Here is a 44,883-nt window from a genome sequence, read left to right as displayed (position 1 = left end):
GCGACGCCGGACGCATCGCGGCAGCCCCCCGCGGCGGTTGCCTCGCGCACCCTGCCGTTTCAGCCCGGCGTGCCGGACCTGAAGAGTTTTCCGGCGGCGGCGTGGGCGCGCTGCGTGGCCGGCCGGATCAAGTCGTTGCGCGTCCATGACCTGGGCTATGGGCCGGTGGCCGGCCTGCCAGCGCTGCGGGCCGCCATCCTGGCGCACGCCGGCACCGCGCGCGGCGTGGTGGCGCAAGCGGATCAGGTGGCGGTGTTTCCGTCGGCGGCTGCCGCCATCGATACCCTGGCCCGCGTGACCTTGGCGCCGCGGGCCGACACGGCCTGGATCGAAGACCCCGGCTGGCCCCGCGCGCGGGCCTTGCTGCTGCGGGCGGGCGCGCAGCTTGTGCCGGTGCCGTGCGACGCCGATGGCATCGATCCGTCGCGCGTGGCGGGTGGCGCCCCGCGCCTGATCTACGTGACGCCTTCGCACCAGTGCCCCACCGGCGTCACGATGAGCCTGCCGCGGCGGCTGGCGCTGCTGGACGCCGCGCAGCGGCACGGCGCCTTCATCATCGAAGACGACTACGACAGCGAATTTCGCTACGACGCCCGGCCCATCGCCGCGCTGCAAGGCATCGACACAGGCCAGCGCGTGGCCTACGTCGGCACGTTTTCCAAGACGCTGGCGCCGGGGCTGCGCGTGGCCTATGCCATCTTGCCGCCGGAATTGGTGGCCGCCTGCCATGCCGACATGGCCTTGCGCCAGGGCGACGTGCCGATCCATATCCAGGCCGGGTTGGCCGACTTCCTGAACGATGGCCATTTCCGCAGCCACATCCGCCGCATGCGCGGCGTGTACGCCGAACGCATGCACAACCTGGTGCGCGCGCTGACGCAGCACTGCGGCGATTGGCTGGATGTAGCCGATGGCGGCGGCGGATTGAAGCTGGCGGCGCGGCTGCGTGACCACGGCGTGGACGATCACCGCGTGGTGCGGGCGCTGGCCGAACGCGGCTACGGCGCCCGGACATTTTCCGAGTTTTGCCTCGCGGCGCCGGTGCCGGGGCTGGTGTTCGGCATCGCGCAGGGCACGCTCGCGCGCTGCGAGGCCCTGGCGCAGGCGCTGGCGGCCATTTTGCGCGGCGCGGCGCAGTAGTACAGTGCCAGGCACCCCGCGGCGCGGATGCCGTGGGCAGAACACCATAACGGGAGACAGCATGGATACGGTAGGCAAGGGCGCCAGCGTGCGCGAACAGGTCGGCGAAACGGAATGGCAGGTCCGCAAGGATCTCGCGGCGCTGTACCGGCTGGTGGCGCTGTTTGGCTGGGACGACCTGATCTTCACGCACATCACGGCCAAGGTGCCGGGCACCGAGCACTTCCTGATCAACCCGTACGGCATGATGTTCGACGAAATCACCGCGTCCAGCCTGGTCAAGATCGACCTGGACGGCCGCAAGGTGATGGACTCGGAATACGACATCAACCCGGCCGGCTTCACCATCCACAGCTGTATCCACGCGGCCCGCAAGGATGCCATGTGCGTGCTGCACACGCATTCGATCAACGGCGTGGCGGTGTCGGCGCAGAAGGGCGGCCTGTTGCCGCTGTCGCAGTTTGCATTCATTGCGCTGCGCTCGCTCAGCTATCACGACTACGAAGGCCTGGCGCTCAACCCCGAAGAGCAGCCGCGGCTGGTGCGCGACCTGGGCAGCAACAACTACCTGATCCTGCGCAACCATGGTTTGCTGACGGTGGGCCAGACCATGGCCGAGGCCTTCCAGGCCATGCACCGGCTGGAAGCCGCCTGCATGGTGCAGGTGCGGGCCCAGGCGGGCGGCGAACTCACCTACATCCCGCCCGAGATCCTGGCGCGCGCCGCCGTCGAGTCCCCGGCCGATCGCGCACACAAGGCAGCGCTGGCCTGGCCCGGCCTGTTGCGCCGGCTGGACCGGCGCAACCCGGGCTACGCCGACTGACGCGGGTTGCCTGGCGCGGCCGGACCGCCACCGCTGCGCAACGCGTCGGCAGCCTGCCGGTGCGCGATACCGTCCGCGCGCCCCGGCCCGCCGCCTGACCGGCCTACTGCTTCTTCGGCTGCGCTTGCAGGAACTCGGCGCAGTCCGGCACCGGCGTCGCGGGCCGGTAGACCGACGTGTCTTCGTGCCACTTGTAGGTCACCGTGTAGCTGCACTGCTTGTCGGTCTGCGGCGCCTTCTGGGCCTCGGTGGGCGCCGGCAGCTTGCTCGAGTCCGCATAGCGGCTGGCCCCGGCCGGCGTGCGCGTGGCATGGGTGGTGACCTGCAGGTCGGGATACTTGCCGCCGGGCAGCGCCTTCAGGGCCGCCTGGAAGCGGTACGTATCGACGCAGTTGCCATCGCGCCGGGTCTGGTCCGCGTCATTGAAGCAGGCCCGGATGCGGGCGTTGGCGGTGTAGGGCATCACCTGCACCAGGCCGGACACGTTATCGCCCAGGTTGACCATGAACAGGTACAGGTCCTTGCGTGCGAAGCTGCCGCCGGAGAACTGGATTTCTTCCTTGTAGTCCGGCTCGGTCGGGCCGATCACGCCGACCAGCGCGCGTTCTTCGTCCAGGCGGATCAGGTGCGGCCAGACGGTGAAGTGCGAGAAATTCGGGATGTCGGGCAGGTCCCAGAACGGCCATTCGGCGCGCAGGGTGCGGCTGGTGGCAAACGGGCCGTTGTCCTGCATCGTGCCGTCCGTCTTGATGCCGACGCACCAATCGGTCTGGGCGTTGCAGTACAGCTTGTTCTGCGGGTTCAGCGTCAGGGGTTCGACGTCCGGCTGTGCCGCGACGGCGGCCAGGGGCATCAGGCCGGCGATCAGCAACGCAAACGCTTTATTCATGGTGATTCCTTTGTGGCGGATGGGCGCGGGCGCATTGTTACCCGATTTGCCGGATAAGGCGTCACCAATTGTTTAAAACGCTTCGAATCCTGCGCGGCCTGCCTGGCACGCTGGCCCTATCTCGCCAAGCGCGCCGACAGCACGGCCGCCAGTGCGGGCGCCAGGGCGAACACGCCGAACAAGGCCAGTGCCGCCGTCCGGGCGCCTTCCACGCCGCCGGGCTCGGTCAGGCCGCCCGCGTTGGCCACCACGCCCGCCAGCGCGGCGGTCAATGCGGTGGCATACAGCTGCACGGTCGTGATCGAGGACGACGCCAGGTTTTCCTCTCCGGGGGCGGCGGCCGAGAACACGCGGGTCAGCAGGTGAGGCCAGGCCAGCCCGATGCCAAAGCCCACCGCGGTCAGCGCCACGCAGTAGATGACCGTGCCGAACCACGCCGGATTCCAGGCCGTCACCGGCATGGTCGCGGCCAGTGCCGCGATCGCGGCAAAGACCACCCACGGACTGATCCGGATCAGCCGATGCGCTTGCAGGGCGCTGCGGCCGGCGCTGTACACCGACGCCACCGTCCAGCCGCCGGCCATCATCGCGGTCATGTAGCCCGCGGCCAGCGGCGTCTGCTGGTGCACCACCTGCAGGAAATACGGCACGAAGATCTCGGTGGTCAGCGCCGCCACCAGCAGGCTCATCACGGCATACAGCACGCCCAGCGGTGTGCGCAACGAGTAGGCGCCGGTGGGCAGCAGCCGGGCGCGGGCCTGCCTGTCGATGCGCACGATCAGGGCGGCGATGGCCACGCCGGCCGCGATGCCGGCGGCATTCCAGAGCAGCCGCTGCGACAGGCTGGCGGCGGAAATTGCCAGCACCGACAGCACCAGCAATGCGATGGTCAGCCACGGCACCCGGCCGGGCGGCGCGTCGGCCGCGGCCTTGCCGCGAAACTGGCTGGCCACGATCAGCGCCAGCAGCAGCGCCACCGGCACCAGTACCCAGAACGCCGGCCGCCAGTGGCCGCTTTGCGCGAACACGCCGCCGATGGCGGGGCCGCCCAGCGTGGCCACGCCCCACATGCCCGACACCAGCGCCATGGCGCGCGGCCACAGCCGGGCGTCGAACACCACGCGGATCAGCGCGTAGCTCAGTGCAAAGAGCACGCCGCCGCCCAGGCCCTGCACGGTGCGCCCCAACAGCAGCACCGGCATCGACGGCGCCATCGCGCAGGCCACCGCACCGATCGAGAACACCGCCAGCGCCACCAGGTACGCCAGGCGTGGCCCCAACTGCTCGATCAGCTTGGCCGACAGCGCCGACCCGACGATGGACGCGGCCACGAACAGGGTGGTGTTCCAGGCGTAATACGTCAGGCCGCCGATCTCCTGGATGATCGTGGGCAGGATGGTGGTGACCACGTAGATATTCACCGCGTGCAGTGCCACGCCGCCGGCCAGGGCGATCGAACGCAGGCCATTGCGGCCGCGCAGCAGGTCGCCCCAGGACGCGGACGCCGGTTCCGCCGCTGTCAGGCTCGGGCTCGATGACATGGACCTGTCTCCTTTTAAATTATCAATCCAACAAATGATGGAATGATAGGAAGATGCTATGTTCCCGTCAATGAAGACCTTGCCGCCGTCCCCGTCTATGCCCTTGCCCCTGGCCGATCCCGCCGACTCGCTCGACGAGTTGGCCGATGCCGCCAAGACGCTGGGGCATCCTCATCGCCTGGCCCTGCTGCAGGCCGTGCTGCAACGAGAAAGCACGGTCGAGCAACTGGCGTTGTTGTCCGGCCTGTCGATCACCAACGCCTCGCAACACTTGCAGCAGCTCAAGCGCGCCGGCTTCATCCAGTCGCGGCGCGACGGCAAGCACGTGCTGTACCGCGGCGGCGCGGGGCCCGTGTCCGAAGTGCTGTCGGCCCTGCAGGATTACCTGGCCCACCAGCGCCAGGAGATGCAGCGCGTGGCGTCCGACAGCGTGAACCGCCCCGAGCAGCTCGAAGCCGTGTCCATCGAAGCGCTGGTTGCCAAGCTGGACGACGGCGCGCTGCTGCTGGACGTGCGTTCGCCCGACGATTACGCCGCCGGCCACATTCCGGGGGCGGTCAACCTGCCCACCGAAGCGCTGGAGGCCCACCTGGCGCAGCTGCCGCGCGACCAGGCCATCGTGGCCTATTGCGGCGGCCGCTACTGCGTGCTGTCGATGCGGGCGGTGGCGCTGCTGCGCGCCCGTGGCTTCCAGGCGCAGCGGCTGGGCGATGGCTTTCCCGCCTGGAAGGCGGCCGGCCTGCGGGTCGAGTCCGCGCCGCATTGAGGCAGGCCCGCTTTCAGCGCACTCATTTTGCTCACCAGAAACACGCAGGAGACACGCATGACTATCGGATTCATCGGCCTGGGCGTCATGGGGACGCCCATGGCGCTGAACCTGGCCCGCGCCGGCACGCCGCTGGTGGCCTGGAGCCGCTCGGGCGGCAGCTTCGACGCCTTGCGCGCGGCGGGCGCCCATATTGCCGACACGATCGATGAGGTCTACGCGCAATGCGGCACGGTCATCCTGATGCTGGCCAACGACGCCGCCATCGACGCCACGCTGGGCCGTGGCACGCCAGACTTTGCCACGCGGGTGCAAGGGCACCTGATCGTCAACATGGGTACCACGTCGACGGACGTCTCGCGCCAGCTGGGCGCGGACATCCGGGCGGCCGGCGGCCGATATGTCGAGGCGCCGGTGTCCGGCTCGCGCAAGCCCGCCGAAGCGGGCCAACTGGTGGTGATGCTGGCCGGCGAACCCGACGACGTGGCCGCGATCCGCACGCTGGTGCAGCCGCTATGCCGCGACAGTTTCGTCTGCGGCGCCGTGCCGTCGGCGCTGGCCATGAAGCTGGCCGTGAACCTGTTTTTGATCACCATGGTCACCGGCCTGACCGAATCCGTGCATTTCGCCGAACGCCAGGGCATCGACCTGGCGCTGTTTGCCGACGTGCTGAACGCCGGGCCGATGGCCAGCGACGTGTCCCGCGTGAAACTGGGCAAGCTGGTCGCGCAGGACTACTCGGTGCAGGCCGCCATTACCGATGTGCTCAAGAACAGCCGCCTGGTGGCCGAGGCGGCGCGCAGCATCGGCATCGCCTCGCCGCTGCTGGACGCCAGCCATGCGCTGTATGGCGAAACCGAGGCGCTGGGCCTGGGTACTTCCGACATGGTGGCGGTGATCCGCGCCATCGAACAACGCACCGCCGCGGGTTGAGCCGCGGCGCCGGCCGGCAAGCGTGTATCTTGCCGCCTTCTTCCCATTGACACCGCCTTTCTTGAATCATGTTCACGCTTAGACTATCCACGCCCGCCGATGGCGCCGCCGTCGTCGACATCTGGCGCCGCGCCGTCGATGCCACCCATCACTTCCTGACCCCCGAAGACCGCCTTGCCATCGACGCCGAAGTCGTGGGCTTTTTGCCCGCCGCCACGCTCGATCTGGCCGTGGACGAGGCTGATCGCCCCGTCGCCTTCATGCTGCTGGACGGCGACCGCATGGAAGCCCTGTTCGTGGACCCGGACCACCGCGGCGCGGGCGTCGGCCGGCTGCTGGTACAGGACGCGCTGCGGCGCCATCCGGAATTGGCGACGGACGTGAACGAGCAGAACGGCCAGGCCGTGGGCTTTTACGAACGGCTGGGTTTCGAACGCATCGGCCGGTCCGGCCAGGACAGCCAGGGGCGGCCGTATCCGCTGATCCATCTGCGCTATCGCGGCAACGTGTCGGCATGAATCCGGTCTACAAGTCCGAGCGCCACGCGCAAGCCGTGCGCGCGGCTTACGACGCCGCGCTCGCCCACTGGCCGCAAGGGTGGGTGCGCCAGACGGTGTCCACGCCCGTCGGCGATACGCACGTGCTGGTGTGCGGCCGCGAAGATGCGCCGCCGCTGGTGTTGCTGCACGGCGCCCAAAGCACCGCAGCCAGCTGGCAACGGCAGGCCGAGGCCTGGGCGCCGCATTTCCGCCTCTACGCCATCGACCTGATCGGTGAGGCGGGGCTGAGTGCGCCCGCACGCCTGCCGCTTGACGGCGACGCGCATGCCGCCTGGTTGCAGGCCGTGCTGGACGGGCTGGGCATCGCGCGCGCCGCGTTCTGCGGCATTTCGTTGGGCGCCTGGATGGCGCTGGACTTCGCGGTGCGCCGCCCGGCCCGGGTGGAACGCCTGGCGTTGCTGTGCCCGTCGGGCATTGGCCGGCAGAAGAACATCCTGCCCTGGGTCCTGCCGCTGTTGTTGCTGGGGCCGGCGGGGCGTGCGCTGATACGCCGCCGCATCATCGGCGTGCTGCCGGCCGATCCGGCGCCCGCCGATCGCGCCCAGTTCGACTTGATGCGCGCCATCGATCAGGGTTTTCGGTCCCGCTTCGGCAAGATTCCGGTGTTCAGCGACGAGGCCTTGCGCCAACTGGCGCCGCCGCTGCTCGTGGTGGTCGGGGGGCGCGACGTCATGCTGGACTCGCAGGGCACCCGCGACCGCCTGCAGCGCCTGGTGCCGCAGGCCAACGTGACGCTGCTGCCGCAAGAACGCCACTTCGTGCGCGGCCAGAACGAACGCGTGCTCGCTTTTCTGCGAGGCACCTCGACGGACACTGCGGCTGCGGCATGACGCGGGCCGCGCGGCGCGAGGCGGCTGCGTGCCGGCCGCTAGCGCGCGGCCGCGTCGCCGTCCGTCAGCGTTTCCAGCGCCGGGGGTTCAAACGCCTGCACCGCAGGCGCGGCGCCTTGCCAGCGTTCCACCTGCACCAGCGCCGACAGCGCGCTGGGCCCTTGCGCCAGCCGTGACGTACCCACGTCCACCGTCAGCACGTTGGGATTGCCGTGGCGTTCCAGCGCTGCGTCTTGCGGATCGAACCACGCCCCGGTGGGCATCACGACCACGCCGCGCAATAGATCGCCGCTGAGCTGCGCGCCGCCCAGGCAGGCGCCGCGGTCGTTGAAAATGCGCACCACGTCGCCCTGCGCGATGCCGCGTTCGGCGGCATCATCGGGATGCAGCAGCACCGCTTCGCGTCCGGCTACCTTGTTCTGGCGGGTGGCGGGCGCGGGGTCCAGCTGCGAGTGCAGCCGGTCGGCGGGCTGGCAGGTCACCAGATGCAGCGGCCAGCGCGCGGCGCGCTCGGCGCCCAGCCATTCCACCGGCGGCAGCCAGGCGGGGTGGGGCGGGCAGTCGTCGTAGCCGAATTCGGCGATGGCCTCGCTGTACAGCTCCAGCTTGCCCGAGCGGGTCTTGAGCGGATGCGCGGCGGGGTCCTGGCGGAACGGTTCGAACAGCACGAAGTCGCGCGCCGGGGGCGGCAGCGCGATGTGGCCGCGGTCCCAGAATTCGTCGAACGCGGGCAGCGTCAGTTGCGCGGCTTCCCAGGCTGGCCGCATCTGTTCGTAGATGTGGCGGATCCAGGCCATTTCGTCGCGGCCTTCGGTGTAGGCCTGTTCGAAGCCGCCGCGCGCGGCCAGTTCGCGGTAGATGTCGAAGTCGTTGCGGCTGTGGCCCACCGGCGCCACCGCCTGGCGCATGGCCAGGATGTAGCGGTCGCGCGACGAGCCGCCGATGTCGTTGCGTTCAAGCGTGGTGGTGGCGGGCAGCACGATGTCGGCGCGGCGCGCGGTGGGCGTCCACCAGGGCTCGTGCACGATGATGGTCTCGGGCCGCGTCCAGGCCTGCGCCAGGCGGTTCAGGTCCTGGTGGTGGTGGAACGGATTGCCGCCCGCCCAGTAGACCAGCCGGATGTCGGGATAGACGCCGGTCTTGCCGTTGAATTCATAGGACTCGCCCGGCGTAAGCAGCATGTCGGTCAGGCGCGCCACCGGAATGGAGGTGGCGGCCGGGTTGCGGCCGGCGCGCATTTCAGGGGCGGGCAGGTCGGGGCGCGGATTGCCGGCGCCGTTCATGGACCCGTGGCCGAAGGCGAAGCCGCCGCCGGGCAGGCCGATCTGGCCCAGCAAGGCGGCCAGCGCCACGCTGCCCCAATAGGGTTGTTCGCCGCGATGGCCGCGCTGCAACGACCACGACAACGACAGCAGCGTGCGGCAGCCGGCCGCGGCCAGCGCCAGTTCGCGGATGGTGGCGGCAGGCACGCCGCAGATGGCTTCGGCCCAGGCCGCCGATTTGGGCTGGCCGTCGCGGCGGCCCAGCACGTAGTCGGCATAGGCCTCGAAGCCGTTGCAGTACTGGGCCACGAACGCATGGTCGTGGCGGCCTTCGGCCAGCAGCGTGTGGGCCATGCCCAGCATCATCGCGGCGTCGGTATTGGGCCGGATGGGTATCCATTCGGCGGCCAGCGCATCCGGTGAGTCGCCACGGGTAGGGCTGATGACCACGCTGCGGATGCCGGCCTGGCGGGCCTGGGCCAGCCAGCCCGGGGCGCTGTGGTCGCCGGCGCCGCCGGAGGCGATCTGGGTGTTGCGCAAGGGGATGCCGCCAAACGCGATCAACAGCCGCGTGTGCTTGACGACGCTGTTCCAGTCGGTGATGCGGCCGGTCACCGGCGCGTAGGTGCCGATGATGTGCGGCAGCAGGAATTGGGCCGCGCCCCAGCTGTAGTTGCCCGACTGGTCGACGCAGCCGCCGCCGGCGTACAGAAAGCGGTGCGTCAGCGTGCGCGCATGGTGCAGCCGCCCGGCCGACGACCAGCCGTACGAGCCGCCGAAGATCGCGGTGGGGCCATGTTGCGCGCGCACCCGTTGCAGCTCGCCGTGCACCAGATCCAGCGCCGTATCCCAATCGACTTCGACATAGCCGTCCACGCCGCGCAGTTCGGGCGCGCCGCGATGTTTCAGCCAGCTGGCGCGCACGCTGGGCCGCGCGATGCGCAGCGGCGAATGCACCATATCGGGCATCGTGTGGATAAGTGGGGACGGGGCCTGGTCATGGGCGAAGGGCTCGCAGCCCACCACGCGGCCATCGCGAACCAGCGCGGTGTAGGCGCCCCAATGAGACAGGGACGGATGACGGGAAGTCGCTTCGGGCATGAGGGGCGGGGCGGTCAAAAACGTATTGTTATGGAAATCCTCATAACTTAAACGCATTGCCTTAGAAATTCTTTGTCTTTCGGACCCGCTTAAAGTGTGGAAAATAGAAAAATTTTCGGGGCCGCTCTTCCTATACTGCGTAAGCAACAAGGGGAATGGTCAGGTGGTAGCGCCGATCAGGTGCACCCCTGGCTTTTTAGTCGAGCAGTCCTTCCGCATGTGGAGTGGTTCATGAGCAAAATGAAAATCCAGGGGTCCTTCGTCGCTATCGTGACGCCGTTCAATCGCGACGGCAGCGTCGATTTCAGCGCCTTTCGCAGCCTGCTGAAGTTCCAGGAGGACAACGGCACCGCCGCGGTGCTCATCATGGGCTCCACCGGCGAAGTGTCGCTGCTGTCCCCGGAAGAGCGCCGCCAGGTCATCGTCGAGACGGCCAAGATGAAGAGCGGCAAGATGAAGCTGTTCTACGGCTGCACCGGCAACAACACCGACAGCACCATCGAATACCTGAAGTTCGCGCAGGCCAACGGCGCCGACGGCGCGATCCTGGCCGCACCCGCCTACATCTGCGCGTCCGAAGCCGATACCGAAGCCTATTTCCTGGAAGTGGCCGACGCCACAGACCTGCCGCTGGGCATCTACAACAACCCCCCGCGGGTCAAGAGCGACCTGCACTGGGACCAGCTGCTGCGCATCTTCAAGCACCCGAACTACGTGGTGCACAAGGAATCGACCACGCGCGTGGGCCAGGTGGCGCAGGTGCTGCGCGGCCGTCCCGACGTGTCGGTGATGTGCTGCGATTCGCCCAACCTGGGGCTGGTGGTGCCCACCATGAGCCTGGGCGGCCACGGCACCGCCAACATGACCGGCAACATCGCGCCGGCTGAAATGGCCGACATCTCGCGTCCGTGGGACACGCCCGACGTGTCGGTCAGCTTCCGCGAAGGCTATCTGGGCCTGTTGCCGATGCTGCACTACTCGTACTCCGCCATCAATCCGGTGGCCATCAAGTCGCTGATGAAGGCGGTGGGCCTGCCGGTGGGCGACCTGCGCCGTCCGTTGCGCGGCCTGGAGGGCGAGGCCCTCGCCAAGGGCCTGCGCATCGTGCGCGAACTGGGGCTGGACACCAAGTACGGCTTCAGCTCCGCGCAGCTCAAGGCGGCCTGATTTCCCCGTCCGGCGGCGTGAGGCCGCCGGACCCATCCTGACGATCCACGGCATGGCGGACGCGCGCATCGCGTCCGGTGGCGTGGACCACTGCTGCGCGCTCGAAATGACTGCGCCATCGCCTAGAGAGACCATCATGTCCAGATTCCTGTCCCGCCCCACGCCGCTCAAGCGGCTGTTCAGCGTCGCCCTGCTGGCGGTGGGGGCGCTGTCCGGCGCCGCCGCGCTGGCCGAAGACGCCTATCCGCAGCGCCCCATCACGCTGGTGGTGCCGCACCCGCCCGGCGGCTCCGTCGACGGCGTGGCACGGCTGTACGCCGAGCAGCTGGGCAAAGAGCTGGGTCAGTCCGTGGTGGTGGAAAACCGCGCCGGCGCTTCGGGCATGATCGGCGCGGCCTACGTGGCGCGGGCGGCGCCCGACGGCTACACGCTGTACCTGAACGCGTCGATCCACGCGATCAACCCGCTGCTGTACAAGAAGACCATCAAGTTCGACTCGGTCAAGGACTTCACGCCGATCAGCGAATTGGCCCAGGGCGCGTTGATCTTCAGCGTCAACCCCAAGGTGCCGGCCAACAATGTGCAAGAGCTGGTCAAGGTCCTGAAGGCGGACCCGCAGAAGTATTCGTTTGCCACCACCGGCTTCGGCTCGGCCGGCCACCTGGCCGCGGCCTCGTTCCTGTACGACAACGGCCTGGACCAGATTCCCATCGTGCTGTATCGCGGCGGCGGCCCTGCCCTGTCGGACATGGTGGGCGGCCAGGTGCAGGGGCTGATCGACCCGATGCTGTCGTCCTTGCCGATGGTGCGCGCGGGCAAGCTGCGCGCCGTGGCGCTGACCGGGGCCGAGCGCAGCCCGTTGCTGCCCAACGTGCCCACCATGAAGGAACAGGGCCAGAAGAACTTCGAGTTCTATTCCTGGTACGGCGTCTGGGGCCCGGCCAACCTGCCGCAGCCGATCCTGCGCAAGCTGGAATCGGTGTCGGCCAAGGTGATGGCCAGCCCCAAGATCGTCGAACAGCTGAACGGCCTGGGCTTCGAGCCGTCGGTGAAGGACTCGGCGGCGTTTGCCAAGTTCATCGATGCCGAGATGAAGCGCTACCAGGTCATCATCGACCAGGCCAAGATCCAGATCACGGAATAGTCCAGGCGCGGGCCGACTGGCGACGCTGGCGTGACCGGGCATGCCTGCCGCCCGGTCACCCCGTGATCCTGATCAGCAGGCTGGGCCGGGCGGGTGAGGCGCCGGCCGCTTGAGCCCCTGATCCGCGCTGCGGATCAGTACGCGCCCATGTAGTCGCGCTTGCCGATTTCCACGCCGTTGTGGCGCAGCAGGTCGTAGGCGGTGGTGACGTGGAAGAAGAACTGCGGCAGGCCATAGTGCAGCAGGTAGGCGCTGGCGCTCAGCTTCTTTTCCTTGGGCGTGCCCGGGCGCAGCACGATTTCGCGGCCTTCGCTCTGGGCGAACTGGTCCGGCTGGAACGAGCCGACGTGGGCCAGGGCCTTGGCGATCAGGGCTTGCAGCTCGGCAAACGTGGTTTCGGTGTCGGGCCAGGACGGCACGTCGGCGCCGGCCAGCCGCGACGAAATACCCTTGGCGAAGTCGCAGGCGATCTGCACCTGGCGCACCAGCGGGAACATGTCGGGGAACAGGCGTGCCTGCAGCAGCGCGTTGGGGTCGATGTTCTTGGCGACGACGTGGGCCTCGGCCTTTTGCAGCACGCCGGACAGGGCGGTGAGCATTTGCGTGAGGACGGGCACGGAAGCCTGGTACAGGGGGCTGGTCATGGTGGACTCGCTGAAAGAAGGGGCGCGGAAAATGCCGCGCGGCGCTGCAAGACTAACAGCATTCCTGTGACAGCCGGGGGGCGGCGGCAGCCGTCGGCCGCCGGCAGGCGGAGTTGCCGCTGGGGGGTAGCCGCAATACCGGTATCGGGGCTGGCCTTGTTGCCGTGGGCCCGGCTGGCAACAATCCGGCAGGCGCGCGGGCCTTTCGCCGCGACAACCCACGAGGATTCCTTCCATGACTTCCCCCACGGCCAGCGCCGCGCCGGACGAAAACGTCCACTGGCGGCGCAATCTGGCGGTCTGTTTCGCCGGTTCGTTCAGCACCATCGTGGCGATGACGCTGCTGCTGCCGTTCCTGCCGCTGTACGTGGAAGAGCTGGGCGCGGTGGGCCATGCCGCCATCGTGCAGTGGTCGGGCGTGGCGTATGGCGCGACGTTTTTCGCGGCCGCGCTGGTGGCGCCGCTGTGGGGCCGGCTGGGCGACCGCTACGGCCGCAAGTTGATGCTGGTGCGCGCCTCGCTGGGCATGGCGATCTGCATGTCGTTGACGGGCATGGTGCAGTCGGTGTGGCAACTGGTGCTGCTGCGGCTGCTGGTGGGTTTTGCGGGCGGGTATGCGTCGGGCTCGACCATCCTGGTGGCGATGCAGGCGCCCAAGGCCCGGTCGGGCTGGGCCCTGGGCGTGCTGTCGGCGGGCATCATGGCGGGCAACCTGGTGGGGCCGCTGATCGGGGGCGCGCTGCCGCCCTTGATCGGCATCCGCGCCACGTTCCTCCTGGCCGGCGGCGTGATCTTCCTGGCGTTTCTGGCCACCGTGTTCCTCATCAAGGAAATGCCGCGGCCGCCCAAGGCCCGTGCCGATGGCCCGAAAAAAGGCGGCTGGGCGCAGATTCCCGACAAGCGTCCGGTGGTCGCCATGCTGGCCACCGGCATGCTGCTGATGTTCGCCACCATGTCTATCGAGCCCATCATCACCGTCTATGTGGGCGAGCTGGTGGCTGACCCGGCCCGCGTCACGCTGGTGTCGGGCGTGGTGATGTCGGCGGCGGCGCTGGGCGCCATCCTGTCGGCCTCGCGGCTGGGCCGGCTGGCCGACCGCGTGGGCCACTGGACGGTGATCGTGGGCGCGCTGGCCGTGGCCGCGTTGCTCTTGATTCCGCAGGCCTTCGTGACCGCGGGCTGGCAACTGGTGGCGCTGCGCTTCCTGATGGGCCTGGCGCTGGGCGGACTGCTGCCTTGCGTGACCAGCGTCATCCGCCACAACGTGCCCGACGGCGTGGGCGGCAATGTGCTGGGCCTGTCGATTTCGGCGCAGTACGTGGGCCAGGTGGCGGGCCCCTTGCTGGGCGGCTTCATCGGCGGCCATTTCGGCATGCCGGCCGTGTTCCTGGGAACCGCGGCGCTGCTGGCCGTGGGGGCTGCCGTCAACGCCGTGCTGCGTGCGCGGCACCAGCGGCCGTTGGCCCAGGCCTAGCGCGACGTCCGTGCGGCGAGCCTGGCGGCCTGCCGGGCGCCCTCATCAATTCCCCATCGTGCGCGGGTCCATCACGCGGTCGATCAGGCCCCATTGCACCGCTTCTTCGGCGCTCAGGTAGCGGTCGCGGTCCAGGCTGCGTTCGACGTCTTCGTAGCTGCGCCCGCAGTGTTCGGCGTACAGCCGGATGATGCGCTGCTTGGTGCGCTGCATTTCCTCGGCGTGGATCAGCATGTCGGACGCCTGCCCCTGGAAGCCGCCCAGCGGCTGGTGCACGTGCAGGCTGGCGTTGGCCAGCGCGGCGCGGTGGCCGGGTTCGCCGGCCATCAGCAGGAACGAGCCCATCGACCGCGCGGTGCCCATGCACAGCGTGTGCACCGGCGACTTGATGAACTGCATGGTGTCGTACATGGCCAGCCCGCTGGTGATGACGCCGCCGGGCGAGTTGATGTACAGGTGGATCGGCTTGCCGGGGTTTTCGGCTTCCAGGAACAGCAACTGCGCGCACACCAGGGCCGACACGGCGTCGTTGACCTCGCCGGACAGAAAGATGATGCGTTCGCGAAGCAGGCGCGAGTAGATATCGAAGGATCTTTCGCCGCGGCCGGACTGTTCCACGACCATCGGGACGAGCTGCATCGTGTCGCGCATGGGCGAGCTCCTGTCAGGCGGCCGCAGAACGGCCGCGCATTGAAAAACGAAGAAACGGTGGCGTCAGGCGGCCAGCTTGAACGCCTGCCAGGGGCCGTTGGCGGCCTGCGGCACGGGCCGCGCCAGCCGGGCGTCGTCCGGTGTGTGGATGATGGTGAGGCGGGTGCCGCCGTCGGCGGTGGGGTGCAGCTGGAAGGTCACCACGCTTTCCAGGCAGGGCGGCAACGTATCGCGCAGGCGGTAACGGACCTCGACCCCGGGCGTGGCGGCCAGCGGTTCGGCGTCGGCCAGCTCGGTGCCGGGCAGCCATTGGTCGCGCAGCGCCGGGATGCTGAGGGCGCGCCAGACTTTCTCGGGCGGGGCGTCCAGGGTGTAGTCCAGCACCAGCGTCGTGTCCGGGTCGGGGTCCGTGGCGTTCATTGGTCCATGTCCTTGAGCAGGGCCTTCAGGGCGTCGACCCGTGCCGGCCAGTAGGCGCGGTACTTGGCCAGCCAACCGGCGATCAAGGCCAGGCCGTCCGGGTCGACTTCGTAGTTGACGAAGCGTCCCTGGCGCTGTTCGCGCACCAGCCCCGCCTGACGCAATACCGCCAGGTGCTGCGAGACGGCGGGCTGGCTGACGGCCATGCCGTCGCGCAGCGCGCTGGCGTTCATGCTGCCTGCGGCGAGCTTGTCGAAGATCGCGCGGCGGGTCGGGTCGGCCAGGGCCTTGAAGATGTCGTTTTCCAGCATGGCAACACATTAGCAAATACTTATGTGTTGTGCAAGCCCCGGCAGGATGGGGCGGTGCCCGCCGGCCGGCCGGCCGGCCGGGCCTCGGCCGACGGCCCGGACCGGCCCCGATGTCAGTGGATCGTGCGCGCCGCCTTGCGCGCCCGCTTGATCTCATACATGCGCGCATCCGCCAGCCGTACGGCTTCTTCGGCGGCCAGGCCGCGCGGGTCCAGCGCCACCACGCCGACGCTGGCGCCTTCGTACGGCAGCGCGGTGTCGCCCAACGGGTAGCGCCCGACCGTGGCCGCGGTGGCCCGGTCTTCGAGCGAGCGGGCGGCTTCCTGGGCGTCGCCGCGTTCGGCGTCCTGGCCCGGGGCGGCATCGCCGCGCGCCAGCGCGGGCCCGGGGCCGATCAGTACGAACTCGTCGCCGCCCAGTCGCCCGACCATGTCGGAGGTGCGCACCGCCATGGCCAGTCGCCGCGCGATTTCCTGCAGGAAAACGTCGCCCTGCTGGTGACCGTAGGTGTCGTTGATGCCCTTGAAGCCATCCAGGTCGACCACGCCCACCAGCACGCTGCCGCCTTCGCGCAGCGCGCGGCTGCGCAGGCGGTCCAGCTCTTCGTAGAGCGCCCGGCGGTTCGGCAGGCCGGTCAGCGGGTCGGTCAAGGCATAGGCCATCAGCTGCGCGTTGGCCTGGCGCAGTTCCGCCACCAGTTGTTCGCGTTCGATGAAATTGGCGATCACGCTGGAAAACAGCCGCAGGATGGATTCGGCCTGCGGCGCCACGGGCTGCTGGCGGGCGCTGGCGCCGCAGAGCGTGCCCAGCAGCAGGCCGTCGTCGGTGCGGATGGGCGCGCTGACGTAGGTCTGGATGCCCAGTTGCCGCGCCGCGTCGGAATCGGGCCAGCAGGTGGCGACGTCGCTGGTGGCCATGCGGCCTTCGTCCAGCGCGCGCTTGCACAGCGTGTCGGACCACGGCACCGACAGGCCTTCGGGAATCTGCAATCGGCCGACATTGCGTGCGTAACGGACGTGCTGCCGGTCGGCGTCGGGGTCGATCGATGTGAGGTAGGTGGATTCCAGGCCCGTCACGGTGCCCAGCATGTCCAACAAGGGGCGCGTCAACTGCTCGACCGATTTGGCCGCCTGCAGCGACGCCGACAATTCGGCAAGAATGGGGTCCAACGAAAGCTCCCTGGAAAACGCTGGCATTTCGCCGCCGGCCTGCGGCCGACGGTCGCACCATTATGCCTTGGCCCTAAAGTCCCATGTTGCACTGCCGTAAGTCAGGGTGACGTGGCCGCAAAGGCCGCGTACCTGGATACCCGTGCCCTCCGGCATGGGCAGTTGCAGTCAGAAGGCAAGCATGAAAATCACCTCGTTGCGCAACAGGATCCTGTTGATTACCTGTGTCACCGTCATCGGCGCGCTGGTGCTCTCGGGCATCGTCACGTACCAGATCGTGCGCGACAACATGATGGCGACCATCTCGGCCGACCTGGACGCCATCGCCGCCGGCAATGCCAGCGCCATCGAACGCTGGTCGGCCGACAAGGCCCAGGCCGTCACCGCCACCGCCGCCGTGATCGAAAAGGGCGACCCGCGCGGCCTGGCCAAGCTGATGGGCGAGACCAATGGCTTTCCCATCACCACCGTCGGCTGGTCCGACAAAAGCTATCTGTCGACCACGCAGACGGCCGCCGACTACGACCCCACGGCACGCCCCTGGTACAAGAGCGCGGTGGCCGCGGGCAAATTGACCGTGACCAAGCCCTATGGCGATTCGGGCACGGGCAAGCTCTACGTGGCCTTCACCACGCCCATGGTGCGTAGCGGCCAGACCGTCGGCGCCCTGAGCGGGGCCGTGCCGCTGGACGGCATCCAGGCCATCATCAAGGCCATCCGGCCCACGCCGTCCAGTCTCGCGTTCGTGCTGGCCACTGACGGCCAGGTGATCTCGCACGTGGACGACAAGCTGGCCTTGAAGCCGTCCACCGACGTGGCCGCCGAGCTGACGCCCGCTGTCCTGGCCACGATGGCGCGCGACGGCGCCACGCCCGTGGCGGTGTCGCTGGCCGGCGTGCCCAAGCTGCTCAAGGCGCGCGCCATTCCGGGCACCGACTGGTTCCTGGTGATCGCGCTGGACCGCGCCGAAGCCACGGCCGGGCTGACGCAGGTGCTCAACGCCACCTTGATTTCGGTGGTGGTGCTGACGCTGGTGGCGGTGCTGCTGGCCAGCGTGGTGACGTCGCGCGCGTTCAAGCGCCTGTCGGCAGTGCGCGACGCCATGGACACCATCGGCTCGGGTGACGGCGACATGACGCACCGGCTGGCGGTGGTGGGCCATGACGAGGTGGCGCAGATCTCGGCGTCGTTCAACGCATTTGTCGACAAGATCAGCCACGTCATGCTGGACGTGCGCACCGGCGTGCATTCCATGACGGCCGCCACCAGCGAAATCGAAATGGGCAATCGCGACCTGTCGCAGCGCACGGAAACGTCGGCCGGATCCTTGCAGGAAACCTCGTCGGCGCTGACGCAGCTGACCTCCAGCGTGCGCCAGACCGAAGAGACCGCGGAACAGGCGACGCGCCTGGCCACCGAAGCCAGCTCGGCCGCCGAGCGCGGCGGCCAGGTGGTGACGGACGCCGTCACCACGATGAGCGCGATCTCGCAGTCGTCCGAACGCATCACCGAGATCATCAGCGTGATCGACGGCATTGCCTTCCAGACCAACATCCTGGCGCTCAACGCCGCCGTGGAAGCGGCCCGCGCGGGCGAGCAGGGCCGCGGCTTCGCGGTGGTGGCGGGCGAAGTGCGCACGCTGGCGCAGCGCAGCGCGGCATCGGCGCAGGAGATTCGGGGCTTGATCCAGAACTCGGTGCAGAACGTCAAGAGCGGCACCGAGCGGGTGCAGGCGGCCGGGGTGACCATGGGCGAGATCGTCGATGGCATTTCGCGCGTGCAGCGCCTGGTCGCCGAGATCCACGGCGCCATGGCGGAACAGAGCGTGGGCATCAGCCAGATCGATCGCGCGGTGTCGGACATGGACCAGGCGACGCAGCAGAACGCGGCGCTGGTGGAAGAGTCGGCGGCCGCATCGGCCATGCTGAGCGACCAGGCGCGCGCCCTGGCCGGCACCGTGGCGCTGTTCAAGCTGCGCGACGATGCGCAAGCGGCGGGGCAACCGCGCCTGGCCCTGGCGCACGCCTGACGGCGCGCCGTCACGGGACGGCCTGTCCGCGCTACGATAGTCCCGCCGCAATCAGGCGGGATTTTTTTCGTTTGCCGCTTTTGTCCTTCTTTTCGTCCTAAAAAGGGATGCCCATGCTCCGCCGACGTCAGACCCTCTTCGCCTTGCTTCGACTGGTTGCGGGCGTGGCAGGACTTGCCATGACGCGGTCCGCCTGGTCGGGCGGTTTTGGCGTGGCGCCGACCGCCGCCGAACGCGGCGCATCGGCCCAGGGCGGCGGCGCCGCGCCGCGGCCCGACTTCATGTTCTTCGAAGCCTGGATCGACGCCAAGTACGTGGTGCCGCCGGTCAAGGCGCCGGCGGGCGGCTCGATGCGCGCCACGTTGTACACGGCCACCGGCGTGCTCGAATGGCGCGTGACGCTGGCCCGCATGACCGGGCCGGAAACGCAGGCCGCTTTCCACGGGCCCGCGACCGAGCACGAGAACGCGCCGGCCCTCATCGTGCTGCCGCCTTTCGTGCTGGAAGAAGACCGTGGCGCGCGCGAATTGCAAGGCCGCAGCACGTTGACCCCGGCGCAGATCGAAGACCTGATCGCCGAGCGCTGGTATGTCAGTGCGTCCACCGCGGCGCATCCCGAGGGTGAACTGCGCGGGCAGATCAAGACCTATCGGGGCGGGGTACACGGCGGCTGACTGCGCGCCGCATTTCAGCCCCGCTTTCCACCCGGGTTGTCCGCCCGGGTTTCCCCCTTCTTTCCCCTCCCGCTGCGGTTGTCCGCAGCGTCGGATCGGCCTGCGCGCTTCGTTTTCACCTTGCTGAAAACGGGGTCGTGCCTGACGGCTTCCTGAATTTTTTCATGCATTCAGAAATCAGTCAGCTTCATGTCACGCGACCTACGGGAAAGCGATAAGTCTTTCGCGCGTTCCGGCGCAAAAAGCGAAAGCAGATTGGAAGTGTCGATCTCTACTATCTGCCGAACTCGCCCGCAGCACCGAAATTTTCAGCGGAAAGACAGGCGGGTAAACCTGGCCGGTTGGAGAACCGGGCGGAAAAAAAACAAGCAAAAAGTGCCATCGCCTGGGAGGGCGTGTCTTATGTATCTAAGCAATAGAAACTTCGTTGCGGGGCTCTTCATGATCGCCTTCGCGTTGTTGTTCGGATTGGCGGCCACGAAATATCAGTTGGGGACGTTCAGCCGGTCCGGACCAGGGTTGTTCCCGCTGATGGTCAGTTCGCTGTTGGGGGTGATCGGCCTGATCACGGTGCTGCGCTCGCGCTTCGTGCCGCCGGTGCCGCTCAGCTACAGCTTCAAGAACATCGCCATCATCATGCTCAGCCTGTGCGGCTTTGCGGTGGTGTCCGGCTTCATCAACATGATCGTCGGCATCGTGTTCCTGGTGTTCTGCTCGACGCTGGCGGGGACTTCGTATTCGGTGGTGCGCAATATCAAGATCTCGCTGGGCCTGATCGCGGTGGCGTTTGCCTTTCGCAATCTGCTCGGTCTTAACCTGCCCCTGTTCTGATGAGACGACGCCATGGATATCCTGACTAACCTCGCGTTCGGCTTCGAACACGCGCTGACCTTGCAGAACCTGATGTACTGCGCCATCGGCTGCGTGGTCGGCACCCTGGTCGGCCTGCTGCCGGGCCTGGGCCCGCTGTCCACCATCAGCCTGCTGTTGCCGCTGACCTACTCCATTCCCACCGGCGGCGCGCTGATCATGCTGGCCGGCATCTACTACGGCGCCCAATACGGCGACAGCGTCAGCGCCATCACCATGAAGATCCCGCATGCCAGCAGCATCGTGGCGTGCATCGACGGCTACCAGATGAACCTGAAGGGCAAGACCGGGCTGGCCTTGTTCACCGCGGGCGTCTCCAGCTTCATCGGCGGCACCGTCGCCATCGTGGTGCTGTCGACGATGGCGCCGGCGCTGGGCGAAGTGGGCCTGCTGTTCGGCCCGGCCGACTACTGCGCGCTGATGCTGCTGGGCTTTTTCTGCGTCAGCTTCGTCAGCAGCGGCAGCCTGCTCAACGGCCTGGCCATGGCCATGATCGGCATCCTGCTGGGCGTGATCGGCACCGACGTGAACAGCGGCGTGGCGCGCTACACGATGGACCTGGCGTTCCTGCAGGACGGCGTGGGGCTGATCAGCATCGCGCTGGGCTGCTTCGGCATCGCCGAAATCGTCAAGAACCTGGACAACCGCAATACGCTCACGCCGTTCAACGGCAAGATCAAGCTGATTCCGACGTGGCCCGAGTTCAAGCGCATCATCCCCAGCGCGTTGCGCGGCAGCGTGGTCGGTTCGGTGCTGGGCATCCTGCCCGGCGGCGGCCCCACCATCGCGCAGTTCGCCGCCTATGCCGCCGACAAGCGCTTCAGCAAGTATCGCGACGAAATCGGTAGCGGCGCCATCGAAGGCGTGGCCGGTCAAGCCGCTGCCGACGAAGCGGCCGCACGCACCAGCTTCATTCCTTTGATGGCCATCGGCATCCCCGAAAACGCCGTCATGGCGCTGATGCTGGCCGCGTTCATCGTCAAGGGCATCCAGCCCGGCCCCAACATGATCGCCACCCACCCGGACCTGTTCTGGGGCCTGGTGGCCAGCATGTGGGTGGGCAACTGCTTCCTGCTGATCCTGAACGTGCCGCTGGTGCGCTACTGGCTGTCGGTGTTCAAGATCCCGTACACGGTGCTGTTCCCGGCGATCCTGTTCTTCTGCTGCATCGGCACGTTCAGCATCAACAACAACCTGGACGACATCTACATCACGGCGATCTTCGGCCTGATCGGCTATCTGTTCCTGCGCCTGGGCATGGAAGCGGCGCCGTTGATGCTGGGCTTCATCCTGGGCCCCATGCTGGAAGAGAACTTCCGTCGCGCCATGCTGCTCAGCCGCGGCGAGTTCGGCACGTTCTTCTCGCGTCCGATCAGCGGCACGCTGCTGGGCCTGATCGGCGCCGCGGTGGTGTGGCAGCTGGTGGTGTTCATGCGCAAGGCGCGCAAAGCCCCGGCGCTGGCCCCGCAGACCGCCGACCATTGAGGCCGCATGGCCCGGTCGACACGGCTTGCCGGGTGGACGGGGCCTGACGGATTGCCCTGGCGCGTGCCTCGCACGTGCTAGGGCCTGTGCGAGGCTCCTTTCAGTGTGAACAGGCCCTAGGGCAGATAGGCCTGCCACTCCTGCAACTGCCCGGTTCGCTGTTGCGTTCTCTTGAGCAGGCAGGCCATCTGGTCTGCGTTGCGTCCGGTACCAGCCTGGTTGACCCCGTACCAGGCATCGCACTCGCTATCCCGAAAACGCACCCACTGCCGTTGGGCCTGGGTGAATTTCGTTTTCAGCGTGGGGTAGTCGATATCCTCGGTGCGAGGCTGCGACAGCCTTTTCAGCACCTGCTGGTAGACCTTGTTGAGATCACTATCGGCCGCCTCGTAGGCGGCCTGTGCCCGCATGTCGGTACAGATGGGCGAGTAGTCGTCCGCCTTGCAGTCCTGCGCCTGCGCGCTGGACGATGCGGCCAGGACGAGCGCGGCAAAGACGCGACGGCGAAGTGTTGAACGCATGCGCATAGGGGCCGTGGGGTGGGGGGAATGCCGAATGGCAACCTCAAGCCGCTGATTATCGTCCATCCGGCCCGACGGGTCAGCGACCCATGATGCGGGCGGCGGCCAGCGCCGATTGGTGTACGGCGGCATCCCCACGCTGGCGCAGATCCGCGTCATAGCGTTGCAAGGCCTGCCCCAGCGGCAGGCCTTGTCGCGTCTGCGCCAACAAAGTGGTTAGCGATTGCGCGTCGGCCAGGGCCGTGTTCGCGCCCAGTCCGCCTGCCGGGCTCATCGCGTGCACGGCGTCGCCCAGGAAGGTCAAGCCGGGTTGCGTCCAGCGGGGCAGGGCGGGGGCGCTGTACACGGTTTTCAAGGCGATGCCGGCCGGATCGCTGGCGGCCACCATGGCGGCCAGCGCAGGGTGCACGGGGGCCAGCAGGCGTTCGGCGGCGCGTTGCCAGCGTTGGCCCGCCTCGGCATCGTGCGGAGCCGCGTCGATGTCATGCCAGACCGCGTCCGTGCCCAGCACGGCGGCCCGTTCGCCGATGACGGCCCAGTACTGGTAGGACGATATGTCGCTGAGCGGGCCGGCGGCGGTGCATTGCCGCGCAAGCTGCGGCAGCGCCGGCAGTTGCATGGCGTCCAGCACCAGCGCGTAGCCTGGGCCGAACACCACGCCCGCGCCGGCTTGCAAGTCCGCAGGCAGATCGTTGCGTGCCAGCCAGCCCGCCGGCGCCACGCCGAAGATCGTGACGGTGCCGGTGTCCTCAGGCTGGGCCTGCGGCAGATGCTGGCGCCGCAACACGGAATGCACGCCGTCGGCGGCCACGACGAGCGTGTCGGTCCGCACGGGCAGGCCATCCAGGTGCAAGCCTGCCGCGTCCAGGCCGATCACCTTGCTGTCGAAATGTACCCGCGGCCCCAACCCCGACAACAGGATTTCCCGCAGCGTCTGCCGGTGCGCCGAGCGGTCGGGCACGGCGCCGTCGTCCAGCTGCCAGGTGCCGGCAGCCCGCTGCGGCAGCGGCTGCAAGCGGGCGTCCAGCATCGCGCCGGGATGCTCATGGGCCGAGCAGCTTTGCTGGAACAGGGTATTCAATTCGGGCGGCAGGCAGTGCGCCAGCGCCGCCTGGCCGGTGGCGTCGATGCGCAGGCGGTAGCCCTGCACGCGGCTATCGGTGCGCGCATCGCGTTCGTAGACGTCGACGTCGATGCCGGCGCGCGCCAGGCCCTGCGCCAGGCACAGGCCACCCAGGCCGGCGCCGATGATGGAAACATGGAGATTCTGCATAATGCTCTCGAAGAAAGCCGGATCGACCGGTACCCTTGCAGCTTGCGCGCAAGCGGTCTTGCGCCGGTAATGCCGGTGCGCCAACAAACCATGCAAACCCGACAGCCCGATTCCCCGCCTGGCCCCGACTACAGCGAACTGCTGGACGGCCCGGCGCTGTGCGTGTTTCACGGCGCGGATGCGCCGGGCAACGAATTCCGCCTGGGCTCGCGCGACTACGACTGGCATGCGCACGCGCGCGGCCAGTTGTTCGGGGTGGACAGCGGCTCGATGCGGGTGCGCACCGAGTCGGGGGCATGGCTGCTGCCGCCGCAACGGGCGGGCTGGATTCCGCCTGGCCAGCGGCACCAGGTCAGCGTGGCGGACGCGGCCGGCGGCTGGGTGGCGCTGGTGCATCCCGAGGCCGCCGTGCATCTGCCCCCCGCGCCGTGCGTGCTGGGGGTGGGCAGCCTGCTGCGCGCCATGGTGCGGCGCGCGGGCGATTGGTCGGACAAGCTGTCGCTGGATTCGGCGCAATCGCGGTTCGCGGCGGTGCTGCTGGACGAGATCGAAGCCGCGCCGCAAGAACCCCTGCACCTGCCGTGGCCGCGCGATCGGCGCCTGGCCCGCCTGGCGCAGGCCCTGGCCGAAGACCCCGCCGACAATCGCCCGCTGGATGCCCTGGCGGTGCAAGCGGGCCTCGCGCCCCGCACGGCGCAGCGCCTGTTCGCCGACGAAACCGGCCTGGGCTTTGCGCAATGGCGCCAGCAGTTGCGCTTGATCCATGCGCTGGAACGGCTCAGCGCCGGCCAACCGGTGGCGCAGGTGGCCGACGCGCTGGGTTACGCCACGCCCAGCAATTTCATCGCCATGTTCAAGCGTGCCTACGGCATGACGCCGGGCCGCTATCTGCAAGGGGCGGCGGGCCAGGACTAGCCCGGGCCGGGTTGAGGCAGGCCTTATTCCGCCAACTTGTGCATCTCGGCGATCAGGTCCGACTTGCCCTCGAAGCCGATGCCGGGCAATTCCGGAAGCGTGACGTAGCCGTTGTCGACCCGCACGCCATCGGGAAAGCCGCCATACGGCTGGAACAGGTCGGGGTAGGATTCGTTGCCGCCCAGCCCCAGGCCGGCCGCGATGTTGAGCGACATCTGGTGGCCGCCATGCGGAATGCAGCGGCTGGCCGACCAGCCATGCTGGCGCAGCATGTCCAGCGTGCGCAGGTATTCCACCAGGCCGTAGCTGAGTGCGCAGTCGAACTGCAGCCAGTCGCGGTCGGGGCGCATGCCGCCGTAGCGGACCAGGTTGCGCGCGTCCTGCATCGAGAAGAGGTTTTCGCCCGTGGCCATCGGCTTGTCGTAGTAATTGCGCAAGGTGGCCTGCAGTTCGAAGTCCAGCGGGTCGCCGGCTTCTTCATACCAGAAGAGGTCGTACTGCGACAGCGCCTTGGCGTACTGGATGGCGGTGTCCAGGTCGAAGCGGCCATTGGCGTCGACCGCCAGCTTGCGGCCGTCGCCCAGCACGCTCAGGATCGAGTCGATGCGGCGCAGGTCTTCGTCCAGCGAGGCGCCGCCGATCTTCTTTTTCACCACCGTGTAGCCGCGGTCGACGTAGCTGCGCATTTCGTCCTTGAGCTTGGCGTGGTCCTGCCCCGGGTAGTAGTAGCCCCCGGCCGCGTAGACGAACACGCGGCGGTCAGGTTGGCCGTTGCCATAGCGTTCGGCCAGCAGCTGGAACAGGGGCTTGCCCTCGATCTTGGCCACCGCGTCCCACACCGCCATGTCCAGCGTGCCGATGGCCACCGAGCGTTCGCCGTGGCCGCCGGGCTTTTCGTTGGTGTACATCGTGTTCCAGATGCGGTGCGGGTCCAGGTTGTCGCCCGCGTCGTTCAACAGGCTGGCGGGGTCCGCTTCCAGCAGGCGGGGAATGAAGCGTTCGCGCATCAGCATGCCCTGGCCATAGCGGCCATTGGAATTGAAGCCGTAGCCGATCACGCGCTTGCCGTTGCGCACCACGTCTGTCACCACCGCCACCAGGCTCAGCGTCATCTTGCTGAAGTCGATGTAGGCGTTGCGGATGGGCGAGCTGATGGGAACGGTCTTTTCGCGGATCTCGATGATTTTCATGCTGTCTCCTGGGCCGGGCGGCGGATGGGAAAACCGTAGATTATTCGCGTCGCCTCGCATTATGATTCGCTGGAAATCACATCTTTATTAACTTAAAGTGAATAAAACTGTGCCCGGCATCGGGTGCGATAGTGCCTTCGCGCAAGGGCTTCCCATGAACCACGACCTGGCGTCTTCGCTGGAATTCTTTGTGCTGCTGGCCCGCCACGGCAATCTGTCGGCGGTGGCGCGCATGCTCGACCTGACCCCGCCCGCGGCCACCAAGCGCCTGGCGCAACTTGAAGCGCGGCTGGGCGTGCGGCTGGTGAACCGCACCACGCGCAGCATCAGCCTCACGCCCGAAGGCGAAACCTATCTGCACTACGCCACGCGCATCCTGGCCGATGTGCGCGAGATGGAAGACGTGGTGTCGTCCAGCCGCTCGGTGCCCAAGGGCCTGCTGCGCATCAATGCCACGCTGGGCTTCGGCCGCACCGCCATTGCGCCCATCGTGTCCGAATTCGCCGCGCGCCACCCGCAGGTCGAGGTGCAGCTGGACGTGACCGACCGCCCCATCGACCTGGTCGAAAGCGGGGTGGACCTGGGCATTCGTTTCGGCGCCTTGCCCGACCAGCGCCTGGTGGCGCGGCGCGTCCTGTCGAACCGGCGCTTCCTGTGCGCCGCGCCGCGCTACCTGGCGCAGCGTGGCGAACCCGCCAGCCTGAAAGACCTTGAGCGGCACCAGTGCATCATTCACCGCCAGAACGAAGACGCCTACGGCGTGTGGCGCTTCACGCGCAACGGCCGCGCCGACACCGTGAAGGTGCACGGCGCGCTGTCCAGCAACGACGGCGACATCGTGCTGAACTGGGCGCTGGACGGCCACGGCATTTTGATCCGTTCGGAATGGGACCTGGCCAAGTACCTGGAAAGCGGCCGGCTGCGCGTGGTGCTGCCGGATTTCATCCTGCCGTCGGCGGACCTGTTCGTGTATTACCCCAGCAAGCGCAACCTGTCGGCGCGCACGCGCGCGTTCATCGATTTCCTGATGGCGCGGTTCGAGACGCCCGCGGCGTCAGCCGCCTAGCGTCGTCAGCCGCCCAGCGCGGCCAGGTTCAACACATGGCTATGCCCGATCCAGGCCGCGCAGTCGCGGTGGTCGCGCAGTGACTGGCCGGTGTTGGGGTGCAGGAACACGTCCAGCGCGCCATGGTTCAGCGTCAGCCAGGTCATGACCTGATGCAGCGCGGCCGGCGCGAACGCGATCTGGTAGCTCCATTGCGGATGCGGGCCGACCGGGCGTTCATGGAAGCGGCCCATGTCGACCGTGTCGCCGAAGTGCGCGATGACCTGTTCGCGCAAGTTCCAGGCCGCGTCGCGGCTGTCGGCGTTGAAATAGACGTGGGCGTGCCAGCTGTCGACGAGTTCGGGGTTCAGGATCATGGCGTCAGCCTCCGGCGCGTTTGGCGCGGTGGCCCAGTTTGTTGAGTGCGTCCAGGATGCGGTCGCAGTGGTCGCCCTGGACTTCGATGATGCCGTTCTTGACGGTGCCGCCCGAGCCGCAGGCGGTGCGCAATTGCTTGCCCAGCGCGGCGAGCGCGTCGGCGTCCAGCGGCAGGCCTTTCACCACGGTCACGGCCTTGCCGCCGCGGCCCTTGGTTTCCCGCATGACGCGCACGCCGCCGGGGGCCGGGGCGGGGCGCGCTGGCGCCTGGCATTGGCAATCGGCAAGCGGGCGCCGGCAATCCGGGCACATCCGGCCGCCGTCGGTGGAATAGACGAGTCCGCCCTTGGAGCTGTTCTTCATGGTGTTGCGGGGTGAGGCAGGTTCAAGCGGCCATTATGCCGCACCGCCTACTCGTCAAAGCCACGCGGGCCCAGGGTGTCGGTCAGGTAGTCGATGAACGACTTGATGCGCGACGAGATCGCGGTATTGCGATAGTAGACCGCGTTGATCGGCTGGCGCACGTCCAGCGTCTGGCGCGCAAACAGCGGCTGCAAAGCGCCCGACTGGCGGTCGGCGCGGGTCATGAAGTCGGACAGGCAGACGATGCCGGCACCGTGCAGCGCCAGTTGCCGCAGGGTTTCGCCGCTGTGCGAACGGATGGCGGGCTGGATGTGCAGCGGTTCGCCGGTGCTGTCGGCCAGGGGCCATTGGTTCAGCGCTTCCAGCTGCGAGAAACCCAGCAGGGTATGGGCTTGCAGGTCGTCGATGCGCTTGGGCGTGCCATGCGCGGCCAGGTAGGCGGGGCTGGCCAGCACCCGCACGCGGCTGCGGCCGATGGGCACCGCGTGCAGCGACGAATCCTTCAGGCTGCCGATGCGCAGCGCCAAGTCGGTACGGCGTTCGAGCAGGTCGATGTTGCCTTCGTTGCTGTTCAGTTCCAGCTCGACCTTGGGATAGCGCGCGCGGTAGCCCGGCACCAGCGGCACGATGACGTGCAGCATGAAGGGCGAGGCGGCGTCGACCCGCAGGCGGCCGGCCGGCTGGTTGCGGCGCGCGGTCATCAGTTCTTCGGTTTCCTCGACGGCGGCGATGATCTTCCTGGCCTGCTCCAGGTAGGCGCGGCCCTCTTCGGTCAGTTCCAGCCGGCGGGTGGTGCGGCGCATCAGCGTGGTCTGCAGCTTTTCTTCCAGCCGGCTCATGGTGCGGCTGGTGGCGGAAATGGTCTGCTGCAGCACATCGGCGGCGGCGGTGATCGAGCCGCTGTCCACGATGGCGATAAAGACCTGCATTTCGTCGAGTGTCGTCTTCATATTTGACGTTATATCAAAAGTATTTCGCCAATACAGGGCTTATTCCGCAAGTATCGCGCAGGCACACTGAACCCATTCCAACACTTATCCGGAGTTTTTACATGAGCATTCCGTCTTTTGGCGTGGGGACCTTCCGCCTGCAGGGCCAGGTCGTCATCGATTCGGTGCGCAACGCGCTGGACGTGGGCTACCGCGCCGTCGATACCGCCCAGATCTATGAAAACGAAGCCGAGGTCGGCCAGGCCATCGAGGCCAGCGGCGTGGCCCGAGGCGACCTGTTCCTGACCACCAAGATCTGGGTGCCCAACTACAGCCGCGCGAAACTCGTGCCCAGCCTGAAGGAAAGCCTGGCCAAGCTGCGCACTGATTACGTCGACCTGACCCTGATCCATTGGCCCGCGCCCGGCAATGGCGTGTCCGTGGCCGAATTCATGGCCGCGCTGGCCGACGCCCGCGAACAGGGCCTGACCCGCCAGATCGGCATTTCCAACTTCCCCATCGCCGAAACCCGCGAGGCCATCGCCGCGGTGGGCAAGGACGCCATCGCCACCAACCAGATCGAACTGAGCCCGTACCTGCAAAGCCCCACGCTGGTGAGCTTCCTGCAGGCGCAGGGCATTCACATCACCTCGTACATGACCCTGGCCTACGGCAAGGTGCTCAAGGACCCGGTGATCGGCCAGATCGCGCAGCGCCACAACGCCACGCCGGCCCAGGTGGCCCTGGCCTGGGCATTGCAGCGCGGCTTTGCCGTGATTCCGTCGTCGACCAAGCGCGACAACCTGGCCAGCAACCTGCTGGCCCGCGACCTGCGCCTGACCGAGGACGACATGGCGCAGATCGCCGCGCTGGATCGCAACGGCCGTGAAGTCAGCCCCGACGGCCTGGCCGCCGCCTGGGATTGAGATCCGCCACGGCTGGACCCCGGTGTCCGGGGCCTGGCCCGCGGACGCGGCACGCAAGGAGCAACGCATCATGAAGCTATTCATCACAGGCGCCAGCGGTTTCATCGGCGGCGCGGTGGCCGCCTCGATGGCCCGCGCCGGCCATCAGGTCCGCGGCCTGATCCGCAATCCGGAGCGGGCGGATGAACTGCGCCGGTTCGGCATCGAACCCGTGCTGGGCACGCTGGACGACGTCGCGCGGCTCAAGGCCGAAGCGCAGGCCGCCGATGCCGTCATCAACGCGGCCAGCAGCGACCACCGCGGCGCGGTCGAAGCGCTGCTGGCCGGGCTGGCCGGCAGCGGCAAGGCGTTCATCCACACCAGCGGCAGCAGCCTGGTCAGCGACGACGCGCTGGGCGAGCCGGGGGACGCGGTGTTCGACGAAACCACGCCGGTCGACCCGGTGCCCGGCAAGGTGGCGCGCATTGCCATCAACGACCTGATCCTGGGCGCCGCGCCGGGCGTGCGCAGCGTGGTGCTGTGCCACAGCCTGATCTATGGTTCCACCGAGGCGCCGCGCGCGCAGAGCGTGCAGATTCCGCCGCTGGTGGCACAGGCCCGCGAAAGCGGCATCGCGCGGTACGTGGGCCGGGGCCTGAACCGCTGGTCCAACGTGCACATTGCGGACGTGGCCGAGCTGTACCACCTGGCGCTGGCCCAGGCGCCGGCGGGCAGCTTCTATTTTGTCGAGAACGGCGAAACGGCCTTTGTCGACCTGGTGGGCGCGATTGCCCAGGCATTGAAGCTGGGGCCGGCCCAGGCCTGGGACCCCGTCCAGGCGGTGGCGTACTGGGGGCAGGACCTGGGCGCCTACGCGTTGGGATCCAACAGCCGGGTCCGGTCGGGCAAGGCGCGCCGGGAACTGGGCTGGGCGCCGCGGCACGGCGACGTGATCGCTTGGGTGCGCGACGCCATCGCGTAAGGCGGGGCGCACCCCATGCTCGGCGGGCCGGCCGTCCACGGGATGGCCCAACGGCCGGCCGCCGTCAGCAAAACGCCAACCGAGTTGCGGTAAGGTAATCGTTCCCCTTCAGTGACACCGCACGGAGCAGAACTTGAAATACCGCAAACTCGGCCGTACCGACCTGGACGTCAGCCTGATCGGCCTGGGCACCATGACCTGGGGCGAGCAGAATACCGAGGCCGAAGCCCACCAGCAGCTGGATTACGCGCTGGAGCGCGGCATCAACCTGGTCGACGTGGCCGAGATGTATCCCGTGCCGCCCAAGCCCGAAACCCAGGGCCTGACCGAAACCTATATCGGCACCTGGCTGGCGCGCAGCAAGCGCCGCCAGGACATCGTGCTGGCCAGCAAGGTGGCCGGCCCGGTGCGCGACCCCAAGCGCCCCGGCCACATCCGTGACGGCAAGACCTTCCTGGACCGCAAGAACCTGACCGAAGCGCTGGACGCCAGCCTGAAGCGCCTGCAGACGGACTACCTGGACCTGTACCAGCTGCATTGGCCCGACCGCACCACCGCCACCTTCGGCCAGCTGTCGTACCCGTGGGTCAAGGACGACCACACCGTGCCGATCGAAGAAACCCTGTCGGTCCTGCAGGATTTCGTGCGCGCCGGCAAGGTGCGCCACGTGGGCGTGTCCAACGAAACGCCGTGGGGCGTGTCGCAATTCCTGAAGGCATCCGACAACCTGGGCCTGCCGCGCATCGCGTCCATTCAAAACGCCTACAGCCTGCTCAACCGCGTGTATGAAATCGGCCTGTCCGAATTCACCCACCACGAAGGCGTGGGCCTGTTGGCCTATTCGCCGCTGGCGATGGGCATGCTGTGCGGCAAGTACCTGGACGGCGCCCGTCCGGCCAACGCGCGGCTGACGCTGTACACGCGCTTCACGCGCTACAGCAATCCGCAGGCCGAGGCCGCCACCCGCGAATACGTCGAACTGGCGCGCCAGCACGGCGTGTCGCCCACGCACCTGGCGTTGGCCTGGATCAACCAGCGCCCGTTCGTCACCAGCAACCTGATCGGCGCCACCAACCTCGATCAACTCAAGGAAAATATCGACAGCGTCGATGTGGACCTGTCGGCCGACGTGCTCAAGGCCATCGACCAGATCCACGTGCGCCACCCGAATCCGGCGCCCTGATCCCGCTTGCCGGCGACGAGGGCCGCCCGCGCGACCCCCGTTCCCGCGGTCAATACACATCCCGCACGTACCGCTTGTCCGCCGCCATGCCGGCGACGTAGGCGGTGGCTGCGTCGGCGTCCATGCCGCCATGGTCTGCCACGACCTGCCGCAGCGCGGCGTCCACGTCCTTGGCCATGCGGCTGGCATCGCCGCACACATAGAAGTGCGCGCCCGCGTCCAGCCACGCCCATAGCTGCGCGCCTTGTTCGCGCATGCGGTCCTGCACGTAGATCTTGGCCGCCTGGTCGCGTGAAAACGCCAGGTCCAGCCGGGTGAGCAGGCCCTGACGCTGCAACGCCTCCAGTTCCTCGCGATAGTAGAAGTCGCTGGCCGCGTGCTGTTCACCGAAGAACAGCCAGTTGCGGCCCGGGTCGCCGCGCGCCTGGCGTTCTTGCAGGAACGCGCGAAACGGTGCGACGCCCGTGCCCGGGCCCACCATGATCATCGGCGTGTCGCCGCCCTGCGGGGGACGGAAGTGGCGCGTCGGCTGCACGAAGATCGGCACGTCCACGCTGCCCGCGCGGTCGGCCAGGAACGTGGACGACACCCCCTTGCGGGTGCGCCGGCCGTTGTCGTAGCGCACGGCCGAGACGGTCAGGTGGACGTGCCCGGGGTACGCCTTGGGGCTGGACGAAATGGAGTACAGCCGCGGCTGAAGGCGCTTCAGGACACCCAGCCATTCGCCGGCGGACAATGCCGCCGGGTAGGCGTGCAGCACGTCGGCCAATTGCTTGCCCCACAGCCATTGCTGCAGGTCGGCGCGATGCGTCTCGTGCAGCAACCGGCGCAGGCCCGGGTCGCGGGTGCGCTCGGCGATCAACGCCAGGGCGGCGGGCGCGGGCCGCGCGATCTCGTAATGCCGGGCCCAGGCCTGGGCCAGCGACATGTCGCCGACGCCCGGCACCGTGACGAGGGTATCGGGCGACAGGCGGGTCTGCGCCAGCAGTTCGAGCACCAGTTCGGGACAGTTCTCGGGCCACACGCCCAGCGCGTCGCCGGCCTCGTACGCCAGGCCGGTTTCACCGATATCCAGCGCGAAGGCGCGCGTGTCCTTGGCGCCGCCGGCGGTATTCAGGCGTCGGTTCTGGACCAGGCGGGCCAGGGTGGGGCGGGTTTTGGACGGGGCCGGGTGAGAGGGCCCGGCGTTGCCCGGCGCGGCGGCAGCGGGCCAGTCCTCCTCGGCCGTCCGCGACGCGGCGATGTCGTCGGGCGGGACGCCCGGTGCGCAATGCGCGCGCGGATTGCCCTCGGCCGTGCGAATGGCGGCCACCACATCCGCCAGCCAGGCGTCGGCAGGAGCCTCGAAATCCGTATCGCAATCGACCCGCGCCACCAGCCGCCGTGCGCCCAGCGCTTGCAGCCGTGCATCCAGGTTGCGGCCATGGCCGCAGAAGGCGGCATAGTTGCTGTCGCCCAGTGCCAGCACCGCGTAGCGCACCGATGCCAGCGATGGCGCGTCAGTCGCCGCCAGCGCGCGCCACAGGTCCTGGCCGTTGTCGGGCGCATCGCCATCGCCGAAGGTGCTGCTGATGAGCAGCAGGTAGGGGTTGCGCGTCAGCATGTCCGCGGTCACGTCGGCCATGCAGGCCGTGCGCAACTGAAAGCCGGCCGCCGACAAGGCGTTGGCATGGCGTTCCACCAGCGCTTCGGCGTTGCCGGTCTGCGAGGCCCACAGGAGCGTCACGCGGGGGCGGGGGCCGATGATATGGACGGCACCGGCCGTCAAGGTTTCGGCTGCGGCCGCCTCGTCCGACGCCCTGGCCTTGGGCGCGGCGGCCGCCACCCGGCACAGCGCCACCGCGCAGTATTTCAGTTCGGGCTGCTGCGACACCGGGTCGATGGCGTCGTGGGTCACCGCGTTGATGCACAGGTCGTCGCCGTACACGTCGTTCCAGTGCATGGGGGCAAAGCACTGGCCGGGCTGCACCCGGTCGGTGATCGTCGCCGGCAGCACCGCGCGGCCGCGGCGCGAGCGCACTTGCACGCGGTCCCCCGCGCCGATGCCCAGGGCCTGGGCGTCGTCGGGATGCATCTCGATGAAAGGGCCGGGGTTGAGCTTGTTCAGCATCGGCACTTTGCCGGTCTTGGTCAGCGTGTGCCACTGGTGCTGCACGCGCCCGGTGTTCAGCACCAATGGGTACTCGTCATCGGGCAGCTCGGCCGGGTCGACGTGCGGCCGCGCGAAGAACTGCGCCCGGCCGCTGGCTGTGGCGAACGCCAGGCGCGGGCGCGTGCCGTCCGCGTCCTCACGCAGCGTCTGGCTGACGCCATCGTTCAGGTAGCGGATCGGATTGCGTACGGGGCCGTCGGGTCGTGCACAGGGCCATTGCAGCGGGGTATCGCGCAGCCGCGCATGGCTGGCGCCGCGCAGGTCGTAACCGGTGGCGGGGTTGAAGAAGCCGGTGATTTCCTCGAACACCTCGGCCGCGCTGGCGTAGGTGAAGGCGTGGCCGTAGCCCATCTCGCAGGCGACGTCGGCGATGAGTCGCCAGTCGGGCGCGGCATCGCCTGGCGGCGGCACGGCTTGCGGCATCAACGTCAGGGTGCGCTCGGAATTGATCATCACGCCATCGGCCTCGGCCCACAGCGCGCCGGGCAGCAGGATGTCGGCGTAGCGATTGGTCTCGGTGTCCAGGTAGGCATCCTGCGTGATCACCAGTTCGGCCGCGCGCAGGCCCGCCACCACGGTCTGGCGATTGGCGACGCTGGCCACGGGGTTGGTGCAGATGATCCAGCAGGCCTTGACCTCGCCCTGCGCCATGCGCTGGAACAGGTCGATGGTGCCCTTGCCCAGGCGCGTGTGCAGCGTGCCGGCCGCCACCCCCCAGCGCTGTTCGACAAAGGCGCGGTCGTCGGCCGACAGCACGCTGCGCTGGCCCGGCAGGCCCGGCCCCATGTAGCCCATCTCGCGCCCGCCCATGGCATTGGGCTGACCCGTCAGCGAAAACGGGCCGCTGCCCGGGCGGCAGATCGCGCCGGTGGCCAGGTGCAGGTTGCACAGCGCGTTGGTGTTCCAGGTGCCATGGGTGCTCTGGTTCAGGCCCATGGTCCAGCAGCTCATCCATTGCCCCGCCGCGCCGATCCACTCGGCCGCCTGGCGCAGTTGCGCGGCGGGCAGGCCGGTGATGGCCTCGACCCGTTCGGGCGCGTAGTCCGCCAGGAACGCGGGCATCGCGTCCCAGCCGTCGGTGCAGGCGGCGATGAAGGCGGCGTCGGTCTTGCCGGCCTGGTGCAACAGGTGCAGCAGGCCATTGAGCAGGGCCAGGTCGGTGCCCGGGCGGATGGCCAGGTGCAGCCCGGCCTTCTCGGCCGTGACGGTGCGGCGCGGGTCCACCACGATCAGGCGCGCGCCGGCCTTCACGCGGTCCATCATGCGCAGGTACAGGATGGGATGGCAGTCGGCCATGTTGGCGCCGATGACCAGGAACAGGTCGGCGCGGTCGATGTCCTGGTACGAGCCGGGCGGCCCGTCGGCGCCCAGCGACAGCTTGTAGCCGCTGCCGGCGCTGGCCATGCACAGGCGCGAATTCGATTCGATATTGTTGGTGCCGATGAAACCCTTGGCCAGCTTGTTGGCCAGGTACTGGGCTTCGATCGACATCTGCCCCGACACATACAGCGACACCGCGTCGGGGCCGTGGGTATCGATGATGGCGCGCAGCCGCCGTGCGGTGTCCTGCACGGTGTCGCGCAGGGGGCGCGGCACGGGGTCCTGATCGCGCTGCAACCGCGCGCAGGCGTGTTCCAGCCGCCCCGACTGGCGCAATGCGACGTGGGCCGACGCGCCCTTGGTGCACAGGCGGCCGGCGTTGCCGGGATGCTCGCGGTTGCCGGTGATCTTCACCACCTGTTCGCCCTGCACGTGCAGGGTCATGCCGCAGCCCACGCCGCAATAGGGGCAGACGGTGTCTACGGTGCGCAGGCTGCCGTTCATGCTCGCTTCCAAAAAAAATGCGCCCTGCCGGTGCGGCCGCAGGGCCGGACGGGCAGGGCGCCATTGCCCTGGTGCCCGGCGTCGCCGGGTCGATACGGCATTCGATGCAAGTTCCATGCCAGTGGCGGTTCGCCCGGGGAACCGGGCGTGGTTCGCGCACGGCGGTGCGCGTATGCACCGGGATGGTGCGAGAACGACCCGTTCAGGTGCGTGGCGGGCAGCGTCGCGGGCCGCATCCGGGCGCAAAGCCGATGGCACGCTTATTGCTTTGAAATCCATACCGGGCCCGAGTCCGGCCAGACAACGCATGCAGTGCAGGCAACGGCGCCCGGACCCTCCAGTCCCGGGCGCCGTTTGTCTTTTCGAAACCCAAATGGCAGCTGAAACCCCCATGAGCACAGCGACTTCCTCGAATTCCATGCAGACCCTGATCGTCATCGGCAACGGCATGGTCGGCCATCACTGCGTCGAGCAGCTGGTGGAACGCGGCGCGCTCGCACGCTGGCGCATCGTGGTGTTCGGCGAAGAAACCCGCCGCGCCTATGACCGCGTGCATCTGTCCGAATACATCGGCGGGCGCGATGCGGAATCGATGGCGATGGGCGAGGCCGCCTTCTACGAGCAACCGGGCCTGACGCTGCGCCTGGGCACGCCCGTGCTGCGCATCGACCGCCAGCAGCGCCAGGTGGTCACGGCCGACGGTAGCCATCCCTACGACAAGCTGGTGCTGGCTACGGGGTCGTACCCGTTCGTGCCGCCCATCGCGGGCGCGCAAGGCGCTTCCCGCCTGGTCTACCGCACGCTGGACGATCTGGACCGCATTCGCGAGGCGGCCGACGGCGCGCGCCGCGGCGTGGTGGTGGGCGGCGGCCTGCTGGGGCTGGAAGCGGCCAACGCGCTGAAGTCGCTGGGGCTGGAGGCGCACGTGGTGGAATTCGCGCCGCGCCTGATGCCGGTGCAGCTGGATGAAGCCGGTGGCGCGGCGCTCAAGGCGCGCATCGAAGCGCTGGGCGTAGGCGTGCATCTGGCGCGCGCCACCCAGGAAATCAAGGACGGCACGCAGTACCGCTACCGCATGCGCTTTGCCGAAGGCGCGCCGCTGGAAACCGACCTGATCGTGTTCTCGGCCGGCATCCGCCCCCAGGACGCGCTGGCGCGCCACGCCGGGCTGGCGGTGGCCGAGCGCGGCGGCATCGCGGTTGACGGCCAGTGCCGCAGCAGCGATCCGAACATCTACGCCATCGGCGAGTGCGCGGCGTTCAATGGCGCCATCTTCGGCCTGGTGGCGCCCGGCTACCAGATGGCGCGCACCGCGGCTGCGGACCTGTGCGGCGACGATGCCGCGGCCTTCCAGGGCGCCGACATGTCCACCAAGCTCAAGCTGCTGGGCGTGGACGTGGGTTCGATCGGCGACGCGCACGGCACCACACCCGGCGCGCGCAGCTACCGCTATATCGACGAGGCCGGCGCCTCGTACCGCCGGCTGGTGGTGTCCGAAGACGGCAAGCGCGTGCTGGGCGCCGTGCTGGTGGGCGACAACAGCTATTACGACACGCTGCTGCAATACGCGCAGAACGGCATCGCGCCGCCCAAGGATCCGGCCAGCCTGATCCTGCCCGTGGGCCAGGGCGCGCCCACGCTGGGCGTGGATGCGCTGCCCCTGGCGGCCACCGTCTGTTCGTGCCACAACGTCAGCAAGGGCGCGATCTGCGACGCGCTGGACGGCGGCTGTTCGGACCTGGGCGGCGTCAAGGCCTGCACCAAGGCGGCCACGGGGTGCGGCGGCTGCGCGGCGTTGCTCAAGCAGGTCGTGGAGCACGAGCTTGCGCGCCGCGGCGTGGCCGTGGACAAGAGCCTGTGCGAACACTTCGCCCATACCCGGCAGGAACTCTACGCCATCGTGCGGGTGCAGGGCATTGAATCGTTCGAGGAACTGTTGGCCCGCCATGGCCGCGGCCACGTCGGCTGCGACATCTGCAAGCCGACGGTGGCGTCGATCCTGGCGTCGTGCTGGAACCGGCCGATCCAGGACCCGCATCTGGTGCCGCTGCAGGACACCAACGACACCTTCATGGCCAATATGCAGAAGAACGGCACCTATTCGGTGGTGCCGCGCATCCCCGGCGGCGAGGTCACGCCCGATGGCCTGATCGCCATCGGCGCCGTGGCCAAGAAGTACCGGCTGTACACCAAGATCACGGGCGGCCAGCGCATCGACCTGTTCGGCGCCCAACTGCACGAGCTGCCGGACATCTGGGCCGAACTGATCGCCGCCGGCTTCGAGACCGGCCACGCCTACGGCAAGTCCACCCGTACCGTGAAGTCCTGCGTGGGCAGCACCTGGTGCCGCTATGGCGTGCAGGACAGCGTGGCCATGGCGCTGCGCATCGAAGACCGCTACAAGGGCCTGCGCGCGCCGCACAAGCTCAAGTTCGCGGTGTCCGGCTGCACCCGCGAATGCGCCGAGGCGCAAAGCAAGGACATCGGCGTCATCGCCACCGAAAACGGCTGGAACCTGTACGTGTGCGGCAATGGCGGCATGCGGCCGCGCCACGCCGAGCTGTTCGCGCAGGACCTGGACGACGCCACCCTGATCCGCTACATCGACCGCCTGCTGATGTTCTACATCCGCACCGCCGACAAGCTGCAGCGCACCTCGGTGTGGCGCGAGTCGCTCGAGGGCGGACTGGACTACCTGAGGGAGGTGGTCATCGACGACAGCCTGGGCCTGGGCGCCGAACTCGAAGCGCAGATGCAGGCCGTGGTGGACCGCTACGAATGCGAATGGGCCAACGCCCTGTCCGACCCGGAAAAGCTCAAGCGCTTTCGCACCTTCGTCAACCGCGCGGGGGGAGACCCCGACATCCGCTTCGTGCAGGAGCGAGGCCAGCCGCGCCCCGCGCCGCTGGCGCAAGAGGCCGCCGCGCGTGCCACGGCACGTGTCATTCCGATCAACGAGGAGATTGTCTGATGCCCCCGCCGACCGCTGCCCGCGCGGCTGTACCGACTGATACGCCCGCCACGCCGACCCGCCCGACCGAGGCGACCCATCCGGCCACCGCATGGCAACCGGCCTGCACGCGCCGCGACCTGGTTGCCAATTCAGGCGTGGTGGCGCTGGTGGGCCAATGCCAGGTGGCGGTGTTCTACCTGCCCGACGCCGCCGGCCCGACGCTGTATGCCCTCGACAACCGCGACCCGAAGTCCGGCGCCAACGTGATCGGCCGCGGCATCGTCGGCCACCTGGGCGGCGAGCTGGTGGTGGCCTCGCCGCTGTACAAGCAGCATTTCCGGCTGCGCGACGGCGCCTGCGTGGAATACCCTGATCAGTCCCTGCGTGCCTGGCCCGTGCGCTTCAATGGCGACGCGGTGGAAATCGCGCCGCCGGTCGCGCCATGACGCCCCCCCGATGAGCCCATACGCCATGCCCCCCACGCTGCGCTTTCTGCTCGCCGCCCGCCGCAGCGAACTGCACGGGCTGGAAACGCTGGCCAGCACCTGTGAACTGGCCACGCGCGTCAGCAAGCTGGCGCACGTGCTGCAAAAGGAACGGGGCTGCTCCAACCTGTATCTGTGTGGTGGCTCGGACGCGCTGCGGCCGACGCTGGCCGGATTGAGCTCGGACGCGTCCGCCGTCGAAGAAGAGGTGCGCCGCTTCCTGGACCGGCTCGAACCCGACGTGACCCGCAGCGCCGGCAAGGCGCGGCTGCTGAACTGCGTGGCCTATGCGCTGTACCGGCTGGATGAACTGCCGCGCCTGCGCGGCCGCATCCGCGACCGCCGCGTGGTGGCCGAGGAGGCCGGCGCCGCGTTCACCCGCCTGATCGCCAGCCTGTTCGCGCTGGTGTTCGAAGCCGCCGATTCGTCGCTGGACGCGGGGGTGACGCAGCTGCTGGTGGCGTTGTTGAACTTCATGCAGGGCAAGGAATTGTGCGGCCAGGAAAGGGCCCACGGCGTCATGGGCTACACCGCCGGCTTTTTCACCGAGCCGCAAAAGGTCCGCCTGCTGGAACTGGCCGATCTGCAAAAGCGTTGCTTCGACGGCTTTGCGCAATGCGCCGCGCCCGACGCGCTGGCCGCCTGGGAACAATTGGCGCCTGGCGCCGGCCAGGTGCAGCGCCTGCGCGACATGGCGCTGCGCACGTCGGAGGCGGCACGCGTGGACGCGGGGCTGGCCGAGGTATGGTTCGGCGTCTGCACCGAGCGCATCGACGCCATGCGCGCGGTGGAAAGCCTGCTGGCCGAAGCGCTGACGCTGCAATGCCACCGCCGGATCGTGGAAACCCGCGCTGAACTCGACAACCATCGCCTGCTGCTGAACCGCTTCGCTGACCAGGCCCGCGACGACGCGCCCGCCATGCTGTTCAAGCTGCAAGGCCGCATCCTGGACGTGCCGCCCGAAGACGGCGTGGGCGAGGAAATGGAACGGTCCATCCTGGACCTGATGCGCGAACAGGCGCTGCGCCTGCGGCAATCCGACGACGCGCTCGCGCTGGCGCGCGGCGCGCTGGAAGAACGCAAGCGGGTGGAACGCGCCAAATGGCTGCTGGTCAGCCGCTATGGCGTCAGCGAGCAGGCCGCGCACGACCGCTTGCAGCGCGCGGCGATGGACCAGCGGCGATCGCTGGACGAGATCGCGCGGCAGGTGCTGGCCGAGCTGGAAACGGCGGCGCCTTGATGGCCGGGCGGACCGGGAGCGGCGCCGGCCGGGGGGCCGCCTGGGCGGCAGGCAGGTCATCGGGGCGCAGGCCCGCCCGCGGCCTCAGCGCCCCGGCACGTCCCACAACGCGTCCGGCAGGAAGCCTTCCTGTTCGCCCTTCTTGGCATAGCCCAGCGGATTGGCGATCACGCGGCAGCCGTCCTTCACGTAGTCCAGCGCGCAGTGCAGGTGGCCGTGCATCCAGACGTCGGCCAGGGGCAGCAACGCATCCAGCGCGTTGCAGAACCCCGCCGTGCCGGGCGTAACGCCGTAGCGCGGGTCGGCGCTGGCCAGCGACGGTGCGAAGTGGGTGATGGCCAGGGTGGGGCCGTCGAAGGGCGTGCGCAGTGCGTCTTCCAGCCAGGCCTGGCAGGCCAGGCCCTGTTCGCGCATCTGCTCGGCCATGAAGGGCGCGCCGTGGCGCCGCATCTGCGCCTTTTCCAGGTAGAAGTCCGCCGCACGAAACGCCTTGCCGCGCTTGTTCAGCGCCTGCGTCAGCGTGTCGCCGGGCGCGGCCAGCGCGTCGAAGTCGGTCCAGAGCGTCGTGCCCACCAGCCGCACGCCGTCGATGACCCGGGTCTCGCGCTCCAGCCACTGGATGTCCAGCGCATGGCACAGCGCCTGCAGACGGTCATGCGTCTCGTCGAAATCCAGGTTGTCGTATTCGTGGTTGCCCGGCACATAGACCACCGGCGTCGGCCAGCCGTTGCGCGGCGAATAGGTGCCCAGGCCGAAGTCGTCAGTGGTCAGCCTGGACCGTTGCTGGTACGAACCGATGTCGCCCGCCAGCACCAGCAGGTCGGCCCCCGGGGTGGGTGACGCCACGAACGTGGGGTTGTTCTCCAGGTGCAGGTCGGACAGCAGTTGAATTTTCATGGGCCGGGGGCTTGTTTTGGTTGCGACACGCAAGTATATTGGTTGCGACCCGCAACTTCAGGACGCGCCATCATGGATGTTATCGACTTTCCCGCCCGATCCCGTGACCAGACCATCCGCGACCTGCGGGAATTCTCGCGCAAGCTGGTGCGCGAACTGGGTTTCATGCGCGCGTCGCTGGCCGACAGCGACCTGGCGCCGTCCGCCGTGCACGCCATCATCGAGATCGGGCTGCAACCCGGCATCCAGGCGCGCGACCTGGCGCTGATCCTGCGTCTGGACAAATCCAACACCAGCCGCCAGGTGGCCAAGCTGGAAGCCGCCGGCCTGGTCAGCCGCGAAACCGACAGCGGCGACGCCCGCGCCTCGCGGCTGTCGCTGACCCCGGCCGGGGTCGAGCTGCGCAAGCGCATCGACCAGTTCGCCACCGACCAGGTGTCCAAGGCCCTGCGCCAACTGGCGCCCCACGACCAGGAAGCGCTGATCCGCTACCTGTCGCTGTACGCCGATGCGCTGGCTCGCGAGAACCCCAACACCCGCGCCGCGCAGGCCGCCGAGGCCATCGACGCACAGATCCAGGAAGGCTACGCGCCCGGCTGCATCGGCGACGTGGCCAGCCTGCACGCGCGCTACTACGCGCAGGCCGCCGGCTTCGGCGTGGTGTTCGAACGCCTGGTGGCCACGGGGCTGGCCGCCTTCGCCGAAGCGCTGCCCGCGCCCGGCAAGAACCTGTGGCGCTACACCGACGGCAGCCGCACGCTGGCCTCGATCGCCATCGACAGCGACCTGCCCGCGCGCACCGCGCACCTGCGCTGGTTCATCGTCGACGAATCGCTGCGCGGCATGGGCGTGGGCCGCGCCTTGCTGGCGCGCGCGCTGCGCTTTGCCGATACGCTCGATGTGGATGAAACGTATCTGTGGACCTTCAAGGGCCTGGATGCCGCCCGGCACTTGTACGAGTCCGCCGGCTTCGTGCTGACCGACGAAGCCGAAGGCACGCAGTGGGGCGGCGTGGTGGTCGAGCAGCGCTTCAGCCGACCCGCGCGCTGACGCATCTGGACACACTAAAGGGCCGCGCAAACGCGCCGCGGCCCGCTTGAACACGCCACCTTTCACGGCGCTGTCACTTCACGTTCCTAGACTCGCTGGGGTCTTGCCGGTACTGCCCGGCAAGGTCGGTCTCTCCCTTTCTGAAGAACCTCCCCATGCCCTCCATGCGTCTTGCAAGAAGCCTTGCCGCGATCCTGCTCGCGGCCGCCACGCTCACCGCCTGTGGCGGTGACGATTCCTCCGATGATGATCCCGCGCCGTCCACCCCGCCGGTGACCGAACAGCCCAAGCCTGCGCCCCAGTTGCGCTGCGCACCGTAAGCGGCGGTTGCGCCGTCCTCAACGATCCCGAGTACACCTGATGACTACCCGCCGCAATTTCCTGCAGACCGCCACGGGCGCGGGCTTTGCCGCCGCCGCCCTGGCCGCCTTTCCGCCCAGCATCCGCCGCGCGCTCGCCATTCCCGCCAACAATGCCACCGGCACCATCAAGGACGTCGAGCATGTGATCATCCTGATGCAGGAGAATCGCTCGTTCGACCACTACTTCGGCACGCTCAAGGGCGTGCGCGGCTTTGGCGACCGCATCACCATTCCGTTGGCCAACGGCCGCAAGGTCTGGCAGCAGCAGCGCAGCAACGGCGCCGTGCTGACGCCTTTCCACCTGGATGGCAGCACCCATAACGCGCAACGCGCCAACGGCACGCCGCACAGCTGGAACGACAGCCAGAATGCCTGGGACCACGGCCGCATGGCCAAGTGGCCCACGTACAAGACCGACATCTCGATGGGCTACTTCAAAGAGCGCGAGATTCCGTTCCAGTTCGCACTGGCCAATGCCTTCACGCTGTGCGATGCCTATCACTGCGCCATGCACACCGGCACCGACGCCAACCGTTCGTTCCACCTGACCGGTACCAATGGCGCCACGGCCACCAACACCGCCTTCGTCAACAACGAATGGGACTGGATCGACGGCCTGCCAGCCGGCGTCAACACCGGCTACACCTGGAAGACCTACGCCGAGCGCCTGGAGGCGGCCGGCGTCAGCTGGATCTCGTACCAGAACATGCCCGACGAATGGGGCGACAACATGCTGGGCGCGTTCCGCCAGTTCCGCCAGGCCAACATCGCCTCGGGCTTTCCGGTGTCCAGCGGCGGCTCGCCGGGTTCGCCGTACGCCAACACCGGCCAGGCGCTGCCGTACAAGGCCTACGATCCGGCCACCGACAACGCCGCCAACCCGCTCTACAAGGGCATCGCCAACACGCTGCCGGGCACGGCGCCCGAGCAGTACCTGGATGCCTTCAAGCGCGACATCCGCGAAGGCAAGCTGCCGCAGGTCTGCTGGATGAACGCGCCGTCGATCTATTGCGAGCATCCCGATCCGTCCAGCCCCGTGCAGGGCGCCTGGTTCCTGCAAGAGGTGCTGGACGCGCTGACCGCCGTGCCCGAGGTCTGGAGCAAGACGGTGCTGCTGATCAACTTCGACGAGAACGACGGCTACTTCGACCACGTGCCGTCGCCGTCCGCGCCGGCGCCGGCTGGCGGCGGCGCCTTCGCGGGCAAGGCGACGCTGTCGGCCGCCGACATGGCGTTCGAGTATTTCACCCACGGCGCGCCCACCGGCAGCACCAGCCAGCCCGCCCCGGACGGCCGCGTCTACGGCCCCGGCCCGCGCGTGCCGATGTACGTGATCTCGCCCTGGAGCCGCGGCGGCTGGGTCAATTCGCAGGTGTTCGACCACACCTCGGTGCTGCGCTTCCTGGAAGCGCGCTTCGGCGTGGCCGAGCCCAACATCAGCCCGTTCCGCCGCGCCGTCTGCGGCGACCTGACCAGCGCCTTCAATTTCAAGACGCCCAACACCGAATCGCTGCCGACCCTGGCCGGTCGCGCCACCCGCAGCGCGGCGGACCAGCTGCGTACCGCGCAGGAAGCCCTGCCGCAGATGCCGCTGCCCACCGACATGCAGCTGCCGCTGCAGGCCAGCGGCACGCGCCCGTCGCGCGCCTTGCCGTATGAACTGCACACCAGCGCGCGCTGCGACGCGGCCGGCACGGTGCAACTGGTGTTCGCCAATACCGGCACGCAGGCCGCGGTATTCCACGTGTACGACCGCTACCACCTGGACCGCCTGCCGCGCCGTTATGCGGTCGAGCCGGGCAAGACCCTGGACGACACCTGGAACGTGCTGGCCGACAACCTGGGCATGTACGACCTGTGGGTGCTGGGCCCCAACGGCTATCACCGCCATTTCAAGGGCGACACCAACCGCATCGCCGACAGTGGCGTGCTGCCCGAGATCCGCGTCTGCTACGACATCGCCAATGGCGAGGTCTACACCGAGCTGCTCAACACCGGCGGCAAGGCCTGCACCTTCACCATCACGCCGCTGGCATATCGGCAGGACGGTCCCTGGCCGCAGGCGGTGCCTGGCGGCGGCAAGGCGTCGATGAACTGGGCGCTGGCGGCCAGCGGGCTGTGGTACGACTTCGCCGTCACGTGTTCCAGCGACCCGGCGTTCTATCGCCGTTTCGCCGGCCGCGTGGAAACCGGCGCGCACACGGTCAGCGATCCGGCCATGGGCGTGGTGGCCCGGGAATGGCAGTTGATCCTGGCCGCGGTCGTGGTGTTCATGCTGGTCAAATCGCTGGGCGTGTATCTGGTGGCCCGGCTGCTGCGCGCCAGCCATGCCGAAGCCATGACCCGTGCCGCC

The 44,883-nt window shown here is 68.4% G+C and carries 40 protein-coding genes; 24 read left to right on the top strand and 16 right to left on the bottom strand.

The window, feature by feature from the left end:
* Together AC6LJ2_RS22335 and AC6LJ2_RS22330 are read left to right on the top strand one after the other, a co-directional pair.
* On the top strand, positions 1 to 1,140 hold a 1,140-nt coding region (locus AC6LJ2_RS22335; RefSeq protein WP_498152203.1), incomplete at its 5' end, for an aminotransferase-like domain-containing protein.
* Between the two features lie 61 nt (positions 1,141 to 1,201).
* Positions 1,202 to 1,963 (top strand): class II aldolase/adducin family protein, encoded by a 762-nt coding sequence (locus tag AC6LJ2_RS22330; protein ID WP_025139155.1) that lies wholly within the window; start codon positions 1,202 to 1,204, stop codon positions 1,961 to 1,963.
* Between the two features lie 103 nt (positions 1,964 to 2,066).
* Here the strand turns inward: AC6LJ2_RS22330 and AC6LJ2_RS22325 are convergent, their stop codons facing one another.
* On the bottom strand, positions 2,067 to 2,852 hold the full coding sequence (locus AC6LJ2_RS22325; protein ID WP_498152202.1) for a hypothetical protein: 786 nt from the start codon (positions 2,850 to 2,852) through the stop codon (positions 2,067 to 2,069).
* 116 nt (positions 2,853 to 2,968) lie between these two features.
* Positions 2,969 to 4,393 (bottom strand): MFS transporter, encoded by a 1,425-nt coding sequence (locus AC6LJ2_RS22320; RefSeq protein WP_263910025.1) that lies wholly within the window; start codon positions 4,391 to 4,393, stop codon positions 2,969 to 2,971.
* Between the two features lie 97 nt (positions 4,394 to 4,490).
* On the opposite strand from AC6LJ2_RS22320, the gene AC6LJ2_RS22315 reads away from it, so the two are divergent.
* The 4 genes from AC6LJ2_RS22315 (at position 4,491) to AC6LJ2_RS22300 (ending at position 7,482) form a co-directional block, all read left to right on the top strand.
* On the top strand, positions 4,491 to 5,159 hold the full coding sequence (locus tag AC6LJ2_RS22315) for an ArsR/SmtB family transcription factor (RefSeq protein WP_445657423.1): 669 nt from the start codon (positions 4,491 to 4,493) through the stop codon (positions 5,157 to 5,159).
* Between the two features lie 57 nt (positions 5,160 to 5,216).
* Positions 5,217 to 6,092 (top strand): NAD(P)-dependent oxidoreductase, encoded by an 876-nt coding sequence (locus AC6LJ2_RS22310; RefSeq protein WP_498152201.1) that lies wholly within the window; start codon positions 5,217 to 5,219, stop codon positions 6,090 to 6,092.
* Between the two features lie 68 nt (positions 6,093 to 6,160).
* A complete protein-coding gene (locus AC6LJ2_RS22305) occupies positions 6,161 to 6,610 on the top strand; it encodes an acetyltransferase (RefSeq protein ID WP_498152200.1) in 450 nt (149 codons plus the stop codon).
* The gene (locus AC6LJ2_RS22300; protein WP_263910032.1) at positions 6,607 to 7,482 is read left to right on the top strand and encodes an alpha/beta fold hydrolase; all 876 of its coding nucleotides are present in this window, start codon (positions 6,607 to 6,609) and stop codon (positions 7,480 to 7,482) included. Before AC6LJ2_RS22305 ends, AC6LJ2_RS22300 begins: the two co-directional genes overlap by 4 nt.
* A gap of 38 nt (positions 7,483 to 7,520) precedes the next feature.
* Here AC6LJ2_RS22300 and AC6LJ2_RS22295 read toward each other — a convergent pair whose 3' ends face one another.
* On the bottom strand, positions 7,521 to 9,845 hold the full coding sequence (locus AC6LJ2_RS22295) for a molybdopterin-dependent oxidoreductase (protein ID WP_498152199.1): 2,325 nt from the start codon (positions 9,843 to 9,845) through the stop codon (positions 7,521 to 7,523).
* A gap of 231 nt (positions 9,846 to 10,076) precedes the next feature.
* Here AC6LJ2_RS22295 and AC6LJ2_RS22290 point away from each other — a divergent pair, with 231 nt between their 5' ends.
* Positions 10,077 to 11,012 (top strand): 4-hydroxy-tetrahydrodipicolinate synthase family protein, encoded by a 936-nt coding sequence (locus tag AC6LJ2_RS22290; protein WP_175191257.1) that lies wholly within the window; start codon positions 10,077 to 10,079, stop codon positions 11,010 to 11,012.
* A gap of 136 nt (positions 11,013 to 11,148) precedes the next feature.
* A complete protein-coding gene (locus AC6LJ2_RS22285; protein WP_263910037.1) occupies positions 11,149 to 12,156 on the top strand; it encodes a Bug family tripartite tricarboxylate transporter substrate binding protein in 1,008 nt (335 codons plus the stop codon).
* 134 nt (positions 12,157 to 12,290) lie between these two features.
* On the opposite strand, the gene AC6LJ2_RS22280 is transcribed toward AC6LJ2_RS22285, so the two are convergent.
* The gene (locus AC6LJ2_RS22280) at positions 12,291 to 12,800 is read right to left on the bottom strand and encodes a DUF1993 domain-containing protein (RefSeq protein ID WP_263910039.1); all 510 of its coding nucleotides are present in this window, start codon (positions 12,798 to 12,800) and stop codon (positions 12,291 to 12,293) included.
* Positions 12,801 to 13,035: 235 nt separating this feature from the next.
* Between AC6LJ2_RS22280 and AC6LJ2_RS22275 the strand changes: the two genes are divergently transcribed.
* A complete protein-coding gene (locus AC6LJ2_RS22275; RefSeq protein WP_263910041.1) occupies positions 13,036 to 14,274 on the top strand; it encodes an MFS transporter in 1,239 nt (412 codons plus the stop codon).
* A 45-nt stretch (positions 14,275 to 14,319) separates the two neighbouring features.
* On the opposite strand, the gene AC6LJ2_RS22270 is transcribed toward AC6LJ2_RS22275, so the two are convergent.
* From AC6LJ2_RS22270 to AC6LJ2_RS22255, 4 genes are all read right to left on the bottom strand, one after another.
* Complete coding sequence (locus tag AC6LJ2_RS22270) at positions 14,320 to 14,925, bottom strand: ATP-dependent Clp protease proteolytic subunit (RefSeq protein WP_175191252.1); 606 nt, start codon at positions 14,923 to 14,925, stop codon at positions 14,320 to 14,322.
* A gap of 63 nt (positions 14,926 to 14,988) precedes the next feature.
* On the bottom strand, positions 14,989 to 15,345 hold the full coding sequence (locus AC6LJ2_RS22265) for an SRPBCC family protein (protein ID WP_263910044.1): 357 nt from the start codon (positions 15,343 to 15,345) through the stop codon (positions 14,989 to 14,991).
* The gene (locus AC6LJ2_RS22260) at positions 15,342 to 15,656 is read right to left on the bottom strand and encodes an ArsR/SmtB family transcription factor (protein WP_263910046.1); all 315 of its coding nucleotides are present in this window, start codon (positions 15,654 to 15,656) and stop codon (positions 15,342 to 15,344) included. The genes AC6LJ2_RS22265 and AC6LJ2_RS22260 overlap by 4 nt, the downstream gene beginning before the upstream one ends.
* A 113-nt stretch (positions 15,657 to 15,769) precedes the next feature.
* A complete protein-coding gene (locus AC6LJ2_RS22255; protein ID WP_263910048.1) occupies positions 15,770 to 16,825 on the bottom strand; it encodes a GGDEF domain-containing protein in 1,056 nt (351 codons plus the stop codon).
* A gap of 181 nt (positions 16,826 to 17,006) precedes the next feature.
* Here AC6LJ2_RS22255 and AC6LJ2_RS22250 point away from each other — a divergent pair, with 181 nt between their 5' ends.
* The 4 genes from AC6LJ2_RS22250 (at position 17,007) to AC6LJ2_RS22235 (ending at position 21,883) form a co-directional block, all read left to right on the top strand.
* On the top strand, positions 17,007 to 18,854 hold the full coding sequence (locus tag AC6LJ2_RS22250) for a methyl-accepting chemotaxis protein (protein WP_263910050.1): 1,848 nt from the start codon (positions 17,007 to 17,009) through the stop codon (positions 18,852 to 18,854).
* Positions 18,855 to 19,033: 179 nt separating this feature from the next.
* The gene (locus AC6LJ2_RS22245; protein WP_445657416.1) at positions 19,034 to 19,528 is read left to right on the top strand and encodes a CHRD domain-containing protein; all 495 of its coding nucleotides are present in this window, start codon (positions 19,034 to 19,036) and stop codon (positions 19,526 to 19,528) included.
* Between the two features lie 402 nt (positions 19,529 to 19,930).
* Entirely contained in the window at positions 19,931 to 20,359 is a 429-nt protein-coding gene (locus AC6LJ2_RS22240; protein ID WP_175191249.1) for a tripartite tricarboxylate transporter TctB family protein, read from the top strand.
* Positions 20,360 to 20,371: 12 nt separating this feature from the next.
* Entirely contained in the window at positions 20,372 to 21,883 is a 1,512-nt protein-coding gene (locus AC6LJ2_RS22235) for a tripartite tricarboxylate transporter permease (protein ID WP_263910054.1), read from the top strand.
* 116 nt (positions 21,884 to 21,999) lie between these two features.
* Here the strand turns inward: AC6LJ2_RS22235 and AC6LJ2_RS22230 are convergent, their stop codons facing one another.
* Together AC6LJ2_RS22230 and AC6LJ2_RS22225 are read right to left on the bottom strand one after the other, a co-directional pair.
* On the bottom strand, positions 22,000 to 22,404 hold the full coding sequence (locus AC6LJ2_RS22230; protein ID WP_263910056.1) for a lysozyme inhibitor LprI family protein: 405 nt from the start codon (positions 22,402 to 22,404) through the stop codon (positions 22,000 to 22,002).
* A 79-nt stretch (positions 22,405 to 22,483) separates the two neighbouring features.
* Positions 22,484 to 23,677 carry an FAD-dependent monooxygenase gene (locus AC6LJ2_RS22225; protein WP_263910058.1) on the bottom strand — a complete coding sequence of 398 codons (1,194 nt, stop codon included), beginning with the start codon at positions 23,675 to 23,677 and terminating at the stop codon, positions 22,484 to 22,486.
* A gap of 90 nt (positions 23,678 to 23,767) precedes the next feature.
* Here AC6LJ2_RS22225 and AC6LJ2_RS22220 point away from each other — a divergent pair, with 90 nt between their 5' ends.
* On the top strand, positions 23,768 to 24,592 hold the full coding sequence (locus AC6LJ2_RS22220; RefSeq protein WP_498152198.1) for an AraC family transcriptional regulator: 825 nt from the start codon (positions 23,768 to 23,770) through the stop codon (positions 24,590 to 24,592).
* A gap of 23 nt (positions 24,593 to 24,615) precedes the next feature.
* Here AC6LJ2_RS22220 and AC6LJ2_RS22215 read toward each other — a convergent pair whose 3' ends face one another.
* Entirely contained in the window at positions 24,616 to 25,782 is a 1,167-nt protein-coding gene (locus AC6LJ2_RS22215; protein WP_445657412.1) for a mandelate racemase/muconate lactonizing enzyme family protein, read from the bottom strand.
* A gap of 154 nt (positions 25,783 to 25,936) precedes the next feature.
* On the opposite strand from AC6LJ2_RS22215, the gene AC6LJ2_RS22210 reads away from it, so the two are divergent.
* Positions 25,937 to 26,848: a LysR family transcriptional regulator gene (locus AC6LJ2_RS22210; RefSeq protein ID WP_498152197.1), complete on the top strand. Its 912-nt coding sequence runs from the start codon at positions 25,937 to 25,939 to the stop codon at positions 26,846 to 26,848.
* A gap of 5 nt (positions 26,849 to 26,853) precedes the next feature.
* Here AC6LJ2_RS22210 and AC6LJ2_RS22205 read toward each other — a convergent pair whose 3' ends face one another.
* Genes AC6LJ2_RS22205 through AC6LJ2_RS22195 form a run of 3 tightly spaced genes read right to left on the bottom strand, consistent with a single transcriptional unit; the run spans position 26,854 to position 28,518 of the window.
* Positions 26,854 to 27,204 (bottom strand): DOPA 4,5-dioxygenase family protein, encoded by a 351-nt coding sequence (locus AC6LJ2_RS22205; protein ID WP_445657410.1) that lies wholly within the window; start codon positions 27,202 to 27,204, stop codon positions 26,854 to 26,856.
* Positions 27,205 to 27,208: 4 nt separating this feature from the next.
* A complete protein-coding gene (locus tag AC6LJ2_RS22200; protein ID WP_498152196.1) occupies positions 27,209 to 27,568 on the bottom strand; it encodes a translation initiation factor Sui1 in 360 nt (119 codons plus the stop codon).
* A 47-nt stretch (positions 27,569 to 27,615) separates the two neighbouring features.
* The gene (locus tag AC6LJ2_RS22195) at positions 27,616 to 28,518 is read right to left on the bottom strand and encodes a LysR substrate-binding domain-containing protein (protein WP_445657409.1); all 903 of its coding nucleotides are present in this window, start codon (positions 28,516 to 28,518) and stop codon (positions 27,616 to 27,618) included.
* A gap of 101 nt (positions 28,519 to 28,619) precedes the next feature.
* Here AC6LJ2_RS22195 and dkgB point away from each other — a divergent pair, with 101 nt between their 5' ends.
* From dkgB to AC6LJ2_RS22180, 3 genes are all read left to right on the top strand, one after another.
* Positions 28,620 to 29,423, top strand: a complete 804-nt coding sequence (gene dkgB / locus AC6LJ2_RS22190) for a 2,5-didehydrogluconate reductase DkgB (protein ID WP_263910065.1) — start codon at positions 28,620 to 28,622, stop codon at positions 29,421 to 29,423.
* Positions 29,424 to 29,493: 70 nt separating this feature from the next.
* A complete protein-coding gene (locus AC6LJ2_RS22185; RefSeq protein WP_445657407.1) occupies positions 29,494 to 30,384 on the top strand; it encodes an NAD-dependent epimerase/dehydratase family protein in 891 nt (296 codons plus the stop codon).
* A gap of 133 nt (positions 30,385 to 30,517) precedes the next feature.
* Positions 30,518 to 31,567: an NADP(H)-dependent aldo-keto reductase gene (locus AC6LJ2_RS22180; protein WP_498152195.1), complete on the top strand. Its 1,050-nt coding sequence runs from the start codon at positions 30,518 to 30,520 to the stop codon at positions 31,565 to 31,567.
* 49 nt (positions 31,568 to 31,616) lie between these two features.
* On the opposite strand, the gene AC6LJ2_RS22175 is transcribed toward AC6LJ2_RS22180, so the two are convergent.
* Positions 31,617 to 35,543, bottom strand: coding sequence for a bifunctional nitrate reductase/sulfite reductase flavoprotein subunit alpha (locus AC6LJ2_RS22175; protein WP_498152194.1), 3,927 nt, complete (start codon positions 35,541 to 35,543; stop codon positions 31,617 to 31,619).
* Positions 35,544 to 35,934: 391 nt separating this feature from the next.
* On the opposite strand from AC6LJ2_RS22175, the gene nirB reads away from it, so the two are divergent.
* The 3 genes from nirB to AC6LJ2_RS22160 are packed head-to-tail and all read left to right on the top strand — an operon-like array spanning position 35,935 to position 40,221.
* Positions 35,935 to 38,514 (top strand): nitrite reductase large subunit NirB, encoded by a 2,580-nt coding sequence (nirB, locus tag AC6LJ2_RS22170; protein ID WP_498152193.1) that lies wholly within the window; start codon positions 35,935 to 35,937, stop codon positions 38,512 to 38,514.
* Positions 38,514 to 38,942: a nitrite reductase small subunit NirD gene (nirD, locus tag AC6LJ2_RS22165; RefSeq protein ID WP_263910070.1), complete on the top strand. Its 429-nt coding sequence runs from the start codon at positions 38,514 to 38,516 to the stop codon at positions 38,940 to 38,942. Before nirB ends, nirD begins: the two co-directional genes overlap by 1 nt.
* Before the next feature lie 25 nt (positions 38,943 to 38,967).
* On the top strand, positions 38,968 to 40,221 hold the full coding sequence (locus AC6LJ2_RS22160; RefSeq protein WP_263910071.1) for a nitrate- and nitrite sensing domain-containing protein: 1,254 nt from the start codon (positions 38,968 to 38,970) through the stop codon (positions 40,219 to 40,221).
* A gap of 84 nt (positions 40,222 to 40,305) precedes the next feature.
* Here the strand turns inward: AC6LJ2_RS22160 and AC6LJ2_RS22155 are convergent, their stop codons facing one another.
* On the bottom strand, positions 40,306 to 41,118 hold the full coding sequence (locus AC6LJ2_RS22155) for a metallophosphoesterase (protein ID WP_025139195.1): 813 nt from the start codon (positions 41,116 to 41,118) through the stop codon (positions 40,306 to 40,308).
* A 72-nt stretch (positions 41,119 to 41,190) separates the two neighbouring features.
* Between AC6LJ2_RS22155 and AC6LJ2_RS22150 the strand changes: the two genes are divergently transcribed.
* The 3 genes from AC6LJ2_RS22150 to AC6LJ2_RS22140 all read left to right on the top strand — a co-directional run.
* Entirely contained in the window at positions 41,191 to 42,168 is a 978-nt protein-coding gene (locus tag AC6LJ2_RS22150) for a GNAT family N-acetyltransferase (protein WP_263910072.1), read from the top strand.
* 164 nt (positions 42,169 to 42,332) lie between these two features.
* Positions 42,333 to 42,488 carry a hypothetical protein gene (locus tag AC6LJ2_RS22145; protein WP_498152192.1) on the top strand — a complete coding sequence of 52 codons (156 nt, stop codon included), beginning with the start codon at positions 42,333 to 42,335 and terminating at the stop codon, positions 42,486 to 42,488.
* A 40-nt stretch (positions 42,489 to 42,528) separates the two neighbouring features.
* Positions 42,529 to 44,883: phosphocholine-specific phospholipase C (locus AC6LJ2_RS22140; protein WP_498152191.1), on the top strand; the 2,355-nt coding region annotated here is incomplete at its 3' end.

This window comes from Achromobacter sp. 1014246743 (assembly GCF_059760725.1).
Note: the sequence above shows the minus strand (reverse complement) of the source record. Positions and strands in the feature narration are given on the sequence as shown.

What these genes read in the sequence shown, in the direction of transcription:
- AC6LJ2_RS22330 (WP_025139155.1), top strand. Translation starts at nt 1,202, where the DNA reads ATGGATACGGTAGGCAAGGGCGCCAGCGTGCGCGAACAGGTCGGCGAA.
- AC6LJ2_RS22325 (WP_498152202.1), bottom strand. Translation starts at nt 2,852, where the DNA reads ATGAATAAAGCGTTTGCGTTGCTGATCGCCGGCCTGATGCCCCTGGCC.
- AC6LJ2_RS22320 (WP_263910025.1), bottom strand. Translation starts at nt 4,393, where the DNA reads ATGTCATCGAGCCCGAGCCTGACAGCGGCGGAACCGGCGTCCGCGTCC.
- AC6LJ2_RS22315 (WP_445657423.1), top strand. Translation starts at nt 4,491, where the DNA reads ATGCCCTTGCCCCTGGCCGATCCCGCCGACTCGCTCGACGAGTTGGCC.
- AC6LJ2_RS22310 (WP_498152201.1), top strand. Translation starts at nt 5,217, where the DNA reads ATGACTATCGGATTCATCGGCCTGGGCGTCATGGGGACGCCCATGGCG.
- AC6LJ2_RS22305 (WP_498152200.1), top strand. Translation starts at nt 6,161, where the DNA reads ATGTTCACGCTTAGACTATCCACGCCCGCCGATGGCGCCGCCGTCGTC.
- AC6LJ2_RS22300 (WP_263910032.1), top strand. Translation starts at nt 6,607, where the DNA reads ATGAATCCGGTCTACAAGTCCGAGCGCCACGCGCAAGCCGTGCGCGCG.
- AC6LJ2_RS22295 (WP_498152199.1), bottom strand. Translation starts at nt 9,845, where the DNA reads ATGCCCGAAGCGACTTCCCGTCATCCGTCCCTGTCTCATTGGGGCGCC.
- AC6LJ2_RS22290 (WP_175191257.1), top strand. Translation starts at nt 10,077, where the DNA reads ATGAGCAAAATGAAAATCCAGGGGTCCTTCGTCGCTATCGTGACGCCG.
- AC6LJ2_RS22285 (WP_263910037.1), top strand. Translation starts at nt 11,149, where the DNA reads ATGTCCAGATTCCTGTCCCGCCCCACGCCGCTCAAGCGGCTGTTCAGC.
- AC6LJ2_RS22280 (WP_263910039.1), bottom strand. Translation starts at nt 12,800, where the DNA reads ATGACCAGCCCCCTGTACCAGGCTTCCGTGCCCGTCCTCACGCAAATG.
- AC6LJ2_RS22275 (WP_263910041.1), top strand. Translation starts at nt 13,036, where the DNA reads ATGACTTCCCCCACGGCCAGCGCCGCGCCGGACGAAAACGTCCACTGG.
- AC6LJ2_RS22270 (WP_175191252.1), bottom strand. Translation starts at nt 14,925, where the DNA reads ATGCGCGACACGATGCAGCTCGTCCCGATGGTCGTGGAACAGTCCGGC.
- AC6LJ2_RS22265 (WP_263910044.1), bottom strand. Translation starts at nt 15,345, where the DNA reads ATGAACGCCACGGACCCCGACCCGGACACGACGCTGGTGCTGGACTAC.
- AC6LJ2_RS22260 (WP_263910046.1), bottom strand. Translation starts at nt 15,656, where the DNA reads ATGCTGGAAAACGACATCTTCAAGGCCCTGGCCGACCCGACCCGCCGC.
- AC6LJ2_RS22250 (WP_263910050.1), top strand. Translation starts at nt 17,007, where the DNA reads ATGAAAATCACCTCGTTGCGCAACAGGATCCTGTTGATTACCTGTGTC.
- AC6LJ2_RS22245 (WP_445657416.1), top strand. Translation starts at nt 19,034, where the DNA reads ATGACGCGGTCCGCCTGGTCGGGCGGTTTTGGCGTGGCGCCGACCGCC.
- AC6LJ2_RS22240 (WP_175191249.1), top strand. Translation starts at nt 19,931, where the DNA reads ATGTATCTAAGCAATAGAAACTTCGTTGCGGGGCTCTTCATGATCGCC.
- AC6LJ2_RS22235 (WP_263910054.1), top strand. Translation starts at nt 20,372, where the DNA reads ATGGATATCCTGACTAACCTCGCGTTCGGCTTCGAACACGCGCTGACC.
- AC6LJ2_RS22230 (WP_263910056.1), bottom strand. Translation starts at nt 22,404, where the DNA reads ATGCGTTCAACACTTCGCCGTCGCGTCTTTGCCGCGCTCGTCCTGGCC.
- AC6LJ2_RS22225 (WP_263910058.1), bottom strand. Translation starts at nt 23,677, where the DNA reads ATGCAGAATCTCCATGTTTCCATCATCGGCGCCGGCCTGGGTGGCCTG.
- AC6LJ2_RS22220 (WP_498152198.1), top strand. Translation starts at nt 23,768, where the DNA reads ATGCAAACCCGACAGCCCGATTCCCCGCCTGGCCCCGACTACAGCGAA.
- AC6LJ2_RS22215 (WP_445657412.1), bottom strand. Translation starts at nt 25,782, where the DNA reads ATGAAAATCATCGAGATCCGCGAAAAGACCGTTCCCATCAGCTCGCCC.
- AC6LJ2_RS22210 (WP_498152197.1), top strand. Translation starts at nt 25,937, where the DNA reads ATGAACCACGACCTGGCGTCTTCGCTGGAATTCTTTGTGCTGCTGGCC.
- AC6LJ2_RS22205 (WP_445657410.1), bottom strand. Translation starts at nt 27,204, where the DNA reads ATGATCCTGAACCCCGAACTCGTCGACAGCTGGCACGCCCACGTCTAT.
- AC6LJ2_RS22200 (WP_498152196.1), bottom strand. Translation starts at nt 27,568, where the DNA reads ATGAAGAACAGCTCCAAGGGCGGACTCGTCTATTCCACCGACGGCGGC.
- AC6LJ2_RS22195 (WP_445657409.1), bottom strand. Translation starts at nt 28,518, where the DNA reads ATGAAGACGACACTCGACGAAATGCAGGTCTTTATCGCCATCGTGGAC.
- dkgB (WP_263910065.1), top strand. Translation starts at nt 28,620, where the DNA reads ATGAGCATTCCGTCTTTTGGCGTGGGGACCTTCCGCCTGCAGGGCCAG.
- AC6LJ2_RS22185 (WP_445657407.1), top strand. Translation starts at nt 29,494, where the DNA reads ATGAAGCTATTCATCACAGGCGCCAGCGGTTTCATCGGCGGCGCGGTG.
- AC6LJ2_RS22175 (WP_498152194.1), bottom strand. Translation starts at nt 35,543, where the DNA reads ATGAACGGCAGCCTGCGCACCGTAGACACCGTCTGCCCCTATTGCGGC.
- nirB (WP_498152193.1), top strand. Translation starts at nt 35,935, where the DNA reads ATGAGCACAGCGACTTCCTCGAATTCCATGCAGACCCTGATCGTCATC.
- nirD (WP_263910070.1), top strand. Translation starts at nt 38,514, where the DNA reads ATGCCCCCGCCGACCGCTGCCCGCGCGGCTGTACCGACTGATACGCCC.
- AC6LJ2_RS22160 (WP_263910071.1), top strand. Translation starts at nt 38,968, where the DNA reads ATGCCCCCCACGCTGCGCTTTCTGCTCGCCGCCCGCCGCAGCGAACTG.
- AC6LJ2_RS22155 (WP_025139195.1), bottom strand. Translation starts at nt 41,118, where the DNA reads ATGAAAATTCAACTGCTGTCCGACCTGCACCTGGAGAACAACCCCACG.
- AC6LJ2_RS22150 (WP_263910072.1), top strand. Translation starts at nt 41,191, where the DNA reads ATGGATGTTATCGACTTTCCCGCCCGATCCCGTGACCAGACCATCCGC.
- AC6LJ2_RS22145 (WP_498152192.1), top strand. Translation starts at nt 42,333, where the DNA reads ATGCGTCTTGCAAGAAGCCTTGCCGCGATCCTGCTCGCGGCCGCCACG.